Genomic DNA, 57,671 nt, shown 5'->3' on the forward strand with positions numbered 1-57,671 from the left:
ATGTTACCTATCGACGTATTCGGGAACAAGATCTGACGCAAGGTCGGGGTGCGAGCCTGATAGGTAAGCCACTGGCAGATCTGGATATTCTGTTGTTGAATGAAAAACAAGTGCTGGTACCGGACGGTATTGGTGGTGAAATGTATGTCAGCGGCCACGGGGTTAGCCGGGGTTACTTAAATCGGGAAGAGTTGAGTGCTGAGCGTTTTGTGTGTTTACCGGGACAGGGTGTGAAACGCTTTTACCGCACCGGCGATCTGGCGCGCCGACAGGAGGGAGGTGAGCTTGAATATTTGGGACGAATAGATCACCAGGTGAAGGTACGGGGCTTTCGTATAGAGCTGGGTGAAATAGAGCATGCTCTAGCAACTCATAGTGACATTCAGGAAGCCCTAGTGTTGGCTCGGGACAATGGAGAAAACAACAGCCAGCTGGTCGCTTATCTAGTGGTTGGCGACAGTGAAAGGGAAACAGGGGCCTTGATAGAGGATGTTAAGGGGCATATCCGTCAGGCTTTACCGGAGTACATGGTGCCGTCGGCGTATATGATACTGGAAGCTTTGCCGTTGACAGCGAATGGTAAAGTCAATGCTAAGGCACTGCCGGAGCCGGATATTGGATTATCCAGAGCGGAGTATGTAGCCCCTAAATCGGATACGGAACGGGCGTTATGCAGCATTTGGCAGCAAGTGCTGGAGGTGGAACGAGTCGGAATTATGGATAATTTCTTTGAACTTGGTGGAAACTCCTTATTGTTTGTTAAGTTATTGACTGCCATTGAGCAAGAGTTCGAAATAAAACTGGCTGTATCACATGTTTTTATGCTGGATAACTTGAAATCATTAGCATTACATCTTGATGCTGTAGCTGGTAATGCCAATTGCGATGAACAAGAGCAGGACTTGGACTTTTTTGAAATATGAATATAAATAATAACAATAAAATGGGGTCAACCGCTCTTAGCTCTTTTATCGGACAGGCTTATGGAGAGACGATAGGGGGCGACAATGAACTGTCTTTTAGCCAGTCAAGGGTCTGGCTTCAGGATCAGCTTAGCGGCGGCAGTCATCATCTTAACCTTGCCGTGGCCTTAACACTTAGCGGCAGCTTGAACCAAGCTAGCTTACAACGGGCATTTGACCTTCTGCTGGTACGGCATCAAAGCCTGCACACATGTTTTCAAGTTGGAGAAAATGATTCGGTTATACCTGTGTTCCTACAGGCACTTTCTCTGGAAATGCCAGTGACAGATTTATCCGATATGGCTGCAGGAGCACGGGAGGCCGAAATTGCCACTTTGCTATCCGCCGAAGTAGGGAGGCCTTTTGATCTGGCCCGGGATCTGATGCTGCGGGCGCACTTGCTTAAAGTAGCCGCCGATGAGCATATTTTACTGGTGATCTCCCATGCTATGGCCTGCGATCCCAGCTCCATGAAAGTACTACTCAATGAGTTGGGTGTTATGTACTCGGCCAGTGAGCAGGGAAAAGAGAAGCCTTTGACGCCGATCACCCTGAAGTACTCAGACTATGCCCGCTGGCAGCGGTATGGTTTGCAAACTGGTGTTTTTGACCAGCAGCTTGCTTACTGGGAACAGCAGCTTAAGGGATTACCTCTTGTTCATGGTTTACCACTGGATCATCCCAGGCCGGCGATACAGACTTTTAACGGGGATGTCCATGTCTCTACCTTAGATCAAGCCAGTCATGAGCTGTTGGCAGCCTTGTGCCGGGAGCAGGGGACAAGTCTCTTTGCCGGACTGCATGCCGTTTTTTCGATATTAATGTCCCGCTACAGCAATATCGATGACATAGTGATAGGTACTCAGGCCGATAACCGACAGCATTCAGGCGCTGCGGGTCTTATAGGCGGTTTGATGAACTTTTTGGTGTTGCGCAGCAATTTGGCTGGCGATCCTGATTTTTTTGAGGTATTGGCCCTGAGCCGCGAAACCATCCAACAAGCGTATGAGCATCAACAGCTCCCTTTCGAATGTGTTATCAAACAGCAGCAGCTTAAATCAGGTCTGAGCCACAGCCCTTTGTTTCAGGTGATGATGACGTTACAGCAAGAGGATGAAAGCTGCTTGGTGCTGCCGGGGATTGAGGTTTCAGAGTTAAAACTTAAAGGTGTCGGTAGCACGCAATTTGATCTGAGCTTAAATATTCTTGAAAAAGCGCAAGGGCTCGAACTGGCCTGGGAGTTTAATACCAACTTATTCAATCAGGAAACCATACAGCAGATGGCGAGGCATTTTGAAGTCCTGTTATCTGCCCTGTCGCAATCGCCGAACAGGCATGTTTTTGGCCATGAGCTGGTGACCGAGCAAGAAAGGCAACAACTGCTGCACGGCTGGAATAATACCGAGACTGATTGGCCATCAAATAGGTGCATTCATGAGTTTTTTGAAGCCAGAGTGTCACTCCACCCCGAGCAGGAGGCTGTGCTTTGCAATGGCGCTTCTTTAACCTATGACGATTTAAACCGTCGTGCCAACCAGCTAGCCCATTATCTGAAAGCACAGGGGGTGAAGCCCGAGACCTTAGTAGGGGTGTGTGTCGAACGCTCTTTGGATATGGTGGTCGCTATTCTGGCCATCCTCAAGGCTGGCGGCGCTTATCTGCCTTTAGATCCTGACTATCCTGAATCCCGGTTGACCTATATGCTCAGTGACAGCGGCGTAGATATTGTGTTGACACAAAGCCAGGTGCTGGACAGCTTACCGTTTCTTGAGAGTTGGGCCCTGTGTCTGGATGATGCACAGCTAGCAATAAGATTAACGGCCATGCCGTCGGATAATCTGTCGGTATCATCTGTGGGATTATGCGCTGAGCATCTGGCGTATGTGATATATACCTCAGGCTCTACCGGGAAACCCAAGGGGGTTATGGTCGAGCACAGAAACACTGCAGCTCTGTTGGCCTGGGCGTTGGATTTTTATAGCCGAGAAACCTTAGGGTGCGTGCTGGCTTCAACTTCCATGTGCTTCGATCTGTCGATTTTTGAAATATTTGCACCTCTGGCCGCCGGAGGTTCGGTTTTGATAGTTAAGAATATTCTTAACTTCTTTGAGACAGATGCCCTAGACAAGGTTACTTTAGTCAACACGGTGCCTTCGGCGGCTAAGGTTTTACTTTCTGGGAAAAAGCTGCCAGTAAAATTAAAAACGATAAATCTGGCGGGAGAAGCATTAAAGCAAGACTTGGTTGACAGCCTATATCAGGCTGGTTTTAGCTCTGTGTATGACCTATACGGGCCATCAGAAGATACCACCTATTCCACCTATAAATTGCGAACAGCTAAGGGGCGGGCGAGCATAGGCACCGGAATAGCCAATACCCAGCTTTATGTGTTAACGCAATCAGGTCAGCTAGCTCCAAAAGGGGTGAGTGGGGAACTATACATAGGCGGAGCGGGATTAACTCGGGGTTATCTGAACCGGCCAGAACTGAATGATGAAAAGTTTGTTACCAATCCATTTTATGACGGTTTGGGCAGTAACAGCAGTAAACGTTTGTATCGAACAGGGGATCTTGTGCGTTGGCTGCCCAGCGGTGAGCTGGAGTACTTGGGTCGTATTGACCATCAGGTAAAGGTGAGGGGATATCGCATTGAGCTGGGAGAAATTGAACATGTCCTAGAAGAGTGCGATGGGATTAAAGAAGCCGTGGTGCTCGCCCGCGAAGCGGGAGGAAATGACAAACGCTTGGTAGGCTATCTGGTTGCCACGGGTGCAGATAGTCATGAAGCGCGGTTAATCGAAGAAGCGCGTCAGCATGCGCGTAAAACCTTACCTGACTATATGGTGCCCAGCGCCTTTGTGTTGCTAGAGCATTTGCCGTTAACCGCTAATGGCAAGATCGACCGTAATGCCTTGCCTGAACCCGATATAGAGGCATTGAGGCCGGAATATGTGGCCCCGCAGACGGAAACAGAAAAAGGTTTGTCAGGTATCTGGCAAGAGGTGTTGGAGATAGACAGGGTGGGTGTGCTGGATGACTTTTTCCTACTCGGGGGGCATTCCTTATTGGTGATGAAGCTGCTGGCAAAAATAGAAAAGCGCTTACATGTGAAACTATCTGTTACTTATACCTTTACCATGGGTAATTTAAGCGCCTTGGCCCAGCATATTGATGCATTAACTGGTAAACATGATCCTGATAATAACAGTGAAGAATTGGATTTTTTTGAAATATGAACGTTATTGATTTTATTAATTTTCTACACGAAAAAAAGATATATTTAAAAGTACAGAACGGTAAACTGCAAATCAATGCCGCTAAAGGGGCTATGACTCAGACCCTGCTCGCACAATTAAAAGAAAAAAAAGGGCAAATCATAGAATATCTTGATTCGACTAAACCTGGGATGGACATTGTCCGGGTATCTCGTGAGCAAGTGTTAAAAGCCTCTTATTCCCAACAAAGTTTGTGGCTGTTAGAACAGATAGATAGCGGCACTGAAGTTTATAATATGCCCGCGGCCTTAAAGCTTACCGGCGACTTAAACCTGATTGCCATTCAGCAGGCATTTACCAGTGTAGTGGCACGCCATGAAAGTCTGCGTACCTGCTTTGCAGCCGGTGAAGATGGCGAGCCGATACAGGTGATTCAGGCGGCTGAACCGTTTGATGTGCCAGTAACCGATTTATCTGGGGTAGCCGAGGGGGAAAGAGAAACCCAGATTCGTATCCTAGTCACCGAAGAAGCTGCGCTGGAATTTGATCTTAGCCGGGATCTAATGCTGCGGGCCAAGTTAATTAAAGTTTCATCTCAGGAGCACGTTCTGCTGGTAACCATGCATCATATTGCTTCGGATGGCTGGTCTATGGGTATATTGGTGAATGAGTTTAGCCATTTATATAGTGCATATGTCCAAGGGCAGGAGAATCCTTTACCTCCCCTGGCTATCCAATATGCAGACTATGCTAACTGGCAGCGCCAATGGCTGCAGGGAGAGGTGCTGGACGCTCAGATGGGGTATTGGGAAAAGCAGCTGGCAGACTTGCCTGATGTACACGGATTGCCGTTGGATTACCCCAGACCTTCGATCCAGAGTTTTGCCGGTGATGTCTATGTCTCAACTATAGCTAAGGACACTTTAGACGGGTTAAAGGACGTGTGCCAGAGGCAGGGAGCCACGTTATTTATGGGCCTGCATGCGGCGTTTTCGGTATTATTATCCCGCTACAGCAATGAAAAGGACATAGTATTGGGCACCCCTGTGGCCAACCGTGAGCAGTCAGAAATTGCCGAGCTGATAGGCTTTTTTGTTAATACCTTAGTTTTGCGCAGCAATCTGTCCGGCAATCCGAGCTTCAATGAACTGCTCAGGCAAAGTAAAACTATGTTGCTGGAAGGTTATGCCCACCAACAGGTGCCTTTTGAACAAATCGTAGAACGGCTGCAGCCCCAACGCAGCTTGAGTCACAGCCCGTTATTCCAGGTGATGATAGAATTTCAAAATAATGATGAGGGCAATTTATCTCTGCCGGGGTTAACGGCGCAGTATCTGGATCACCAGGGAGGCATGAATGTCGCCAAGTTTGATCTGACCTTGAATATTTTTGAAGGTCAGGACGGTCTTCACCTAGGCTGGCACTATAATACCGATCTCTTTAAGCGGGAAAGCATTGAGGGAATGAGCCAGCACTTTAACCTGTTACTTGCAGAGTTATTGCGCTTGCCGGAAGAAAGTGTTTTTGCCCTGGAGCTAGTTAGCGATGAGGAGCGCCGCCAGATCCTATGCGATTGGAATGATACACAGGCAGATTTTCCGTCGCAAACCTGTATCCACGAACTATTCGAACATCAGGCAGAGCAAAACCCACAAAAAGAAGCCCTAGTGTATCAAGGGGTTGCTTTTAGTTATGATGAGTTAAACCTCAGGGCTAATCAGCTAGCCCATTACCTTAAGGCGCAAGGTGTCAAGCCAGATACTCTGGTTGGTCTGTGCATCGAACGTTCATTTGATATGGTGATCGGCCTGTTAGGGATTCTTAAAGCTGGAGCCGCCTTTGTCCCTTTGGAGCCGTCATACCCTGAGGCCAGAATCGCCTATATGCTGGATGATGGTGATATGGGAATCGTGATCACCCAGCAGAGGTTTTTATCTGAATTACCTTTACTGGCGCCGCTGGCATTATGTTTGGATGATGACAAAGTTCGTGATGAGTTAGCCAGCATGCCGCAGAATAACCAGGCAGTTTCGTCACTTGGTTTATGTCCTCACCACTTAGCCTATGTGATCTATACCTCGGGTTCTACCGGGAAGCCGAAAGGGGTTATGGTTGAACACCAAGCCTTGTCGAACCGTATTTACTGGATGGATCAGGAATATACATCAACTCCCCAGGACAGATTTTTACAAAAAACGCCTTTTAGCTTTGATGTCTCCGTCTGGGAATTCATCTGGCCGCTTACCACAGGCGCAAGCTTGGTTTTGGCTAAACCTGAAGGACACAAAGATCCAGCCTATTTGTCTTCGCTGATGGCACAAGAAAACATCACCAAAGTGCATTTTGTTCCCTCTATGCTGGGAAGCATGCTGGCTTTTGGCCTGCTGGGGGATTGCCGTTCGTTAAAGCAAATCTTTTGTAGTGGAGAAGCCCTTAGTAGACATCATGTCGACGATGTCTTGGTGCAGTGTCCGAATGTTGAGTTACATAATTTATATGGACCAACGGAAGCGAGCATAGACGTGAGCTTCTGGAATTGCAGGGAAACAGCGTTATCAGCGAGCATCCCTATCGGCCGACCTATTGCCAATACCCAGCTGTATGTGATGGATCAGCAACAACATCTTGCCCCAATGGGTGTTGCCGGGGAATTGTATATCGGGGGAATTGGCTTAGCCCGGGGTTATATCAAGCGTGAGCAATTGACGGCAGAAAAGTTTGTCGAGAACCCTTTCTACGATAAGCACAAACCGAGCAGCAGCCCAAAATTGTACCGTACCGGGGATCTGGTGCGTTGGTTGGCGGACGGTACGCTTGAATACCTGGGGCGCATAGACCATCAAGTGAAAGTACGTGGCTTTAGGATCGAATTGGGAGAAATAGAGCATGCGCTGGCGGCATATCCCGGCGTTAAGGAAGCCGTCGTTCTGGCCCGAGAGTTAGTGCAAGGAGATAGCCGCTTGATTGGTTACCTCGTTGCCCCCGAAGCAGGGAGTGATGATGCCGCCTTTATCGAAGATATCCGCCATTACTTGGGCCGCCAGTTGCCTGAATATATGCTCCCTTCATTTTTTGTGTTACTCGATAGTCTGCCGTTAACCGCAAATGGCAAACTCGACCGCAATGCTATGCCTGAACCGGATATGCTGTTCTCGAGAAAAGAATATCTTGCTCCCCGTACCGAGATGGAAAAGATCTTGTGTACTGTCTGGCAGGAAGTATTGGGTGTTGAACAAGTTGGCATTCGGGATAACTTTTTTGAATTAGGCGGTCACTCTTTACTTGTGATGCAGGTGATTTCACGGCTGCAGCAACAAGGTAAGGCGATGGCGGCACGGCAACTTTTTGCGGCCCGCTCTCTGGAAGAACTGGCGGTGGCGATGAGCGAGCACCAGGAAAAAGACGTTGCCGTATTCAGGGCGCCGAAGAATCTAATCCCGGCCCAATGCCAGCAGTTAACTCCCGAGATGTTGCCATTAGTGGATTTAACTCCAGTGGAGATTGAGCATTTAACGGCCCAGGTCCCGGGCGGGGCGGAAAATATCCAGGATATTTACCCACTGGGGCCATTACAGCAGGGGATTTTATTCCACCATACCCTAGACCCGGAAAATGATCCCTATGTAACCCCGATATTGTTTAAACTAGACGATGAGGCGGCGGTTAATTCTTTTATTGAAGGCTTAGAGTTTTTGATCGCCCGCCACGATGTTTTCCGCTCGTCTATGCAGTGGCAGGGCGTAGGTGAACCGATACAAATCGTACAGCGTGAGGCAAAATTATCGGTTGGCAGAATTCGCGTAGGTAAAGACCAGTCTCCGTTAAATGCGCTAGAGGAATACAGTGCGAGCCAAAGGATAAAAGTCGATCTTCGCCGGGCGCCATTATTAAATGTCACCGTAGCTACAGCCGAAGGTGAGGCAGAGCGGCATGTGTTGTTGCAAATTCACCATATTATTGAAGATGCCACTTCCCTGCAAATTTGTGAAAAGGAATTGGCCTATTTCCTTGGCGGCATTAGTGATCAGTTACAGCCGCCCGTTCCTTATCGGGAGTTCATCGCCCATGCTCTGCACCTGGCGCAGGTTAATGATGCCCAGGCTTACTTTTCACAGACTTTAGGTGATATCACTGAGCCGACCTTACCCTTTAACTTACATAATATACAAGGGAAAGGCAGTAATGTTACTGAGCTGGCTCAGGCACTGCCACAAAACTTGTCTATCCAACTAAGGGAGGTTGCGAAAAAGATACAAGTCACGCCGGCGGCACTGTTCCATGCTGGCTGGGCTAGGGTAATTGCCACTTGCAGTGGTAAAGGTGACGTGGTCTTTGGTACGGTAATGTCGGGACGATTGCAAGGGACTTTCGGGACTGAGGAAATGCTCGGCGTCTTCATTAACACCTTACCGGTGCGGGTCAAATCCGCCGGAGCCGATGCCGCCACTTTGGTGCAGCAGGTTCAGACATCTCTGCTGGATTTGTTGCCATATGAACAGGCGAGCTTGTCCATGGCGCAAGCCTGCTCAGGACTTAAGAGCAATGTCCCTTTATTTTCTTCAATCCTTAACTATCGCCACCAGGTACGTACAGACGTCGATGATGAAGCCTTGGCAAAAGAGGGGCAAGATTCATCCGTTGGTATTGAAGAAATCTCCGGTCAGGAAAGAACCAACTATCCGGTCAGTTTATCCGTTGATGATCTAGGTGAGGGTTTTACCCTCAATATTAAAGTTGTTGACGATATTTCTGCACAGCAAGTCATGGCCTATATGCACAAAGCCATAGAGATCTTGGTTCAAGCTCTGTCAACTGATAGCGCTGTAATCCTTGATACTCTGTCTTTGTTACCGGACGAAGAGTGTAAGGCATTGCTTGACACAACAAAAAGAACCCGCATAGGTAGTGTGCAGGAGGCATGTATTCATGAGTTATTTGAAAGATATGCCAAAGCGCACCCTCAGGAAACGGCCCTGATCACCGAAACGGGCAAGCTTAGTTATGACCAGCTAAACAGCCGTGCCAATCAATTGGCCCGATACCTGAAACAGCAAGGTGTGAAGCCGGATACCCTTGTTGGTCTCTGTGTGGATCGTTCAATGGACATGGTTATAGGCTTACTGGCGATCCTTAAAGCTGGCGGAGCTTATGTGCCACTGGATCCGACTTACCCCGAGTCTCGTTTGGCCTATATAATCAAAGACAGTGCTGTGGCAATAGTCGTCACTCAAAGTAAAATAGTGGCAGAATTACCCTTTTTAGAGCCTCACTCTCTGTGCCTGGATGATGAAACGCTTCGAGCCAGACTCTCAAGCATGTCATCGGATAATCTACCGGTCTCTTCATTGGGTTTAGCTCCTCATCATCTGGCCTATGTGATATATACTTCAGGGTCAACTGGCCAGGCTAAAGGGGTGCTGGTGCAGCACCAGGGAGTAGTTAATCTCGCAGCTGAAATACAAGACATGGAGATCGTGCCGACCGGTACTTGCTGGGGCTTAAATGCTTCCTATGCCTTTGACTCCTCGGTTAAGGGCTTATCCCAGCTGATGTCTGGCATACCACTTCGCATTTTACCTAAATATGCCAACCTCGATCCGCAAATCATTGGACAAAGCTTTGCTGAGTGCGGCGTGATTGACTGTACCCCGTTAATGGTAGAAGCCTGGTTTGACTCAGGCCTGCAAAGCAGTTTACCTAACTTGATTATTGGCGGTGAGGCTATTTCCCCGGGTTTGTGGAGCAGGTTATGTGACTGGCAGCAGCAATATCAGCGTAAAGCGGTGAATGTTTACGGCCCGACGGAATGTACTGTAAACACCCACTGGACCCGAATATCTGGAGACTTACCCAATATAGGGCTGCCGCTGGGCAATGTCCACGGGCTGGTACTGAATAAAAACACCTTGGCGCCAGTCGGTGTGCCGGGGGAATTGTGCATCGGCGGTGCAGGTCTGGCCCGAGGCTACCTTAACCATGAGCAATTGACGGCAGAAAAATTTGTTGCCAATCCTTATTTTAATAAGCAGGACAGCAACGGCTATCGGCGTTTGTACCGTACAGGGGACTTGGTGCGTCGCTTAGAAGACGGGCGGCTGGAATTTATCGGCCGCATAGATCACCAAGTGAAGATTCGGGGATTTCGTATTGAACTAGGTGAGATAGAACATGCCTTGGCAGAGTGCAGCGGAGTTAGGGAAGCCGTGGTGAACGCTCGAGAAACAGGTAAAAGCAACAAACACCTGACAGGCTATTTGGTGACAGATCAGGAGATAGAGGATGAAGTCGAATTTCTCGACAAGGTCCGTCATCATTTGCTACAGGCTTTGCCTGAATACATGGTACCTTCGACCTTGATGATGCTGGACTCTTTGCCGCTAACTGCCAACGGTAAAGTTGATCGCCATGCCCTACCTGAGCCGGAAGGGGAATTTTCAGGCGACTATATCGCACCGCAAACCGAGATGGAAAAAATCTTATGCGAGATCTGGCAGGAGGTGCTAGGAGTTGAACAGGTTGGTATTCTGGACAACTTTTTTGAGCTGGGGGGACATTCGTTACTCGTTATGCGGGTGATTTCCCGGTTGCAGCAACAAAACCTGGTGATGAGTGCGAGTCAACTCTTTTCGACCCCTTCTCTGGCAGCGTTGGCAAAGTTAATTGAGGAGGAATCTGTAGATGATACCCGTTTATTTAAGGCTCCGCCTAACCTGATACCTGCGGACTGTGTAGCATTAACTCCTCAAATGCTGCCATTAGTGAACTTAAATGAGGGAGAAATAGAACAGTTGGTTGCACAAATTCCGGGTGGCGTTGGGAACATACAGGACATTTACCCCTTAGGTCCCTTGCAACAAGGCATATTGTTTCACCATACCTTGGATCCGGAAAATGATCCTTATGTCTTATCTGCATTTTTGAAGATTCCGGATTTACATCAGGTACAGGCTTTTATTGACGGATTAGACTTCTTAATTAAGCGCCATGACGTACTGCGTACTTCTATTCACTGGGAAGGGGTAAGAAAGCCGGTACAAGTGGTAAGAAAGCAGGTCGAATTAGCTGTTTTGACAACCACAATAGAGCAGCAGAACCCATTGGTTTATCTTCAGGAATACAGCGAGTCACAAGGGCGTCAAATGGATCTCAAGAGTGGTCCATTATTGCGTGTTATCGTTGCTAGTCAGGGTGATAGCGATGAGCGTTATATATTATTGCAATGGCATCATATTATTTCCGATCATGTTGCCTTTGAAGTGATTCAAAAAGAGCTGAAATTATATAGTCAGGGTTTACAACAGCAACTTCTGACTCCGGTACCGTACCGAGAATTTATTGCCCATAGTCTGCATCAGGAAAAGGAAAATGATGCCGAGCAATATTTCACTAATATGCTGTCGGATGTCAGCGAACCAAGCTTGCCGTTTAATTTGATAAATGTGCAAGGTAAAGGCAATGATATTACCGAGTTCTCGCAAGCTTTTCCTACGCTTCTAGGAGAAGAACTTAGGGAAATAGCTAAAAACATACAGATCAGCCCTGCAGCAATTTTTCATGCTGGCTGGGCGAGGGTTATGGCGGCTTGCAGCGGTAAAGATGATGTTGTCTTTGGTACAGTAATGTCGGGTCGCTTGCAGGGAACCTCAGGGGCAGAGCAGGCGCTTGGCGTGTTCATTAATACTTTGCCAATAAGAGTAAAACTTGCCTGTACAAACGCCCAAAGCCTGGTGCAACAAGTGCAAACCAGTTTGCTGGACTCTTTACCCTATGAACAAGCAAGTTTATCTATGGCGCAACGTTGTTCAAGTCTGAGTAATGGCATGCCTTTGTTTAGCTCGGTTTTCAACTACCGACATTCAGGCTCAGGCGGAATAGAAATGGGGAAAACGGACTTACCGGCGCAATCTTTTACGGTAGAGTTTTTGAAAAGACAGGAAAGAACCAACTACCCGTTAAGTTTATCGGTGGATGACTTCGGTGATGCTTTTCATATCACGGTAAAAGGTATTGCCGATATAGCGACGGAGCGGGTGATAGAGTATATGCAGGGGGCAATGAAAGGTCTGGTTGAAGCGCTCAGAGAAAGCTCCAGCGCTATACTCGACAGTCGTGAGCTGTTACCGGAAAGTGAACGTCAGCAATTACTCCATACCTGGAATGATACCGCGGCAGAAGTCCCATCGGAGTTCTGTCTCCATGAACTCTTTGCGGAGCAGGCCAGCCACTATCCAGAGAAAACAGCCCTGATCTGTGACGGTACAAGTCTCAGTTATGGTGAGTTAAACCGCCGCGCTAATCAGCTTGCCCATTACCTGAAAGCACAAGGGGTGAAAGCACAGACATTAGTCGGGCTTTGTGTTGAACGTTCGGTGGATATGGTGGTCGGCATTCTGGGGATCCTCAAAGCTGGTGGGGCCTATGTGCCGCTTGACCCGGCTTATCCGCAGGCACGACTGGCTTATATGCTTAGCGACAGCGGCGTCAAACTGGTTCTAAGCCAGTCATGGCTGACACTGCCTCAAGAGCAGGCTGTAGAGACCCTTTATCTGGATAAAGAGGACATCTTTGCTGAGCAGGCACAAGACAATCCAGAGATTATTGGTGATGTGGGGCCTAAGAGCGCTGTCTATATGATTTATACCTCAGGTTCAACTGGGCGGCCTAAAGGGGTAGTTATCGAGCAAAGGAATTTGTTGAACTTCCGCCAGGTTTTTGAACATCAGCTTGAACAGCTGGATGCGCAAAAGAGCAACTGGTTGTGGCACGGCAGCTTTGCTTTTGATGCCTCGGTTAAAGGGATTCTAGCCCTGTGCTCAGGCAATACCCTAGTGGTTGCAAGTGAGCGAGAAGCCTTGGAACCGTCGCAACTGCTAGCTCTGACGGCGCAACATGATATTCAAGTATTGAACCTGACACCGGCACTGGTTCCGGTGATGCTGGATTGCTTGGAGCAGGGAGATAGGGGCCATTTGCACCTGATGATAGGCGGGGAAGCGTTAGGTAAAGCGTTATGGGACAGGGTAGCGGCCTACGGGGCTCGTCATGACCGCCAAGCGCTGAATCTATACGGCCCGACTGAAACGACCATTAATGCCTCTTATGCTGTAATTGACGGGGAAGTGATGCCTCATATCGGCAAGCCTGTGGCCAATACCCAGTTTTATGTGATGGACAGTCGCCAGCAGCTGGTGCCGACTGGGGTGGTGGGTGAGCTTTATATCGGGGGTGCGGGTGTTGCCCGCGGCTACCTGAACAGAGATGAGCTGACAGCGGAGAAATTTGTGGCCAACCCTTATTTTGACGCTAAGGACAGCAACAGCTGCCGGCGTTTATATCGCAGTGGCGACTTAGTGCGCTGGCGGGCAGATGGGGAGCTGGAATTTATTGGCCGTATCGACCATCAGGTGAAGGTGCGTGGTTTACGTATCGAGCTGGGTGAAATAGAACAGTGCTTGGTGGAAGATGCAGGAGTCAGGGAAGCAGCGGTGCTTGCCCGCGAAGCAGGAAATAATGACAACCGCTTGGTGGCCTACCTGGTCCCAGATGAGCGCCTAACGGATGAATCAGCCTTTATCGAAGCGGTGCGTGAACAGCTACGTAAGGCGCTGCCTGATTATATGGTGCCGGCGGCTTTTGTTGTTCTTGAGGCTTTGCCGTTAACGGTCAACGGTAAGCTCGACCGCGATGCTTTGCCAGAGCCCGAGAGCTCAGTATCAAGTGCACAGTATGTTGCTCCCAAGACAGACACTGAAGCCATGTTGTGTTCTATTTGGCAGCAGGTATTGGAAGTCGATAGAGTTGGTGTTATGGACAATTTCTTTGCTTTAGGTGGGCATTCACTAATGGCGATTAGTTTGGTAACACAAATCAAAGAAGCCTTCGACATCGAATATTCAGGGTTCTCCATCAGGGAAGTATTTGAATTATCTTCTGTCGCCGAGCTGGCAGCTAGTATAGATATATTGCTTTCAAAGCAGAAACTACAAGAAAATGAAAACCTTATCGACTCGTATAAGGAAGAAGAATTAGAAGAAGGGGTTTTATAAGTTGTTAGCTGAAAATATTTTTAAGCAAGCGCTGGATAGTGGAGTTTTCCTTTATCTGGACGGGGAAAACCTAAAATATAAAGTTAAAAAGGGTGAATTTCCTGACGAGCTAAAGTCTGCAATTATTGTTCAGAAACAAGCGATAATCGATTACCTTAAACAAGTCGCGTCCAAGCCAGAGGTGAAAGAGACTAAGTTGCCCAAGATAAGTCCTCGGGCTGAGGGTATTGAAAATCCAATGTCATTTTCGCAGCAGCGTTTATGGCTTTTGGATCAACTCGAACAAGGCAGTAGCCATTACAATATTTTTGCGGCTTTAAAACTGACAGGCACTATAGATCTGGTGGCTCTACAGCAGGCCTTTAGCTGCATAGTCGAGCGCCATGAAAGCTTACGTACCTGCTTTTGCTCTGGAGATGAAGGCGAACCTCTGCAAGTGATCCAGCAAAAGGTCAGCTTTACTATTCCCATAACCGACTTATCCAAGCTGTCAGTACAGGAGCGCGAGCGAAAAATTACTGAAGAGGCTTCGAAAGAGGCGGGGCTGGCTTTTGATCTGAGCCGAGATCTAATGTTGAGAGTACAATTACTTAAACTGAGTGATCAAGAACATGCTCTACTGCTCACTATGCACCATATCGCTTCTGACGGCTGGTCAACTGGAATACTGGTTAAGGAGTTTAGCCGCCTATACAGCGCTTTTGTGAACGGAGAAGCGGATCCTCTAGCACCGCTTGCCATTCAGTATGCCGATTACGCCCATTGGCAGCGAGACTGGTTGCAAGGGGCTGTGCTGGACGAGCAACTCGATTATTGGCAGCGACAATTGTCGGACTTGCCTGAAGTGCATAGTCTACCATTGGATTATCCGAGACCGGCCATCCAGAGCTTTGACGGTGACGTACACTTCTCAACAATCGATAAAGTAAGTTATGGGCATTTGGCAGCCCTGTGCCAGTCGCTAGGGGCGAGCTTATTTATGGGGCTGCATGCGGTTTTCTCTATATTGTTATCTCGTTACAGCAATGAACGTGATATTGTGGTGGGGACCCCAGTGGCCAACCGGGAGCCTTCAGAAGTATCTGACTTGATAGGTTTTTTTGTCAACACCTTAGTGTTGCGTAGTGACTTATCTGGCGAGCCGAGTTTTCTTGAGGTACTGGCCGGCAGTAAAGCTAAGCTACTTGATGCCTATGCCCGCCAACAAGTTCCTTTTGAGCAGGTCGTCGAACGAGTGCAGCCGATGCGAAGCCTGAGCCATAATCCTTTATTCCAGGTTTTGTTGTCGTTGCAAAACAATGAACAAGGCCATTTGTCTCTGCCTGGATTAACCTTGTCTGCGATAGAAATGCCAGATAAAGGGGTCGCCAAATTTGATCTAACCCTGAATATCGTGGAAAGTGCTAATGGACTAGGGCTTGGCTGGGGCTACAATACCGCCTTATTTAAAAGTGAAACCATAGCACAAATGGCGGGGCATTTTGAAAGCTTATTATCCGCCGTGTTACAGTCACCCCATGAAAATGTTTTTTCACTAGGCATGGTAACCGAGCAGGAAAGCAGGCAGTTACTCGTTGACTGGAATGCAACGGCAGCACAGTGTCCATCAGATATGTGTATGCATGAATTATTTGAAGCTCGGGCGGCACAAGCTCCCGAAAGAGAGGCCCTGGAATATAACGGAACTTGCCTCAGTTACCGGGAGTTAAACCAGCGCGCCAACCAGCTGGCGCATTATCTGGTAGCACAAGGTGTTAAACCGGACACCCTGGTCGGACTCTGTATTGAACATTCTTTGGATATGGTTGTAGGTATACTGGCGGTGCTGAAAGCGGGGGCTGCCTATGTTCCTATCGACCCTGCTAATCCTGAGGCACGCGTGCGTTATATGCTTAATGACAGCAGTGTGAAAATTGTCCTGAGCCAGCTACAGATATCTAACACCTCTTCGGTAGACACTGTACGGGTTATTTGCCTGGACGATGAAAGCATGCAGGCTGCGCTAGCGACAATGCCGGATAATAACTTGCCGTTATCCTCATTGGGCTTGTCGTTGCAACACCTAGCCTATGTGATATATACCTCAGGTTCAACTGGGCAGCCAAAAGGAGTTATGGTCGAGCACAGGAATTTATCTAACCTGCTAGCTGGTTTGATTTCAACTTTTGAAGTCTCAACCGAAGATACTTTTGCTTGTTTCGCGTCCTTTGCATTTGATATTTCACTTTTTGAACTTTTTCTGACCCTGATAAGTGGCGGAAAAACTATTCTTGTTGATAAAGACGTTTTACTTAATCTGGAGCAATTTTCTCAGGTCACCGGACAATGTACTTTGTTACATGCTGTACCTAGTTTGATGAGTGAGGTTGTTGATTTTAAAAATAAAAACAATGAAAGCTTCGCAAATGTCAGAGCATTGTTTGTCGGTGGCGATTATGTGCCTGTAAGTCTACTCAAGCGTCTTAAAGCGTCTTTTTCCCGGGCTAAGGTTATTGAACTCTACGGGCCAACAGAAGCCACCATATTAACGACTTATAAAGAGGTGTCTGCGGAAACATTAAATCATACGGGTGCCGTCATAGGTCGCGGGTTGCAAAATACCAACCTCTATGTGCTAAATGAAGCGCAGCAGCTATGTCCCCCACTACTGGCGGGAGAATTGTATATTGGAGGGGCCGGAGTTACCCGGGGGTACTTAAACCGGGACGAACTGACAGCAGAAAAATTTGTCACTAACCCTTACTTTGATGCGCAAAATCTCCGCTCGAGCGAGCGTTTATACCGTACCGGAGATCTGGTTCGATGGTTACCAGACGGTGAGTTAGAGTTTATCGGCCGCATCGATCATCAGGTGAAAATCCGCGGATTCAGGATCGAGCTAGGAGAAGTTGAGCATGCATTGTCGCTCTGTCCAGGGGTTAAAGATTCTGTGGTGATTGCTAGGGATATACGTGAGGGTGATAAGTGCTTAATTGCTTATTTGGTGGCATCTAAAGGGGAAGAAGAGCTTATTGCGGTCGTGCGTCGGCATTTGCTTGAGTGCTTGCCTGAGCATATGGTGCCATCGGCATTTGTGTTACTGGATAACTTACCGCTCAATATTAACGGCAAGATTGACCGCAAAGCCTTGCCAGATCCTGACACTGAGGTATCAAGCGCTGAATATATAGCGCCCGGCACCGAGATGGAAAAAATCCTGTGTGAAATCTGGCAGGATGTTCTCGAAATTGAATGTGTCGGTATTCAGGATAACTTTTTTGAGTTAGGAGGACATTCCTTAATGGCCATGCGTGTATTGTCAAAAACAAAAGCTAAAACCGGTATTGAAGTGCCGCTAAAAGAAATCTTTAAATTGCAAACCGTGGCTCTTATCGCTGATTTCCTCGATAGCCAGCAATATATTGACGACTTGCTTTATTCCCGGGGTGAGTCAGCACATGAAGATGAAATCGAACTTAAACTCTAGAGGCATATTTGATGATACTGTCTTATGGTACAAGGAAATTTAACATGCTAACTGAGATGATATGAAACTAGATCAGTATACTTGTTACTCCGATTTCAGGAAGGCTGCCAGAAGGAAGCTGCCAAAATTTGTTATGGACTTTATTGATGGTGGCGCGGGAGATGAGAAAACCCTTCAAGGGAATACTGCGGGGTTTAAAAATATTCAGCTGATTCCCCGTATGGGAAGTCAAACGAGACCGGGGTTGTTAAATACTGATATTTTGGGGTTATCGTATGCAGCACCATACGGAGTTGCTTCATTGGGGTTGTGTGGCCTGGTTCATCCTAAAGCGGAAATGATGCTGGCGAAGTCGGCGGCTAAATACAATATTCCCTATATTGTTAGCTCGGCTTCGAATAGTTTTCTTGATGTGCTAGTAAAGGAGTCTGGGGTTTCACCTTGGTTTCAGTTGTACCTTTCGAAAATAAAGTCACAGACGGATGTATTGATCAGCCATGCGCAAAAGCATCAATGCCCGGTGTTAGTAGTGACAGTCGACGCGCCAGTTCCGGGTATAAGACGAAGGGACAGGTATAATGGACTGAGGATCCCCTACCAGCTCAAGGCTTCAAATGTTATTGACTCAGTCACGCATCCTGCATGGCTGTTTAGGCATCTGGTCTCGGGGAAACTGACTTTCCCCCTTTACCAAAACCTAATTGAAGACCAACCCAATTTAAGCTTCTCTGAATTAATGTCCATACAAACTGGGGGGGAGTTGAACTGGGCGGTTATTGATGAGATCCGAGATAAGTGGCAGGGAAAGTTAATTTTAAAGGGAGTTATGTCGGTGAGTGATGCCCATACCGCAAAAAAAATGGGAGTGGATGCTGTCATTATTTCCAATCATGGTGGTAGGCAATTGGACTCGGTACCGGCTCCTATTACTTTATTAAACCAGGTATTTAGCAAAGAGTTTGACCGAGAGTTTCTTATGTTGGATTCCGGACTAAGAAGTGGTGAAGATATAATAAAAACAATTAGTTGTGGTGCTTGCTTTACTTTTTTGGGGCGACCGTTTTTATATGCCTTGGCAGCTTATGGAGAAAGAGGCTTAGCGCAGCTGCAAGAAATGATTTTTGAACAATTAAGTGTAAATATGCGCTTGTTGGGGGCGAGTGCAATCGACGCCCTGAATGATGAATATGTGTTTTAAATTTTTAATAGATGTAAGAAGGGGAGTTTGAATGAAAGATCTTTTTGGATGTGCGGCTAAAATAGACCACATTGCAATAGCGGTAAAAAATATGGATGAAGCATTATTTTTTTATCAAGGAATATTAAACTTTAAGCTTCTGGAAAGAAGAGAAATTAAAGGTGCTTTCTCGGGAATGAAATCTGCTGAATTGACCGTGGGTAACTTTTCTGTGGTTTTGGTTCAGGGAACAGGGCCGGAATCTCAAGTTTGTAAATATATAGATGAATATGGTCCGGGAGTTCAGCATGTCGCTATAACGGTTGAAGATATAGAAGAAGTTGCCAGGGCATTAACCAAAAAGGGGTTAGAGTTTTCGACCAATATCATTAAAGGAAAAGGCTTGTTGCAAATATTTACCAAGCGAGAGAAAAATTCGGGCATGATGTACGAATTTATCCAGCGGGAGGAGACAGAAACAGGGTTCGAGGAAGGAAATATTCAAGAGCTTTTCAATCAACTTGAAAGTGCTTTTGCTTATTAATATTAAAGTTTTTGCAAATTTTTTTTGATTGATGTTTAATCTTGTTATATTGTTTATCGGGTGTTGATTTGTTGTAAATTCATGGAAGTATCATCTGTGATACTTAGTATTAATTATGGATGAATTGGACTCGTTTTAATGGGATCCCTAAAAGAATTATTAAAAGAATTAAAATCTCAAGAGATTTATTTATCTCTTGATGTTTCCGGGGAGTTAAGCGTTAAAGGAAGGAAGGAACTGCTTTCCACTGAACTCATCACCTTATTAAAAAAACATAAAGCATCGCTTGTTGATTTAATTCAGGCGAAAACTACAAGCGCGAGTGCTGTACCTGAGATAAAGAAAATTAATGGTGAGCAGGTTCTTGAACTTTCTTTTTCACAGCGAAGCTTGTGGTTACAAGATCAGATAGACGGTGGTAGTACCCACTACAATATTCCCAGCGCTATAAAGCTTAGCGGCATCCTTGATAATGACGCCTTGCAACGGGCATTTGCCACTATCCTGTTACGCCATGAAAGCCTGCGCACCTGTTTTGTTGCCGGCGACGACGGCGAGCCGGTCCAACAGGTCCGGGAAGGTGTTGACTTTCAAGTGTCTTTAACGGATCTATCCGAGCTTTCACAAGATCGGCGGAACGAGCGTATAGCTGAAATCGTTTCAACAGAAGCAATCATGCCTTTTGATCTAGGCCGGGATGTAATGTTGCGAGTGCAGTTACTTAAATTAGCCCCTCAGGAGCATATCTTGTTGGCGACCATGCATCATATCGCCTCCGATGGCTGGTCTATGGGCATACTGGTGAATGAATTCAGCCGTTTATATACGGCTTATGTTCAGGGGCTGGACAACCCTTTGCCGCCGCTGGCGATCCAGTACGGCGATTATGCCCACTGGCAGCGCAACTACTTGCAGGGAGCTGTGCTGAATGAACAGCTGGCTTACTGGGAAAAGCAGCTTGCCGACTTGCCGGTTCTGCACAGCCTGCCGCTAGATAACCCCAGACCGGCAGTGCAAAGCTTTGCCGGTAATCTCCATGTCTCAAGGATAGAACAAGCGACACACCAGCGCTTGATGGCCATATGCCAAGAACGAGGCGCCACGTTGTTTATGGGATTGCATGCCGTTTTTTCTGTGTTATTAGCCCGCTACAGCAATGAGCAGGATATCGTTGTCGGCACGCCAGTGGCAAACCGGGAGCAGGTGGAAGTAGCCGGTTTGATCGGTTTCTTCGTCAATACTCTGGTGCTGCGGAGTAACTTATCTGATAACCCGAGTTTTCATGCGCTGTTAGAACAAAGTAAAAACATGCTGCTTGACGCTTATGCCCATCAGCAAGTGCCGTTTGAACAAATCGTCGAACGTTTGCGACCCGGGCGCAGCCCAGGCCACACTCCATTATTTCAGGTGATGATTGCGCTACAAAACAATGCCCAAAGTCGCTTGTCTTTACCTGGGCTTAGCCTGTCCGGGGTCGAAGAAGAAGGAGAGGGCACTGCTAAATTTGATCTGACTCTAAATATTAAAGAAAGCAGTGAAGGTCTATTTCTGTCTTGGGGATATAGTAGTGCACTTTTTAAGGCTCAAACCATCGAACGTATGGCGGGACATTTTGAGGTTTTGTTGTCCTCCCTTTTAACGTCCCCTGAATTGGATGTTTATGCCCATGAATTAGTGACGCCACAGGAGCGTGAGCAGTTACTGGATACCTGGAATGATACCGCAGCTAAGTACCGCTCGGAGCTGTGTCTGCATGAATTATTTGAACGTCAGGTCGATACCCATCCAAAGAAAACCGCCCTGATCTGTGAAGAGACAAGTCTCAGTTATGAGACGTTGAACCGCCGCGCCAACCAGCTGGCCCATTACCTGAAAGCACAGGGGGTGAAGCCGGATACCTTAGTGGGGCTTAGCGTCGAACGTTCAGTGGACATGGTGATTGCCATTTTGGCAATCCTCAAGGCTGGCGGCGCTTATGTGCCTTTAGATCCCAGCTACCCGCAAACGCGGCTGAGGCATATGCTCAGCGACAGTGGCGTCACTTTAGTGCTGACGCAGCACAGTGTTCGGGAGCAACTACCTGACTGTTGCGGACAGGTGTTGCGCCTGGACGATGGCGCACTGCAGGAGGCGCTGACGAAGATGGCGGCGGATAACCTGCCGGTATCTTCGCTGGGACTGGCGCCCCGTCACCTGGCGTATGTTATCTATACCTCGGGCTCTACCGGGCAACCTAAGGGGATCATGGTGCAGCATCAGGCGATGCTTGTGCGCCAGGATGGCTGGAACCGGGTGTTTGACTTGGAAAAGCGCCCGCCTGTGGTATTACAAATGGCGGGACTGTCAGTCGATATCCTGCTTGGCGATATGATGAAAGCCCTCGGCTGCGGCGGACGGCTGGAGATTTGCCCGAAAGAGGTACTGCTTTCGCCGGATAAGCTGTATCAGATGATCCAAAGCCGGGAGATCACCTATGGCGACTTTGTTCCGGCGGTGATCCGCGCTTTGACGGATCATTTGCTTGAAAGCGGGCAAAAGCTGGATGCGATGGCGTATATTTCAGTGGGCTGTGAGGCCTGGTACGGACGGGATCTGCGGCGTTTAAAAAGGGTTATCGGGGAAAATACAGAATGTTTTAACCTTTACGGGCAGACAGAATCGGTGATAGATGCCAGTTACTGCCGTGCCACGGAGCTGGTGTTAGCGGATGTGGACACGGTGCCAGTGGGGCAGCCGCTGGCCAATACCGGGTTGTATGTACTTAACGAGCAACAACAATTGCAGCCTTATGGTGTTGCAGGGGAATTGTGCGTTGGCGGTAAAGGACTGGCATTAGGTTATGCCGGACGTGCGGGGTTAACGGCAGAGAAGTTTTTGGCACATCCTTTTACAGAGGAAGTGGGGCAAGGTTTATACCGCACCGGCGATCAGGCGGTGCGGCGGGCGGACGGCAGTCTACATTTTGTCGGCAGGGATGATGAGCAGGTAAAAATCCGTGGCTTCAGGGTTGAGGTAAAAGAAGTCGAAGGCAGATTGTTGGCACTGGAAGCGGTAAAAGCGGCGCTAGTGTTAGCGCGGCAGGACGAGGGGCAGCACAAACGGTTGGTGGGATATTTATTATTCGAACCAGGGCAAAGCTGCTCGCTGGCGGCGCTTGCCGAGCATATGCGGGCGGGGCTGCCGGATTATATGGTGCCTTCGGCCTTTGTGGTGTTGGAGTCTTTTCCGTTGACGGCCAACGGCACGGTTGACCGTAAGGCGCTGCCAGCGCCGGAGAATATATTATTAAGAGATGAGCATGTCGCACCAAGTACAGAGACAGAAAAAACCTTATGCCGGATCTGGCAAGAAGTGTTGGGGCTTGAAGAGCTTGGTATCACGGATAACTTCTTTAGCTTAGGGGGGGATTCCATGAGGGTCGTGCAATTAGTGCATGCCGCGGCCAAAGTGGATATGCATTTTAGTGCCCAAGATGTTTTCCGCCATCAAACCGTTGGCGGACTTGCGCAACACCTGCAAACGTATGTGACTGATCGGGGGAAAAAGGGCGATGCGGCGCCACTTGCTCTGTTAGGAAAAATATCGGACTATCTGGCAGATTGCCCCTCAGAGATAGAAGATGTTTATCCAGCTACGCAAATGCAGTCTTTGATGATAGAGAAGCATATTGAAGGGGTAAAATATGGTGGCGTATATGCCCCCCAGCAGCTTTTTTCTTTTAGTGATCCTGAGTTTAACCCTGAGGCGCTTGCAATCTCATTGACGTTTCTGATGCAGAAGCATCCAATATTAAGAACTACTTTCAGCTTTTGTGCCGATAGTCAGCAATATTTGCAATTTGTTTATCGTGAAGTCGAACTTCCTCTGGAAATATTCGATTTAACATCAAAAAATAAAGATGAGCATCAAGCGTTTTTGGAAGAGTTTATTGCCGAAGATGCTAAACGTCCTTACACCTTTGACGGTAAAGGTTTGATGGTACGCTATCGGCTCTTTAAAGTGAGTAACAGTGACTGGAAGTTCTTAATTTCAACACATCATGCGATTGATGATGGCTGGGGCTTTGTCAGTTTTATCAATGAGATGTTTGAGTGTTATGAAAGGGTAAAAACCGGTGACAAGCTGCAACTACAGCATGCTGCTGTCAACGTTTTCAAAGAGCGTGTGGCTCTGGAGGTCGAAGCGTCACAATCAAAAGCGAAGCAAGAGTTTTGGCGAGGTCAACATGAACAAGCCGAAACTATGCCTAGAGTAACATTTGGGAGAGAGCCTCTGGTCTATTGCTCGAAACGCTTAGTTATCGATAGTCCATTATTCAGTAAACTAAAATCTTTCGCGCAAGCTAATAACAAACAGCTCAAAACTCTGTTCTTATTCTCTTATTACAAAGCCTTAAGCGCTTTGTTAAAGCAAAATCTCATCACCATAGATGTCGTTACCTCAGGCCGCTCGGAAAGACTATCTGATCCTGTACATGCATTAGGGTTGTTTTGGAATTTTGTACCTATGCACTGCGCTATGGGGAAAGAAGAACTTTTGCCTGCCTTGGAGTTATTGCAAACGAAGTTAATTGATGTTGAGAGCAATGGCAATGCCTTGTTTCCTTTAAACAGTATCAGAGATAGAAGTGCATACGCATGTTTTAACTATGTACAATTTCACCATTCCAAAATGGGTGATAAGAATCATAAAAGGAATCATGTAAATGTCGAGTACGCAAGTGACAAATTTCATCATGCTATAGATTTTTTTACTTCTGTAAATGTTGATGGTTCAAAAGCTATTTCTGAAGTGAATTACTGGGATGGATTAATCGATGTCCAGAAGATTGATTTGCTGATGGAGTTGTATATCGAAGCTTTAGAAAACCTGGTTGATTTAGCCGATGTATTTGTAGCTGACAAACTTGGAATAATGGATTAATAATATGTACAAAGAAGAAATGGTTAAAGTTGTGACTTTAACAAGTAGTGAAATAGATACTATTGAGACCTTGCTTTATCAAATTGAAAATTTATATGAGAATGAAAGCGACCCGAGATTTCTTGAGCAATCACAGCAGTTGGCGACAAAATTGCCGGGAAGGGTGCTGGAAGCATTAATCCCTTTTAAGCAAAGGACAGGTGAGGAGATTTTTGTAATTTCCGGCTTTCCCATTGATCAGGAAAAGGTAGGACTCACCCCCCTAGATCTTGAAACCAACCCTAACGTCTCGACTAAAAAAGAGTGCTTTCTTTTTTGTTTATTAAGCGCTGCGATTGGGGATGTTTTTGGTTGGGCAACTCAGCAAGATGGCAGGTTTGTTCATGATATTTTTCCGATAAAGGGACATGAGCAGGAACAGATCAGCTCAGGATCTGACGAAGTCATTACTTTGCATATAGAAGATGCCTTTCATGAGCATAGAGCTGATTTTATCGGATTAATGTGTATTCGTAATCCTAATGAAATAAATACGACCTTCTCAAAACCTAAGTTGGATGCACTTTCGGCTGAGCATAGGGAGTTGTTGTTTCATCAGGAATATATCATTCGTCCTGATAACTCACATTTAGAAAAATATAACAACGGTCTTTTTGATGACGGTGAAATACAGGCAGCCCGGGAAAAAGTTAACGAAGAAATGAGCAAAGGGATCAAGTTTGCTCCTTTCTTTGGTGATAAGAGCAGACCATTCCTCAGACTTGATCGCTATTTTATGGATGAAGCTCAGGGTGAGTATGCCGATGCGCTTAACTCTCTTTGTAACAATCTAGAGGTGAATACTTTTGGACTCGCACTTAAGGCGGGTGATATAGCCTTTGTCGACAACTATAGAATATTACACGGTCGGTGTAACTTTAAAGCTCAGTATGATGGTTATGACCGATGGCTAAAACGTGTCAATATCAAGAAAGAGCTAGCAAGTATAAAGAAAGGCAGTGTTTTTCTTAAACAAAGGATAATATAGAAGTAAGCATCACCCAAACCACACCTAGTGCTGAAGCTTCAGGCTCATAAAGTAACGCTCTAATCTCAATTTGGAGCTTACAATGCCTAAACCTAAACCGTCAAGCAGAGCAGCTGCTAATAGAGCTACAAGCAGAAAGCACACTATCCGTCACCGAATTTCTCCTGCAGCACGAGATCAACGCCAAGACATTTTATAATCAGCGTACTAAGTTGCGTGCGTAGCAAGCAACAGCCACCTTTGTTGGTTGTTGATCACACGTGAGAAAGCAGTCGCAGATATGCAGGCTAAGGGGTAAAACCGAAAAAGCAGGTTGGACGCTTAATCATACTCAAAAGCTATACCGAGTTGAAAACGCAACAAAGGCCGTGAGCCTGCAAGAAAAGCCGGTGGCGAGAGAGCAACAAAATGCACCGCTACTGGCACAGTTTAAAGCTTGGTTAGAAAAATCATCGTATGGAGATTTTATAAACTAGCATAATCACGGATGAATAATTGGTGTAAAGAAAAGAAGTATTTTCTATTTTCATTAGACTAAGGTCGTAGTGAGTTGCGTTGTACGAAATTTGTCCATGCTGGTAGGCTAAGAATCGCAAGTTAACATTTATTTAAACTCGGCACGACTTGCTTTAGCCGACATACAACATGGAAAAAGGTAATGAAATATACAAATTTATTAATTGCACTTCCGCTCTTGGGCGCGATGGAAGTTGCACTGGCGGTTGACTGTAGCAACTTAACGCAATGGCAATCACAGCAAGTATATACAGGTGGCAACGCAGTCACCTATCAGTCAGCTAAATACACCGCGAAATGGTGGACACAAAACCAAAACCCAGCGCAAAATTCCAGTACTTATGATGTCTGGCAAGCCAATGGCAGTTGCGATCCGGTAACGCCATTGCCTTTAGTTTCGGTCACTTCCCCAAGCAGTAACGCACGAGTGTTAGTGGGCTCATCAGTTAGCCTAGCGGCGGCAGTAAGCCATCCGCAAGACACGGCAATCGACAGTGTTGAATTCTATCTCGATGGCACGCTTGTCGCCTCTGACAACAGTGCACCTTATGAGGTGATGTGGCAAGCGCAGGGACTAGGTAATCGCGCATTAACTGTCTATGCAACTGATGTGTCTGGGGCACGAGGTGAATCGAGTGCGGTGAACTTCAGTGTCGTGTCTGACGAGGTTCCTCCTGGCGATCCTAATTTTAAAATTGTCGGCTACTTCCCAAGTTGGCAAGGTGCAGTGAGTGATATTCAGTTTGATAAACTCACCCATATCAATTACTCATTTTTACTACCCAATGCAGATGGCACACTGAGACCGCTTGAAAATTTAAGCAAAATGACAGCGCTAGTAAATTCGGCTCATGCCAACAATGTGAAAGTGGGGATTGCCATTGGTGGCTGGAACGGGGGGGACGATAGTGCATTCGAGACATTCGCCAGTTCACAGCAAGGTAGAGCCCGTTTCGTGCAAGAGGTCATTGCGTTTGTAGAGCAGCATAATCTAGATGGTGTTGATATGGATTGGGAATATCCAGATCCCGGTGCTTCAGCAAATAACTATGCATTACTGATGAAGGAACTAAGCGTTGAGTTACGCGCCAGAGGTAAATTCTTGACGGCAGCTGTGGTGGCGCTTGGCTATACCGGTGGTGGCGTGTTGGAATCTGTATTCCAAGATATCGACTTTTTAAATTTGATGGCGTACGACGCGAACAATACTGATCATGCTTCTATGCAATACGCCAAAGACTCAATAGCTTACTGGCAAGGTCGTGGGCTCAGTAAAGAAAAAACCGTATTAGGCGTACCATTTTATGCAAGACCTACTTGGAAAGCGTATCGCACCTTACTACAAGAGAACCATGCCAATGCCTGTCGCGATAGTGATGGTAGCAGCTACTACAATGGTATCCCGACGATCCGCGCAAAAACGCAGTACGCTAAGCTCAATGCTGGTGGCATTATGAATTGGGAGCTATCCCATGACAGTAATGGCCCTGCGTCGCTATTAACGGCGAAATGGGAAGTTGCTAATGGTGTAACACCAAGCTATCAATGTCAGTAAATTATTACTTATAACTCAGCTCGGCGGCGAGTGAAAGCTGGCTGTTGAGCATATAGAGAGTTTGACTGAGAAATAGGCTAACTACATATTTTTATAATATCTAGCCTATATATGGTGGGAAATGCTTATAAACAGCGTTCCATTACGCTGCAGGTAACAGCCGGTGAACTTGGACGTTGACACCAGTAATCGTTATTAGTCGTTTCGCACATAACGCCGGTTTCTGGTCCTCTACCACCGGCTGCTTGCGGTGTGAGTATTACGGCAAGTTTACTTTGTTGATAGTCTAATTGTTTTAGTTTTTTCTTTGCTAGGGTAAGTTTCATATTATTTTCCTTTGAAATAAGAATGTCTTAATAGACTATTTTACCCTACTGTATAGTTTACTAAATGTACAGCCCAAAGCGGTGACTACCCAGCTGCTGGGTAGTCACCTTATGTTTAAAGCGCTTTAAAACGAATAGCAACGCCGCCGCCGGCAGCCAGTTTTAATGTCAGCTTGTCGGCACTTGTTACCTTTTTGCGGTAAATATTCATTTCATACGGGTTTTGTTTCCATTCGGCTTTATTACCGTCCGCGTAGATTTGCGCTTCAAAGGTTTTACCTGACTCAAGGAAATCTAAAGTAATAGGAATTTCTCTCGCTTCCTCATCAGTTACTGCGCCTAAGAACCAATCGTTACCACTATATTGTTTATGCTTGCGCTCCTTTCTGGCAAAGACAACATAATCACCCACTTCTCCTGCAAGTGCGATACTGTGCTCCCAGTCGGTTGGTACGTCTTTAATAAACTGAAAAGCATCTGGCTTTGCTAAGTAATTTTCTGGCAAATCGGCCGCCATTTGAATTGGACTATAAAGCACAACATAAAGCGCTAATTGTTTGGCGAGGGTGGTTTGTGGGCGGTTGGTTTTATCGCCAAGGCCGTTGAAGCCCATGTCAAAAATACCCGGAGTAAAGTCCATTGGGCCTGCTAACATGCGGGTAAAGGCAAGCATTGGCACATGCTCTGGTGGGTTTGGTGGCGTGCCCCATGCGTTGAACTCTTGCCCTCTAGCCCCTTCTCTCGCAATCCAGTTTGGATAGGTACGACGCAGGCCGGTATCTTTGATTGGTTCATGCGTGTTAATACTGATCTTGTGTTTAGCCGCGAGTTTGACGTTGTCTAAGTACTCATTTGCCATAAATTGACCGTCGTGCCATTCGAATCTGGCATTGCCCTTGGCATCAATGCGTTTGATGTTGCCGCCATCGGCTACGTAACCGGTTTTAACTTGGCGAACGCCTGCTTTTTCGTAGAGTGCGAAGGCCGCCTCCATTTGATTGCGATAGTTGCTGACGTTACCAGACGTCTCGTGATGACCTATTAAGCGTGCACCTACTTTTTCTCCGTGCTTGGCTATTTCATCAATATTAAAGTCAGCATAGGCCTCGGTAAAGCTAAAGACATCACCGTTGAAGAACCAGTCGCCATCCCAGCCTATGTTCCAACCTTCAACTAACACGCCATCAAAGCCATTGTCAGCGGCAAAGCTCAAATATTCTTTAGTACGCGCCGTAGTCGCTCCATGCTTCTCGCCGCTGCCCCAGGTATTTTTGTTGATGTGCATGCCCCACCAAATGCCGATGTATTTACCCGGCTCAACCCAAGATACATCACCGAGCTTATTTGGTTCGTTGAGGTTTAAAATAAGGTGAGAGTTCAACAAGTCGGTGGCTTCATCGCCTATTTGCAGGGTGCGCCAAGGTGTATTGAACTTACCATTGGTTTTTACTGCAACGCCATCTGACCAAGGTGTTAGATCAGCAACAAATGTTCCCGGGCGACGCTGGTTTAAGGTCATACCCGCATAGTCAATTAGGGCCGCTTCATGCACACTGATATGAACCCCGTCTTGATTCTTTAAGGTAAACGGGGTGTGCACATGTGGGGCATCGTGCAGTGGTGTGGTGTTGTATACATATTCATAGCGATTCCAGCCACGAGCAGGGATCCACCACGCGGTACTTTTATCGCTTTGTGCAAAGGCGAATTCGGTTAATTCTCTGGTGATATAAAGCGCTTGATTTTGAGCAACCTCATAGCGAAAGCCGACACCGTCATCAAATACTTTTACACGCACAGTATATTGCGGCGACTTGTCTGTCTGCTTAGCAAAGGAGACAGCAAGCTCATTGTGCTTATCTTGGATCACTCGGGCTTCGCCCCAAGGCTGTTGCCAATTGCTATCGACGCTATTACGCTGATGTGTGGTGATACTTAAGCCATCGCGCATCGATGCAGCTGTTGCGAAATCAAAACCAAGTTTAGACGGTTGAATAATGGTTTTGTCGTTAAAGCTGACTTGGTAGGTCGGCTGGCTATTCTCATCACTCAAGGTAAAAGTGATTTTGCCATCTGGCGAACTCACAGCTAAAGATGCGGCAAAGCTCGTAGTCGTAAACAAGCTTAATCCGATCAGGGAAAGTGACATGGGGCGCATAGTTTTTCCTTTTTGTTGTCGGCACGAAAATTCGTGTTCTTTTGCACATAAGCTAAGCTTACTGTTGTATGCTAACGTTCACGTAAAAGTTGCATACGTATTCATGCTGTAAATGCGATGAATGTAATAATTATTCCGCTCGGTCTAGTGTAGACAAGCTAAGAAAAATAATAAGGATAGGTTGAACTGCTTATGCTAAACCTAACGATTTTTGGACGTATTGCTGTTGTGATGGCAGTGCTACAAGCCAGTCAAGCCAATGCCCTTGAAGTGCAAATTGTCGATGCTGATAAACAGCCACTCGCGAATGCCGCGGTGTGGTTGCAAGGAGATGGCTTTGATAACAAAAGAACGACGTTAGATTATAAAATGGAGCAAAAGGATAAGGCGTTTGTGCCACATATTTTGATGGTGCAAGCAGGCACACAAGTCTCGTTTCCAAATTTAGATCCCATTCTCCATCACGTCTATTCGTTCTCTGCTGCAAAGCCGTTCGAGCTTAAGTTGTATCGCGATGACCCGAAACAGGTATTATTTGATCAAACCGGTGTGGTTGAGCTTGGCTGCAATATTCACGATTGGATGCTGGGTTATATCGTGGTTGTAGATAGCCCATTATTTGCGGTAACGGATAGCAGCGGCAAAGTATCAATCGACCTAGGTGCTCAGCAAGCCAGCGCACTAAAGCTGAATGTATGGCATGAAAGATTCGAAAATATAGACAAAATAGAACAGCATCCGCTCTCCGTCGTAAACAACACTCAAGCAATTACCTATCAAATTAAGCAAACACTGGTTGCTCCACTTCAGGATTTCTCCGATGGCTTCGATGATTACTAAGCTAAGCGCCGCTCTAGCATTATTCGCGATAGGGCAAGCAGGTGCCGTCGAGATTTCTGGACAAGGGCAACTGCAAACGACCTGGCAGCATGATGATAATCGTAAAGCTTGGTATCAGCCTGGATGGGGCGTTACGCGTTTTGGGAAAGGGGAGTCAGATATTACGCTTAGCCGTGGCGCTATTGATTGGCGTGTAGATTTTGCTAGCGCTTGGTCTTTGCACGGGGTAACACAGTATGTGCCAGACCCAGATGACAAGCTCGGCTTTACAGAACTGTATTTGCAATATCGAACACTACCTAAAAATGGTCGCCGCTTTATTGTTCGAGCGGGCGGCTTTTATCCGAAGTTTTCTATTGAGAACCCAGATATTGGCTGGTCATCACCCTATACATACCAGTATTCGGCCATTAACGCTTGGATCGGTGAGGAAGTGCGGGTATTTGGCGGTGAAGTCGCGATTGAGCAGCCGCAGACGCGCCGTAGCCGAGGTCAGGGATTCAAAGGTGTGTTTGGTGTTTTTAAGGGGAATGATCCGGCTGGCACTTTACTCGCATGGCGAGGCTTTACCGTGCATGATAGGCAGTCGGTGTTTAACGAAAGTCTCCCCTTTGCTGCTGTAGAGTCGTTGAATACACCGCAGCTACAACATCAAGCACAGCATGTTGAACCGTTTTCGGAAGTAGATGGGCGATTTGGTTATTATGTTGGGTATCATCGCGACTTTTCAAACCGTAGTGAGATCAATGTCTATTGGTACGATAATAATGGCGATCCAAGTAAGATCAACTACCGAACCGGTCAGTATGCGTGGGACACTAAATTTATTAGTGTAGCTTGGCGTTACAAGTTAACACCGCAGACGCATATACTCGCACAAGGCATGCTGGGTAATACCGCCATGGGTGTCAATCGCGGCGTTGATAATGACTTTAATAGTTGGTTTTTGCTACTCACACATCAGCGCGATGACTGGCGCTTTTCCATGCGGGGGGAGCAGTTCAAAGTCATCGACAAAGATGATTGGCAGTTCGACCCAAACCAAAGTGATGGCCATGCACTGACCGCTACAGTGAAGTATCGAATTAATAGCAATTGGCTGGTGGGCGGTGAGTTTTTGAGTCTGACAACCACAGTTGCAAACCGCGAGGCCTTTAACGGAAAGACCAAGCAAAGCGATAATGTGTGGCGACTCAGTGCGGAGTATCGTTTTAATTTATAACAATAAACGTGACGCCCAAGGTGTCACGCTTATTCATGCCATACGATACGTTAGTCCAGTAGACGATTAATGCCGTTTAAGGCTGCAACGCGATAGGCTTCGGCCATTGTTGGGTAGTTAAAGGTAGTATTGATAAAGTACTCGATATTATTACCCGTTCCTTTTTGTTCCATAATGGCTTGGCCGATATGGATGATCTCGGATGCACGTTCACCAAAGCAGTGAATACCTAATATCTCTTTGGTTTCTGCATGGAACAAAATTTTCAAGCTGCCGACTTCAGTGCCTGTGATCTGTGCACGAGCCAAATGTTTAAACTGGGCACGGCCCACTTCATAGGGAATGCGCGCAGCGGTGAGTTCTTGCTCAGTTTTACCAACAGAGCTCATTTCTGGAATGGTATAAATGCCGGTAGGGATGTCAGTGATCAAACGATCATCACAGGCACCATGCACAATTGCATTGGCCGCAATACGCCCTTGATCGAACGCTGCACTGGCTAGGCTGGGATAGCCAATCACATCTCCTACAGCGAAAATATTATCCACTTCAGTTTGGTAGTGTTCGTTGACTTTAAGCTGGCCGCGGCTATCAGCCTTTAGACCTACGCTAGCGAGGTTGAGTGTTTCGGTATTACCCGAGCGGCCATTGGCCCATAAAATACAGTCAGCACGTACTTTCTTGCCAGACTGTAGATGCACAATAACCCCTTTGTCATGAGTCTCTACTTTCGCAAACTCTTCGTTATGGCGAATAACAATACCATTATTCCAAAAATGGTAACTGAGTGCGTCAGAGATCTCGGCATCCATAAAGGCCAATAAGCGGTCGCGGGTGTTGATGAGGTCTACCTTTGCGCCCAGTCCTTTAAAGATTGAGGCATATTCACAGCCTATGACCCCCGCGCCGTATATCAATACGCGCTGAGGATTATGCTCAAGGCTTAAAATAGTGTCGCTGTCGTAGACGCGAGGGTGGTTAAAATCAACGCCTGGTGGGCGGTATGGGCGCGAGCCTGTGGCTATTACAATGGTTTTAGCGGTGAGTAGCTCTTGCGAACCATCTTGGTGAATGACTTGTACTGTATGCGCGTCAACAAAGCTGGCATCGCCTTGAAATAAGTGAATGCGGTTACGACCATAAAAGCTAGAACGCAATGTTGACTGTTTTGAGATCACATCACTGGCATGGTGCAAAATATCTTGAAAGGTATGGCGCTGCGGGCGCTCAGTAAAACGATAAAGTGGATTCGCTTTATACTCAATTAAACGACTGACAGAATGGCGAAGCGCTTTTGAGGGAATGGTGCCCCAGTGAACGCAGCCACCGCCAACCGCATGCTGGCGTTCGATAACCGCGACTTTTTTACCACTTTTAGAGAGGTTCATGGCGGCGCCTTCGCCGCCAGGTCCGGTGCCTATAATAATGGCATCGTATTGATAGGATTGTGGAACAGTTTCGGTTTTTTCTGCAGCTTTTTTGCTCACGGCCTCACCCCTTTAGTTATTGAGGCCGCTGAACATTATGCCGTTTTCAGTAGCCTCGAATTTAGTGCAATCCAAGCTTGTTTTTGGCTTTCCCAAGCTTGTTCTAGCTCTTTATATTGTTGCATCAGTGCGGAATGTTCGCACTGTGCAAGTACTGCCTCTTTCTTCGCTTCGAGTACCTGCTTTTGCACAGTACAGTAGTTTTGAAGCTTTTTAAGAAGTAAATCATACTCTTGTTGTAACAATGTAAGCTTATCTTGCGCCAAAGGCAATTTTGCGAGACTGACTTTAGTCTTATTCAACAAGGTCTCCGCCTTGGCTTTTTCAATGCGTTCAACCGGAGTGCGTTTTAGCTTACTGGCAAGGCCTAGTGCTGCAAAAGTACGGATCAGCCATTTAGTTGGGTCATAGTGATACCAGCGAATGCCATTACGGTAGTCGCTGGCAAAAATATGATGAAAGTTATGGTAGCCTTCACCGTAAGTGAAAAGAGCTAGCAAACCATTGTCTCGCGCGGTATTTTTTTCGGTGTAAGGACGACTACCCCAAATGTGCGCCAGTGAATTGATAAAGAAAGTAAAATGTTGACTGAGTACGAGTCTGAGTACGCCCGCAAGTAACAACATGCCAAACACATTACCGAGTAGTAAGCCTAGCACTAACGGGATGCCGATATTCGTAAGTAACACCAATTTCATATAGTGCTTGTGTTGCCACATCACGATAGGGTTACGTTGTAAGTCTCTGGCGTTATTATAATCACCGTAAGCCTCGCCTTGATAATCTCTCAGCATCCAACCGATATGGCTATACCAGAAGCCTCGTGTTGCGGCGTACGGATCTTTTACTGGGTCGTCGACTTGGCCGTGGTGTACGCGGTGATCGCTACTCCAATGTAATATACTGTTTTGTAACGCGAATGCGCCACCCAACGCAAAAATAACTTGAATCACAGGATGGGCGTCATAGGCTTTATGCGCCCATAAGCGGTGATACCCTGCGGTGATCGACAGACCGGCGTAAAACATACAGGCAACAAAAGCTACCCAATGGCTGGTGGTATAGCCGTATTCAAAGCCATACCAAGGCACCAAAGTGATCGCAGCTAAAAACGATAAGCTAAAGAACAGCACATTGGTCCATAAAATGGGTGGTTTTTTCATCAATTAATCTCAAAATCTAGTTTCAGCGTACAACTGTACGCTAAAATAGTATTTCATTCTTGCTGCGTCAAGGTTTAGACTGCGGTTTATTGTTCTTATTTTTCGAAGCGAATTGGGGAAAGTCCATGGCTGGTGTACGCGCCCAACAAAAACAGAAGACCCGTCAAGCGCTTATCGAAGCGGCATTTAATCAACTAAGTGCTGAGCATAGTTTCTCGAATTTAAGCCTGCGTGAAGTCGCACGAGAGGCGGGTATCGCACCTACTTCGTTTTATCGTCATTTTAAGGATATGAACGAGCTCGGGCTGACTATGGTAGATGAAGCGGGTTTAACCTTGCGACAATTAATGCGCCAAGCAAGACGTCGCATCGCTAAAGGTGGTAGCGTGATCAATACTTCTGTGCACACCTTTATGGAATTTATTGAGCAGTCGAGCAACCAATTTCGTTTATTACTGCGTGAACGTTCGGGTACTTCGCCTGCGTTTCGTGCCGCCGTTGCTAGAGAAATCAAACATTTTATCTTAGAGCTTGCTCATTACCTTGAAACAGAAACGGGAGTAGATACCCATCACGCCCACATGCAAGCTGAAGCAATGGTCACCTTAGTATTTAGCTCTGGTGCTGAGGCTTTAGATCAAGATCCCCCACAGCGCGCTGAACTGACCGAGCGTTTGAAGTGGCAGTTGCGGTATATCGCAAAAGGTGCATCTGGTTATGCAAAACATCCAGAACCAATAAAAAAATAGCCTAAATTGGCTATTTTTTTATTGGTAATTAAAATTCAAAATTACCCTGCTCACTTCATATCCTATCTGTGTTCACTCCTAATCTTGAAATATATCTTCTAAAATTGGCATTTTTTTAATTTAAATTTCCATTAAATTGAGTTTTAAACTCTATTTTTGGGATAATTTATGCTTGATTGTCGCTTTTGAAGCATGTTAAAACATATCCAATTCATCAACAGGAACACTTAGCTCAATGAAAATGACTGCGCGTATTTCACTCCTTCTTAACCTCCTACTGGTAAACCAGAGGGGTGGGGTGTAATTGCGCGAATTGAGCGACATTTACTGTAGACACCCCGCACTTGCGGGGTTTTTTTTGGCTGAGGATAAGGGTATGCAAGATAAAGTCTGGATTTTCGATACAACATTAAGGGACGGTGAGCAGGCGTTAAAAGCCAGCTTAACAGAAGAAGATAAAATACAGCTGGCGCATACCATTAGTCGTCTCAATGTGGATGTCATGGAAGTGGGTTTTCCAGTATCAAGTCCGGCTGATTTTCGTGCGGTACAACGCATTGCTGCCGAGGTAAAAGGTCCTGCGATTTGTGGCCTTGCGCGTGCGGTTAGTAAAGATATCGACGCGTGTGGCGAAGCCCTTAAAGGTGCTGAGCAGCGCCGCATTCACACTTTTATTGCAACCAGTCCTCTGCACCTAGAACATAAGTTAAGAATGAGTCTAGATGATGCGACTAACATGGCGATTAAGGCCATTACTCAAGCCAGAAAGTACACTGATGATGTTGAGTTTTCATGTGAAGACGCCGGCCGTACACCTCACTCTGATCTGTGTCGTATTGTTGAAGCGGCGATTAATGCCGGTGCATCTACGATTAACTTGCCTGATACCGTAGGTTACGTCACACCAGACGAGTATGCAGCGATGATTTACCATATTCGAAATAATGTGCCTAACATCGACAAAGCGAGACTAAGCGTCCATTGTCACAATGATTTAGGACTTGCGGTGGCAAACTCAATCGCGGCGGTACAAGCCGGTGCAAGACAAATCGAATGTACCATCAATGGTATAGGTGAGCGTGCAGGTAACTGCTCACTAGAAGAAGTAGCGATGATCATGAAGATGCGCCAAGACCACCTAAAAGTGCACACCGATATTCGTAGCGAAGAGATTTATCGCGCGTCGCGCCAAGTTGCTAAAATCTGCAATATGCCGGTGCAGCCAAACAAGGCAATTGTAGGTGAAAATGCCTTTGCACATAGCTCGGGTATTCACCAAGACGGCGTCTTAAAAGCACAAAACACCTATGAAATCATGGCACCAGAAACCGTTGGCGTGCCGAGTAATCAGTTAAATATGACTTCACGCTCTGGCCGACATGTTATTGAGCATCGTCTTACCGAGCTTGGCTATCAGAAATCGGATTACGATATGGATAGCCTGTATGAAAGCTTCTTGGCGTTAGCCGATCAAAAGGGCACGGTTTACGACTATGACCTTGAAGCGATGATTTATTTCAACCAAATCAAAGATAAAGACGAGCGCTACCAATTACAGTTCGTCAATGCATCTTCTAACTCTCAATCCATCGCGAGCGCGACTGTGGGGATTGCCTTGAATGGCGAGCTTAAGCAAGAAGCGGCAACCGGTAACGGTCCTGTGGAAGCGGCGTTTGTAGCTATCGAGCGTATCACTGGCATGGCGGTGGAAGTGGTGGAATATAACCTTGATGCGACAGGTAAAGGGGCAAGCTCACTGGGCCAAGTCGATATTATTGCCAAGTTTGATGGTAAGCAATATCACGGTGTGGGACTTGCAGCCGACATTGTTGAAGCGTCAGTGAGAGCCATGATCCGAGTATATAACCTAATTGATAGAGCACAAAAAGTGTCTAGCCTAAAACAACAAAGGAAAGCAGGATGAGTCAAACAAACTACAAAATCGCAGTACTAGCTGGAGATGGAATTGGTCCAGAAGTGATGCAAGCCGCTGAGCTGGTATTGGATAAAGTGGCGACTAAGTTCAACTTTGCTTTAGAAAAATCACCACAAGCGATTGGTGGTGCGGCCATAGACCAATTTGGCGAAGCCTTACCCGCAGCGACATTAGCCGCGTGTGAAGCCGCTGATGCGATTCTGTTTGGCTCTGTGGGTGGGCCTAAGTGGGAGCACTTACCACCAAATGAGCAACCAGAGCGGGCATCCTTATTACCGCTTAGAAAGCACTTTCAGCTATTTTGTAATCTGCGTCCTGCGCAGCTATTACCCGCATTGAGCGCAGCCTCTCCACTACGCAGTGACATTAGCCAGCAAGGTTTTGATATTTTATGCGTCCGTGAGCTTACTGGCGGGATTTATTTTGGCGAAAAAGGTCGCCAAGGTGAAGGCGAAAGCGAGGCGGCGTTTGATACGCAAACCTATTCGCGCAAAGAAATCGAACGCATCGCCCGTTTTGCTTTTGATGCAGCGAGACTTAGAAGCAATCATGTGACGTCTGTAGACAAAGCCAACGTGCTGGCAACCAGTGTACTGTGGCGTGAAGTAGTCAATGAAGTCGCGAAACAATACCCAGATGTGGCGCTTGATCACATCTATATCGACAACGCTGCGATGCAGTTGGTAAAGCAACCAAGCCAGTTTGATGTGCTACTGTGCGACAACCTGTTCGGTGACATCCTTTCTGATGAATGTGCAATGATCACGGGTTCCATGGGGTTATTACCATCGGCAAGTCTAAATCAATCGGGCTTTGGCTTATATGAGCCAGCGGGCGGCTCAGCACCAGATATCGCCGGTAAAGGAGTGGCAAACCCAATCGCACAAATCTTAAGTGCCGCGCTGATGCTACGTTATTCATTGGGGCAAGACGAAGCGGCACGCGCAATTGAAAAGGCAGTAGCAGAGGCGGTGAAAGATGGTGTAGGTACACCGGATATCTATCCTCAAGCAGGATTTACTACTATGGATGTCGCGCAAGCGATCGTCGACAGGGTTTAATAAAGGTAAGAGCAAGTGGCAAAAACATTATACGATAAAATTTGGCAATCCCATGTGGTTGCTAAATTAAACGAGCAAACCGATCTTTTGTACATTGACCGTCATCTAGTACACGAAGTCACTTCACCGCAGGCATTTGCGGGCTTAAGAGAGCAGAATCGTCCGGTAAGATGTCCGGAAAAAACCTTTGCGACAATGGATCATAATGTCTCGACCAAGAGCCGTTCGATTGATGCTGCCAGTGAGGTGAGCAAAAACCAGCTACAAGCGTTAGCACAGAACTGTGAAGAGTTCGGCATTGTACTCTACGATTTGAATTCGATTAACCAAGGCATAGTGCACGTAATGGGACCTGAGCAAGGGATCACTTTGCCGGGTACAACGATTGTATGTGGCGATAGCCATACCTCAACGCATGGTGCATTTGGTGCGCTGGCTCACGGTATTGGTACATCAGAGGTTGAACATGTGCTGGCCACGCAAACATTACAGCAGAAAAAAGCCAAATCGTTAAAAATTCAGGTGAATGGCATCTTGCGTCCGACCGTGACTGCAAAAGACTTGATCCTCGCTGTGATTGGGCAATTAGGCACAGCTGGTGGTACTGGCTATGTGGCTGAGTTTTGTGGGACGGGGATCGAAGCGCTGTCGATGGAAGCGCGGATGACGCTCTGTAATATGAGTATTGAAATGGGGGCGAAAGCTGGCTTGATCGCACCTGACGAGAAAGCCTTTGCGTATTTACGTGGTCGCCCATTTGCACCTCAAGGAGAAGACTTTGATGCTGCGGTGCGCTATTGGCAAACCTTGCATAGCGACCCGGATGCTGAATTTGATCGTGTCGTGGAGCTGGATGCTGATAGTGTGCAACCTCAAGTAACCTGGGGGACCAGTCCAGAGCAAGTCATTGGTATTAATGACTTAGTACCTAACCCTGACGATGAACCTAATTTAGTCAAAGCAGATGCGATGCGCAGCGCGCTGAAATATATGGGCCTCACAGCAGGACAAAGGCTAAGCGATGCCAAAGTTGACACCGTATTTATTGGCTCTTGCACCAATAGCCGTATTGAAGATTTGCGTGCCGCGGCACAAGTGGTGGCGGGCAAGCACGTAGCTGCAGGCGTTGAAGCGCTAATCGTCCCGGGATCTGGATTAGTAAAACAGCAAGCCGAACAAGAAGGCTTAGCCGATATTTTCAAAGCTGCGGGATTTGAGTGGCGTGAGCCGGGCTGCTCTATGTGCTTGGCGATGAACGATGATCGTCTTGGCGCAGAAAAACGCTGTGCATCGACCTCAAACCGGAACTTTGAAGGGCGCCAAGGGCGAGGTGGTCGTACGCATTTGGTGAGTCCAGCAATGGCGGCTGCGGCAGCAATTGCTGGTCACTTTACTGATATTCGAGGAGAGGCGTCATGAGCGTGTTTCATCAGGGCCTAGTTGCGCCATTAGACAAAAACAATGTTGATACAGACCAAATTATTCCCAAGCAGTTTTTAACTTCAACCAGCCGCGATGGGTTTGATAAAGCGCTGTTTTATGATTGGCGCTATCTTGAAGATGGCCAGCCAGATCCGAACTTTGTGCTTAACTATCGACAATATCAGGGCGCGTCAATCTTGTTAACGCGTGACAACTTTGGTTGTGGTTCGTCTCGTGAGCATGCTCCTTGGGCACTAAAACAATATGGTTTTACCGTGATCTTAGCCGAGAGCTTTGCCGATATCTTTTTTAACAATTGTGGTAATAACCAAATGCTTTGCGTTGCGTTACCAGCCAGCACGTTAGATACGCTCTTCGACGCATGTGAGCAACAACCACAAGTGCATTTGAGTATTGACCTAGAAGCGCAGCAGATAAGCGGAGCGGGTACTGCACCAATTGACTTTGAGGTGCGAGAAGACATCAAAGCACGCCTTTTGAGTGGTCTTGACTTTATCGGTGAGACCGAATTATTGAATGCCCAAATTGATGCCTTTGAGCAGCAGCTTGCTACGATAAGACCTTGGCAATAATAGCGGTTTACTCAATTTGGTCGAATAATTTTGCCACAAAGCCAGAAGCTGATTAAGCTCTGGCTTTATTTGTTTTAGGTGTCTCCAATGAAAAAATTAACTTTAGCGCTACTCGCAACCTTGAGCTGCGCAGCCTTCGCGCGTCCTGCCCCGCTGGTTTCCATCCCAAGCCATGATGCATTTTTTGACGCTATTAAAGCGCACTGTGGCAAAGCCTACGAAGGTAAAGTAACGGTGGATAATCAAGGTCCAAGCAGTTTTAGCGATGCGCGTCTTGTGATGCACGTTCGTAAATGTGGTGACGCTGAGCTTCAAGTCCCATTTCATGTAGGAAAAGATGCTTCAAGAACTTGGATCATCACCAAAACAGGGAGTGGTTTGAGCTTAAAGCACGATCACCGTCATGAAGATGGCAGCGACGATGTTTCTACTATGTATGGTGGTCATACCCTAGATGCGGGATTTAATACCGTGCAGTCGTTCCCGGCTGATGAATACTCAAAACAGTTATTTGTCCAACAAGGGATCCCACAATCAATTGGAAATACATGGCAGATGTATATCTATCCAGAGCAGTTTACCTATCGTTTAGTGCGTGAAGGGCGAGAGTTCCGAGTGGACTTTGATTTAACAAAACCGGTAACCGCACCAGCAGCACCTTGGGGATACGATACCAATTGAATTAATTCTCTAATCAATTTGAAGGGTGAAATAGCATATTTTTTTCGTTAAAAATTTCTCATTTAGAATAACTAAATAGCAAAATTTTTGCCTAGCTACTAAAACTATTTCCCCGCTTCAAAATAGATCATTTACTTAATACAACTGGTATAAAGACTAAACCTAGAGCGGGTTACAGAAAAATATTTATAGCGCTAACAAAAATGTGTGGCTATTTGGCCACACACTTTACGTCTACTGTTAAGTCATTCTGGTAAGGTCTTGGTTCTAGGGGCATCTTATCAAAGCCTTGGACGCCACCGAGTAATGTCAATTGTGGGTTACTGCCTTGGCATAAGCGTTTGGCATGGCGCAGCAAAAATACGCTTTGTTGCCTAAAATGCGCATAACTATCTGGCTTAATTGCCAGTCGAAAGTGGTCATCGTTATAGGTGGTTTGCTCATAATGTACTTTGTGGTCAAAGTCATAGAGCTTTTCAGGTTCGCCTCGTGGAACCGGTGTATATTGGCATGCCGAGAGCAGTGTTGCACCTACGACTAGGGAACTTAGCTTTAATGAATTTAGTCTCAATGATAACTTACGCATAACTGTCCTTTTAGTCTGCTACATTTACAGTATATCACATGGGAGATTAGCCACTTGCTTAACCAACTTAAAAAACTATTTCAAAGCTTGCAGGAGTCGTCACCGAAACAAGAAATCGACTTTAATACCGCGCTTGCTGCATTACTGGTTGAAGTGATGCGAGCGGACGGCAAACTACAACAGTCGGAGTTCGATAAAATTGCGGAGCTACTCAAAACACGTTGTGAATTGCCTGAACCACAAGTGAGTGCACTGATAACGCAAGCACAGCAATTGGTGGAACAGGCGGTAGATATGTATTCTTTTGCCAAGCAAGTGAATAATCACACTAGCGACATTGAGCGCATCGAGGTCATTGAGCTATTGTGGCACGTTGCTTATGCAGATGGTGAACTCGACAGCCATGAAGACCATATCATTCGGAAAATAGCCGGGCTGTTTTATGTTGCTCACCCTGATTTTATTGCTGCCAAATTACGCGTTCAAGCTGGTTTAGATACTTAGTGTGCTAATACGGTTTGACACGTAACAATCACTTCTTGAATTATAAAATTCACTAACGTCGGTGAAATTGCACATATCTTGGCAATATCCTTCTGCTTGTAATCACCACGTTTATACAGGCTTAGAATGTTCTGGTGGCGTTTTGATAGAGAGCTTACCGCTTGCATCATACGACCATCTAGATTTTGCTCAATTAAGGTTTCTTCAGCACTGACTTGCTTGTCAGTGTATTGTCCTGGCAGTGCGCTGTCTAAGCTAACCCAGCTTTCCTTTGATTTTTTCCTTACCATATCAATTGCGATATTTCTTGCTGTTTGATAGCAGTAAGCCACATGATTGCTAATGGCTTGCTCTTGTTCATCAGGCATTTTTGACAGACGAATATACGTTTCCTGTAAAGCGTCTTCTGCGAGGTATTGGCAGTGAAGAATTGAGGTTAAATATGCAGTCAATTTCTCCCTTTGTACTTCAATTATATCGGCCCAACGACGAACATCTACCGTATTATCTGAGCGCAACACTGCTGCCATTTTATCCCTCTACGATTAATAATGAAAATAATTCTCAATTAGATCCTAAGTTTTTTATCGGGTTTTTGTCAATAGCTAAATCGAATTTTAATTTACTTGTTTGTAACGTTTGTGTCATCAAAAGGTGCGCAGGTAAAAATATGAACAGTTATGAGAATTATTTTAAATTTTTCTAAATTAATCTTAGGGGCAATCGTCATTAGGGGGCTAGTGGCAAATTAGCTCTCGGTGTTTGGTTTTAATGTCTTGATAATTAAGTGATATTTTTAATTTCATTATTTTTTCTAAACGCCGAATGGATTTTGCATAACGAAATAACCCACATAGGAAATTTCATAAGGTTGTATTTATGTTAAAAAGTTGTGTTAGTTGGCCTGTTGAGGATGCAGAGCGATATCGCAATCTTGGATATTGGATAGATGAAGAGTTAAGTCAGATCTTAGAGCGTCAAGTACAAGAAAATCCGACTCAAATTGCCGTTATCGATAACGATATCGAGAAGTCCTATGCATGCTTGGAAAAAGAGGCGACGAGACTGGCGAGTTATTTGGCTACGCAAGGACTTTGTGCCGGTGACACCGCGATTGTGCAATTGCCTAATTGTTACGAATTCTATGTGGTATTTTTTGCTTTACAAAAGCTGGCGGTGTTACCTGTTAATGCTTTGATGAATCATAACCAAGTCGAGTTAACACATTACGCAGCTGCTCTGCAGCCAAAGTTGATTATTGCGGACACAAAGCATTCTCTGTTTGGTGATAGTCAATTCTTTGAACAGTTAAAAGCGTGTACACCACAGCTACAGTATGTGCTGCTGCGTGGTCAAAGTACTTGGGCGAAAGAGCTTGGTGAAAAGCTGCATGCTTCTGCATGCTTTGAGCATTTTGATTCTCTGCCTTTTCGTAAGCATCAAGCGGACAATGTGGCATTCTTTCAATTGTCGGGGGGAAGCACAGGTACACCTAAGTTGATCCCTCGTACCCACAATGATTATTACTATAGTGTTCGCCAAAGTGTCGAAGTGTGTCAATGGAATAAACAAACGCGATACCTTTGCGCTCTACCTGCCGCACACAATTTTCCGCTTAGTTCACCCGGCGCATTGGGAGTGTTTTACGCTGGTGGTACAGTGATCTGTGCTCCAGATCCCTCACCAAGCAGCTGTTTTAGGCTGATCGAGGCCCATAAACCAAATTGGGCTGCTTTGGTTCCCCCTGCGGTTTCGTTGTGGCTCGATTCTCGAGAGCGACAACACTATGACCTAAGCTCGTTGACTGTGCTCCAAATCGGTGGAGCTAAGCTCAGTGCCACCCTCGCTGCCAGAATGGAAAAAGAGCTTGTTGTGACGTTGCAGCAGGTATTTGGCATGGCGGAAGGGCTTGTCAACTATACCCGTCTCGATGATGACGAATGGACGCGACATCATACACAAGGTCGACCAATGAGTGCAGCTGACGAAATCCGTATCGTCGACGAGAATAATCAACCAGTACCTCAAGGAGAGGCTGGGTTATTAACGACTAAAGGACCTTATACATTTCGTGGTTATTTAAACGCTGAACTTCATAACTTAGCTGCATTTACTGAAGATGGTTTTTACTGTAGTGGTGATGTGGTTAAACAAACTGCATCGGGCGACATAATTGTTGAGGGCCGCGATAAGGATCAAATCAATAAAGGTGGCGAAAAGGTCGCAGCAGAAGAAGTCGAGAACCATGTATTGGCACATCCTGCGGTTCATGATTGTGCAGTTGTTGCAATGCCAGATCCTCTGCTGGGTGAGCGTATATGCGCATTTGTCGTGCCGCGAGAAGAGCTTGACCAACCACTCACAAGGGCAATGCTCAATCGCTTTGTTCGAGGTCGTGGGCTCGCTGATTACAAGTATCCTGACCGCTTTGAATTTATTGCGTCACTACCAAAAACGAAAGTTGGAAAGATCGACAAACGCGCGTTGCGTGAGCATATCGCTAATCTACTTACCTCATCACAAACTGCATAATACTCAATAGGATAAACTCATGGCAATCCCACGTATTTCTTCATATCCATTACCATCAAGCCGCCCGGAAAATCGCACTGAGTGGCAAATTAACCCGAGTAAAGCGGTGCTATTGGTTCACGATATGCAATCTTATTTTGTGAATTTCTATGATACAAGGCAAGCACCGATGCGGTCTTTGATCCAACAAATTAATAGTTTAATCGTGGCAGCCAAAGCTGCTGGTGTCCCAGTTGTGTATACTGCACAGCCCGCAAATCAAGATCCGAAAGATAGAGCGCTGCTAACCGATTTTTGGGGAACTGGCCTGACTGAGCAAGACACAAGCATTTTACCTGCACTTGCTCCAACTGCCGATGATAAGGTTTATACCAAGTGGCGTTACAGCGCATTTAAACGTAGTACCCTACTTGAGGATATGCAGGCACAAGGTCGAGACCAGCTTATTATCTGTGGGATTTATGCCCATATCGGTATCTTATCTACGGCATTAGACGCCTTTATGTATGACATAAAAGCATTCGTTGTTGCGGATGCTGTCGCAGATTTTAGTGAAGCAGAACATCTCCATGCGATGGAGTATGTTTCGTCTCGTTGTGGGCAGGTGCAGTTGTTGGACGAGGTTATCGCTGCGTGCACACCACAAAATACACAACAGAAGTTATCTTTGGGCTCGATGCAGGAGGCGATTGCAGCATTGCTTTGCATTGATGTTGAAGAGGTTGATCCCGAAGAAAATTTACTCTATCTCGGATTAGATTCCATTCGCGTAATGACATTGATTGATCAGTGGCGGGCGCAAGGCATCGATATTACGCTAGCTGAACTTGCAGAAAGCACCACACTTAATGAGTGGTATGAAATTCTAGTGGGCAAAGCACCGCTGGCGATGGAACCTGCATGAGTAATTGGCCTTTAACCGCTGCGCAACTTGGGATTTGGCTTGGGCAGGCAAAACAGCCTACTAGTACGCGCTATAACACTGCTGAGTATGTTGAGTTAAACGTGCCAATAAATGCTGAAGATTGGCTGTTAACTGCTTCAAGAGTGCTACAAAGTACAACGGCAATCAATGTACGCTTTATAGAACATCAAGGCGTGCCGACAACTCAATTACTCAGTGAAGCTGAGCGAGTGGCAAAGTTGGGCGACTATATCGACTTGTCAGAAAGCGATGATGCAGCGTTTGCAGCACAGCAGCTTTTGATAAAGTGGCAAACTCAGCCTTATGACTTAGCCAATGGCGACTTATATCGTCATGTGTTAATCCGACTTGCCACTAACCACTACTATTGGGCACTTGGTGCGCATCATATTGCGATGGATGGCTTTAGTTTTGCGCTGGTTTCTAATCGAGTGATTCAGGCCTATGAGGGGGCTCAAGTTACGGCTGATGAAACTCAATATCAAGCTGTCATCACTGAAGATAGTCAGTACCGTCAAAGCAAGTGGTATCAGCAGGATAGGCTGTATTGGCAACAGCAGCTGCAAGGTCTGGATAATGCCGCAGCCCTGACAACACAAGTGTTAAATACAGAGGCGGACAAGGAAAAGGTTACGACGCAATTATCAGCAACCTTGCTCAATCAATTAGAGACTCGAGCCAATTCGGTCGACGCCAACTGGTCTGAACTATTACTAACCGCGGTTAGCGCTATTGTTTATCAACGCACTGGGGTGGCGAAAACGATCATGGGCATGCCTGTTGCCAATCGTATGGCATCAAAAGCCGCGAATACGCCCTGCATGCATATGAATATTGTACCGGTTCCAGTGGACTTTGTGCTTGTTGATAGTTTTGAAGGTTTAATCCGTCAGGTCAGTGAGCAATTGCGTCAAGCTAGAAGGCATTTTCGATATCGTTATGAAGATTTAAAAGCTGAAGCTGCGATCTTGCAATTGCCAACAAGATTGTTTGGTGCAGTTGTTAATATTTTACCTTTTGAACGTCATGAAACCTGCCAAGGTGAAGCGGTGACAAGTCATACTGTGTCTGCTGGGCCTGTTGAGGACATTGCATTTATTTTTATCAAGCAAATGGACGGCAGTATTCGTTTCGAGATTGAAGGTAACCAAAGTGGCTATAGTAAAGCTGAGTTGTTGAGTATACAAAGTGAAACGTTGCAGTTTCTCCATACTGTTGCTGTGGACTTGCAAATGCCATTACGCGTTACCAATCGGGACTTTGCGATAAGTGAGACTCCGGCACCTGTGGCGCAGAGTGACGTACTTAGTTGTTTGTTGGAGTTATCAAGGAAGTCGCCTAAATCAATAGCGGTTCAGACGATAGATGGACATGCTATTAGCTATGAGCGGTTAGTACAGCAAGTGCTATGGTTAGCAAAACGCCTTAGAGTCAATGCTTCCGTCGTTGATGGTACCGTATTACTCGCACTGCCTCGTAGCCAATATACAGTGATTGCAATGTGGGCCGTATTTGCTGCGCAGCACCGCTTCGTCTTTATTGATAACGAGGCTCCTTCTGCGCGTAATCGTAGTATTATCGCTGATGCTAAGCCATGCCTAGCATTAGTGGATGATAGTAGTGAAGGGTTAGCTGAGATCCGCGATGCTGGCGTTACACAGCTTAATATTGCAAGCGAACTTGCAAATGCCCAGCTTGAAGCGTTGGCTGCCACCCCATCAATACTTCCTTTACTAGAACAAGCCTATTTAATCTATACCTCAGGTTCCACGGGTAAGCCTAAAGGGGTGCAGATAAGCCACGACGCATTGGCAGGTTTTGTTAGTGGCGCACGTCAGGCCTACCAAGTAGGCGCTCAAGATAGAGTATTACAGTTTGCGCCCTTTCATTTTGATACCTGTATTGAAGAAGTCTTTGTTACTTTGACGGCCGGTGCGACGTTGATACTGCGTAATGACGCCATGTTGGAGTCTTTTGAGGATTTTCTTGCCGAACTAGAAAACCAACGTATTACTATACTCGATTTACCTACCGCTTACTGGCATGAGCTTTGTCGACACCTGTGCGCGACTCGCCGTATGCTTCCTGTGTCAATTCATACCATCATTATAGGTGGAGAGGCGGTTAATCGTCAGCGTGTAGAAGCGTGGCGTGAGCAGTTTAAACAGTCTGTACGTTTACTTAACACTTACGGCCCAACGGAAGCTACAGTCGTTGCGACTGCCATTGATCTCAGTAAAGCAACAAATCCAAGCTTAATTGGTTTGCCCTTACCCGGACGCGGTGCTGTGGTAATGCGTGAAAAAGGCCAGATAGCAAAATTTGGCGAGCGCGGAGAGCTCTGGCTTACGGGCGTGGGTTTATCGAGCGGTTATTTGGGTCTGACCGAGCAAACTGCTGCTGCGTTTGTTTCATTTTGGGATCCGCAAGCTATGCGGAGCATAGCGGCTTACCGTACCGGAGACATTGTGCGGATGCATAAAAGTGGGCAACTTGAATATCTTGGCCGCGTCGATGCCCAGTTAAAAATCAGTGGCTACCGGATTGAAATTGGTGAGATTGAAGCTGTGCTATTGAGTGTTCCTGCCATTCTTGAAGCCGCGGTGACTGTGGTTAAGAATGCGCAAGGTAGTGCAACTGCTTTGGCGGCGCATATAGTGAGTACCACCGCATGGGCGTTAAATGATTTACGCACAGTGCTGAGTGAGCAGTTACCCGCTCCAATGTTACCTGCACAGCTTTATCAATATGAAGCTTTACCTAAAACACCGGCCAATAAAATCGATCGCAAGCGATTATCTGAGCAGCAAAATACCGCCTGTGACGCTGAGATTATGAGTGACTTTGAAACACAGATAGCTGCCGTTTGGCGGGAAGTTCTGGGCGTGAGTAATGTCCGATTAGCTGATAACTTTTTCAGCATTGGGGGGCAGTCACTCCAATGTATTCAAGTTGCAGGGCGGCTAACACAACTACTTAATAAAACGGTGAATGTCGCATTTTTATTTGCGCATCCTAAACTCGTCGACTTGTGTAATGCACTTCAGCTTGGTGATGAATTAGCACACAAGACGAACGTGGATATCGCGACAACGATAAAAGCAGACCTTGCTCAATTTAGAGATAAGCTGTTGCAGGTTCAACCGCATACACTAACTGAAACTAGTGAGGAAACGGTGTTGCTGACCGGTGCAACGGGATTTGTTGGTGCGCAGTTACTGGCGCATTTACTTGCGAAGCCGGATCTAAGTGTAATTTGTAGTGTAAGAGCTAATAACATAGAGCATGGGTTCGAACGGTTACAGCAAGCCTTCGACGTGCAAAACCTTGGTGAAATAGATAGTTCTCGGGTAACGCTGTTACTTGGAGATATTGCCGCGTCACAACTTGGGTTGAGTGATGCTGACTATCAACAGCTGGGCATGCGCGTGACTCGAATATTACACAATGCAGCGCATACCTCTGTGTTACGTGATTACAGTAGCTTAAAAGTGGCAAATACAGATGCGACAGCTGAATTATTGATGTTCGCGAAATATTTTAGTTTGCCATTTAATCACGTCTCGACTATTGCGGTTGCACCACAGTCCGGAGAGCCTCTTGATGAGGCGTTTATTCCTTATCATAGTGGCCTTCACGATGGTTATCAGCAATCAAAATGGGTTGCGGAAGCGATGGTTGAAATTGCGATCCAGCAGGGGGTAGCAGCACAAGTATATCGCTTAGCACGAGTTACGGGGGCCAAACAAAGTGGCTATATTAACCACAATGACTTGGTATGGCGCATCTTGCGCTCTGGACTTAAGTTTCATCGTTTGCCTGAGCTTGCTGTGTCTGAGCCGTGGACGCCTGTAGATAGAGTTGCCAAATTTGTCAGCGCACAAACTTTAACGCCTACTACTGCGGCTGTCTTTAACGTGACACCGCAAACTTTAGTGTCGTTACCGGAATTGTATCAATGGCTTATCGATTTTGGTTTTGTTTTCAAAGTGGAATCTTTGTTGAGCTGGTTGGCTGTTCTTGAACAGTCACAAGATGAAGAAGACCTAGCGATTGCAAGTTTCTTTACAAGTCAGCCGCAGCAATCACAAAAAGCGACGACATTGGTTGCGAGCAATCAGAGTTTTATCTCAGCAAGTCTCCAACACGATGCGAGTTTGCAGTCTTTTGTAAAGGCCGACTTAGCGCGCTACCTCATTTATGCCTTTACCAGCAACTTGCTAAAAATTGAACACCATCCTGAAGCGTATAAACGACTGCAGACATTACAGGCTAAATTTTCTGAATCGAAAGAGGAGTTGTCATGAAGCAGCGACAACCAGTTCCACCTAGCGGTCCTCGCCGTGTATTTTGTGTAGCTAAGCGCTATATCACGCCACACTTGTTGAGGATCACCGTTTCTGGCGAAGCGTTACATGGCTTCCCAAGCGGTTATGATGGTGCGCATATCAAGCTATTCTTCGCAAATAGAACAACCGGCACATTATCACTCCCAACACGTGATGATAGCGGTAAAATTGTTTGGCCGACGGATCGCCCGGTGACAAGGGCTTACACGGTGCGAGCTTATCGACCAGACAGCAATGAATTGGATATTGATTTTGTAGTGCACGGCTCCCACAGTCCAGCATCTGGCTGGGCGGTCAATGCCGACGTTGGCGCTGAACTTGGGGTTGCAGGGCCCGGTGGGCCAGATCCATTGCTAGCGGATGCGGATTGGCACGTGCTTGCAGGCGACCTTACAGCTGTTCCGGCGATTAGCGCGCTGCTCGAGGGGTTTGAGGCAGAGCGACGAGCTGAAGTCTTTATTGAAATAGATTCATTAGATGATAAGCATACTATTACTGCACCATCAGGTGTCAATATTCATTGGTTGCTGCGTCAAAGTGGTGACTGTGAACAACTTGCAAGAGCAATTGCAAATGTTGCAATACCCTCAGGTGTGACTTCTATCAGTGCTTTTATTGCTGGCGAAAATGGTGCAGTACTGGCGTGTCGTAAGCAGCTTATTCAAGATTTTGGGTTATCAAAAAAACAACTGTATGCCATTCCATATTGGCGTCGCGGTCAGGATGAAGAAACCTATCATGAACGCCGACATGAAATCATGGATGAGGTGTACTAGATGTCCAATGAATGTGAATTTACAGGGCGTATCGCGTTGGTGACGGGAGCTTATCAGGGCATAGGTAAAGCACTGGTCGAGCAACTATTAGCACGCGGAGCGATTGTAGTTGCGGCAGATATTGCTACTGCCGCGAGTCAACTCCAAGAAGTAACGGCTAATCACTTCCAAATCCATCTTGATGTTACGAACAAAAACCTTGTGCAAACCGTAGTTGAGGAAATTGAAATCCAGCTCGGTGCAATAGAGTATGTTGCCAGTGTCGCTGGTATTTTGCACATGGGAACGCTGCTAGAACAAAGCGATGCCCAGTGGCTTGATACGTTTGCCGTAAATTGCCATGGGCCATTTTATTTATGTCAGGCGGTGGCGAATAAGATGCGGATAAGAAAGCGTGGTGCCATCGTTGCTGTGAGCAGTAATGCAGCTAGCACACCTAGAGTGAATATGGGCAGTTATTGCGCTTCAAAGGCGGCCTTGAGTGCGATGATTAAAACGCTAGCCCTAGAAGTCGCACCGTTTAACATTCGGTGTAACCTAGTTGCGCCGGGGTCTACCGACACTCAAATGCAGCAGCAGCTATGGCGCGATGAAAATGGTGCTGAGCAAACCATTCAAGGCGATTTAACGCAATTCAAATTAGGTATTCCACTAGGTCGTATCGCCTCAGCGACGGATATCGCAAACAGTATTTTGTTTTTACTCAGTGACCAAGCTCGACACATCACCATGGCTAATCTGTTGGTTGATGGTGGGGCGACACTAGGACATTAATTTTCGAGGAATATATGAATAATCAAACACTTTCTTTGACACAATCTCAGCAACTTCAAACCGAAGGTGAACAAGTGATCGCGGGTTTTACTCAATCAATGATGAAAAAGCCAGAGCAATTTGCACCAGGGGCTTTCCCGGTTTATCTGAGCAAGGGAGAGGGAGCCATTGTCACCGATGTTGATGGTAATCAATATATCGACTTTATTTGTGGTTTAGCGGCCAATACTTTAGGTCACAATCACCCTGTTGTTGTCAATACAATTACAGAGCACTTGCACAACGGCATTATTCATTCGTTGCCTACACCTATCGAAGTGCAGACGGCGAAAACCTTAATTGAAGTGATCCCAAATGCCGAACAAGTTCGCTTTTTTAAAACGGGTGCAGATGCTAACTCTGCAGCGGTAAGACTCGCCCGTCACGTGACAGGTCGAGATGAAATTATGACGGTAGGTTATAACGGTTGGCATGATCAGTACATGTTTGACACACCCGGGGTACCGGCTGTTATTGCTGGGTTAACTCATCGCATGCTATTATTTACTCCTGCAGATGAACCAAAAATCATTGAAAAGATCATTGCAAGAAAAGATGAACTTGCGGTGGTGTTGCTATCGGTTCCATATAATCGCGTCTTAGAAAGACCATTCCTAGAACAGTTACGAAATACTTGCAGTGAACACGGTGTGATCTTGGTGTTTGATGAAGTGGTAACTGGCTTTAGATTAGCACCCGGCGGTGCGCAAGAATACTTCGGTATTCAGGCTGATTTAGTGACCTTGTCTAAGGGTATTGCGGCGGGGATGCCTTTATCTGCTGTGGCAGGCAAGCGTGAGTTGATGTCGCGGATCAATGAGCTGCAAGTATCGACTACTTTTGGTGGCGAAATGCTCTCGCTAGCAGTGTGTGATGCTGTATTAAAGGAATATCAACGCACTGAATTCACTCAGCATATAGCAAGACTTGGCGCAATTTTAAAAGCAGAGGTTAATCAGGTTTCACTGCAGTTAGGTGTGCCACTCAAAGTAGTTGGTTATGACCCTATTCCGATGTTCTTATTTGCCAAAGATCCGCAAGAGCACGTAAAGTTTGCAGTACCTTTTCTAGCTGAAATGGCAAAACGTGGTGTGCTTATGCGCCGTGAAGTGAATTTTATTTGTGGCGCACATACTGAAGCGCATATCAACGAAACAATAGCCGCAGTTAAGGCATCACTAATAGCGATGAAAGAAGCAGGCCTTTTTGATCCTCAGGATGCCAGCTAATGGTTTGTTCTTGCTTGTCGACACAGCGCTTTGCAGCACTTGCTGGCGCTTCAGGAAGTGCTGCATTTGGTAGTGCTCAGGTTGGTGAACTTGAAAACTTAAAAGCGGTTTGTAACAAGCCGCAGAACAATGCACTGCGCACGCTAATTGATAATGTTTTTATCTACACTGCAGACACAAGAGATACTGTTTACCCAAAAGGTTGGTTACTTGTTCACGGCAAATATATTGAAGCGCTGGGTGAGGATGGAGAACAACCTAGTAACTTCGATCAACGGATTGATGGTCAAGGTAAGTTAATGCTGCCAGGGCTTATAAATCCTCATTGGCATGAAAGTTTTGTCGCGCCAAATGCTGAGTCACCTGATGACACCCACTTAGAGGCCACTGCGTATTCAAATGGTGGCAATATTCAAGCACTAGGTTCCATGTTTGGCTTTATCTCCACTGTGGGAGATAAGTTGACGCTAGAGGAAGGTCTAGCCATCGCCCGTTGGAGTATGTGGACGCAACTGCGTTCGGGTACAACTGCGCTGGGGGATGTTGGTTCGGCAAATAAAGCTGACGCAATGGCGCTTGCTGCGATTGATTTAGGTATGCGGTTAAGGGTGAGTCGTTGGGGATCGGATATAATGCTGGAAGCGCATAAGTCGACACCCACTATCATCGCTGATACTGAGCTACAAACAGCGGATTGGCTATCACTTATCGAAACTTGGGATAATCATAGCTCAGGGCTTGTGGGGGCGATGCCTTCCGTGATGGGGGCTTTTGGTAGTTCTGACAAACAGCTAGAAGCACTGGCTAGTATCGCCCAGCAATACCAAGTACCCTATGCCACACACCTAGCGCCGCTAAAAAATGAACGTGCTGAAGTTGAACGCGTATTTGGTCGCTCGCCTATCGCGCGCTTTGATGCCATGGGATTACTTACTGACAAGCTATTAGCTGTGCACACAGCTTATGCAAGCGAGGATGAGTATCAACGCCTTATTGAAACGGGTGTTAATATCTGCCATTCACCAGCGCACTACGGCATGCTTGGTGAGGCAACAATCAGTGAAACTGGGCAGATAGGGCGTTTTTTAAAAGATGGTGTATGGGTTTCTAGCAGTACCGATGGCGATATCTCGTTTATTGGTGGTATGTGTGAAGCCATGCGGGGGGCACACCTTGGGCACAACGAAGCACAAAATTGTAATACCGCCTGCCCACCTACCTTAGCCTTAAAAACAGCGTCTTTATATGCAGCAAAAGCGTTGGGGTGGGAGCAACAAATTGGCTCGATTGAAGTGGGTAAGCAGGCAGATTTAGTGTTAGTGAACAATGATGACTATCGATACAAGCTTTCTGGTCATCCACTGAGAACTTTTATTGTTACAGGGTCAAGTCTTGATGTAGATTCGGTAATGGTGGCTGGTGATTTAGTGGTGAAAGCAGGGCGTAGCACTCGGTTTGATGAGCATGAGCTTTTTGAGGATTATCTTAAAGCGGTGGCGAGCGCTCGCAAGCGTATTGGAGGTCCAGCATGAATCAAACGCGATTAGCGACTTGGTTTTTGCTGTTAGCAAGTACCATGACGGTGCTTGCTAGTGCGACTCTAGCGCCAGCATTACCAGCGATGACAGTGGCTTTCTCAGGTATTGAACATGCCGCATTTTGGACCAAAATGACCTTAGCATTACCTGGTCTCGTGATAGCACTTTGTGCACCAATTGCAGGAAGTTTAGTCGACAAATGGAATAGTCAAAAATTACTAGTGAACGCACTAATATTGTTCGTACTTAGTGGTGGACTAGGTTATTACTGGCAGGATTCGTTGTGGCTGATCCTTGGTAGTCGAGCGATGATGGGAGTCGCCGTTGCTTTTATTATGGTGAGTGGCACAACGATCGCAGGACGATACTTCGAAGGGCCCAAGTTTTCTCAGTTTATGGGATTGCAAGCTGCCTTTGGTGGCTTTGGTGGCGTACTATTCTTGGCGCTTGCAGGCTTTTTAGCAGAGCAGCATTGGACTTGGGTTTTTGCCATTTACTCACTCGCACTTTTGGTACTACCAGGGGTATGGCTTTGGGTAAAGGTGCCGCCAGTTAGCCTGCCACCACAAACTCAATCACTACCAAGTAGTTGGATGAACCGAACCTTTTTGCTGTGCTGTACACTAGCACTGGTAGAAATTATTGTACTGTATGGATTAACGATTCATTTGCCTTTTTATTTGTCTGCTCAGCAAGCATCAGCCAGCACTATAGGCTTAGTAATAGCGGGCTTTTTATTCGCGATGTCATGCGTCTCTATGGGTTATGGTCGTGTTAGACAGTACTTGAATATTAAGCAAGCACATTTAGTTGGCTGGCTTATTGTTGCAACTGGATTTTCGTTACTTGGTTTTGTAAACACTTTTAGTAGCATTGTTTGCGCTAGCTTTGTAATCGGCGCGGGTCTTGGCCTTATTCGACCAAACCTTGTAGTTTGGCTATTCGAATTTGTTCCGCCACCGATGCGAGGAAAAGCTATGGGGATTATGACAACCTGTTACTTTACCGGGCAATTTATTAGCCCTGTGTTGTTTGAACCGATGATAGCCAGTCTAGGGTTTCAGTTATTCTTTATTTATCTAGCAATGACTATCGCTTCAGTTGCAGTCTTGGTGGCAGGGATTTATCTATTAAATCAAAAAACATGGTTAAAGCAACTCGACTAGTTACTTTAACCTGAAGTTGCTCCCAGAGTGTCGCTGCGATGCGCTTTTACAAACTGCATCGGAGTGACACCGAATTGCTTTTTGAATGCAGCAATAAAGTTGGCAACATGGTCATAATGTGCCAAGTATGCAGCTTCTCCAATCGACAAGCCTTCAACTAACAACGCATGTCGTGCCTTATTGAGCTTGCTTTGTTTAACGTACTGTTTTGGTGTTGTGTTAAAGCTGCGTTTAAAGAAACGCTGTAAGCTGCTTAAGCTCATAGCAAGCTCTAATGCGACCTGCTCAACACTTTTTCCTTCCGACAATAAATCGATGATCTTATTTTTTTTGACTTCAATATCTGAGTGAAAGGGCTGTTTATACATCACGTGGCTCTGGTTACTACTGTCTATCAGGCGAGGAAGAAAGCAGCTCAACCATTGCATCACAACACCTTCACACTCCAAACGTTCAGCTAAGCTTGGTTGTTTTGGGGTTTGAAGCAGTTGTTGTGACAGCGAAATTGCTTTTGTTTGTAGCGGTAACTCAATCACTTTCGTGGTGGTAAATAGAGATTGATATTGCTGCGACAGTCTCGCAACGAGCCATCGAGGACTGACGCTCAGTGTGACCTTTTCGACTTCTTGGTGTTTTTGCAGATAGCGAGTGAAAGGCTCGGGCTGAGTGATGAGGTTGACAAATGCCTGAGGTGCGTTTTCAGCGCTGAAACGGTAATATTTATTCGCAACTCTAAATTCCACAACACCTTTAAGCAATACGGTAATGTTCACACTTGGTTGCAATTCTGCACAGCTGCTAGTTTGCTGCTGCTCGATACATTGACAGGTATGAAGTTGAAGATCATCGCTCAATGGCAAAAAAGAGAGTCGACCAATCGCAATAAGTTGCTCAATATCAAAGCCGTTGATACGGCAGTTTAATCCACTCGCCAATAACAACTTGTTGTTGAGCTCAGCGTTGGAAATATTCCCTTCCATAGTAAGTGCCACAATTTTCTAAAACGCATAATAGATTGACGATTTTGCATAACTAATATTCAAAATGCAACAAAAGTAAAAGTGTACAATATTACGAGTGATTCGTATTAACATCAAAATTTAAAGGATACTTATGTTGGTTTCTCGCACTAAGCAGTTAGGCTTTCGCCCTTCAACCCTCGCTTTAGCACTCGCGGGGGTACTATCAGCACCAGCTTTGGCTGACTCAGGTGATGCAGGTAAAATTGAAAGAATAGAAGTTTGGTCAACTGCGGTAAAAACTTCTGCACTGTATTTAAAAGAACAAGAAATTGCGGATAAACAAGCAGACCATATTTCTGATTTACTGCGCTCTATTCCTGGCATTGATGTCGGTGGTGCACACTCGCTGAACCAGCGAATCACTATCCGTAGTATGGATGACAAAGATCTTAAAATTTCAATAGATGGTGCAGCACAAAATACTTACATGTACCACCACATGGGTAACCTTCAAATTCATGCTGATATTCTAAAGTCAGTAGATATTGAAACGGGCACTAACTCAGTAATTAACGGCGGTCTTGGTGGTTCAGTGCGGTTCGAAACAAAAGAAGCACGTGAATTGCTTTCTGGTGACGATCGCTTTGCCGCTCGTGTTTCAGCAGGGGCTGCAGACAATGCCGGGCATAATTACTCGGTAACGGGTTTTGGTTTGTTGACCGATGATGTCGACTTTCTTGCATATTACAACCATGTTGAGCGTGATAATTACGAAGTGGGTGGTGGCAAGATCTTAGACCAAAACGATGAAGTCGTTGCAGGTACTGATGGTGAGGTAAAAGGTCTTGAAGGTGAAGTTTCTGATGCGCTAATTAAATTTGGTTGGAATATTAATAACAACCAACGTCTTGCACTGAGTTTCGAGACTTATAAAGATGAAGGTGACTACAGTTATCGCCCTGATATGGGCTTAGCGACAGATGTTGCTATTACTAATAGCTTGCAGATCCCTTTGTTATGGCCGACAGAATTTACAAGAGACACAATTACGCTGAGCTATGATCTTAACTGGGGCGAAAACTCTTCATTAAAGGCGAGCTTATATTCCAATACCAGTGAACTTTATCGCGACGAATCAGGTTGGTCTATGTCTCCTTCTCCTAGGTTCCAAGCGTACGCTGGAGAAGTGACGGGTGAAGCTGAAAATACGGGGCTAAATTTG

35 protein-coding genes (2 of these 35 cut by a window edge) are annotated in these 57,671 nt (G+C 46.2%); 28 read left to right on the plus strand and 7 right to left on the minus strand.

Annotated elements, in window-relative coordinates:
* The 10 genes from GSF04_RS05700 to GSF04_RS05745 form a co-directional block, all read left to right on the plus strand.
* Positions 1-923, plus strand: the end of a protein-coding gene (locus GSF04_RS05700; RefSeq protein WP_211858991.1) for a non-ribosomal peptide synthetase. It extends 8,935 nt beyond the left edge of the window; 923 of the gene's 9,858 nt are visible here — the last part of the coding sequence; the start codon falls outside the window, past its left edge; it ends in the stop codon at positions 921-923.
* On the plus strand, positions 920-4,198 hold the full coding sequence (locus GSF04_RS05705) for a non-ribosomal peptide synthetase (protein ID WP_211858992.1): 3,279 nt from the start codon (positions 920-922) through the stop codon (positions 4,196-4,198). Before GSF04_RS05700 ends, GSF04_RS05705 begins: the two co-directional genes overlap by 4 nt.
* Complete coding sequence (locus GSF04_RS05710) at positions 4,195-14,223, plus strand: non-ribosomal peptide synthetase (RefSeq protein WP_211858993.1); 10,029 nt, start codon at positions 4,195-4,197, stop codon at positions 14,221-14,223. Before GSF04_RS05705 ends, GSF04_RS05710 begins: the two co-directional genes overlap by 4 nt.
* Before the next feature lies 1 nt (position 14,224).
* Positions 14,225-17,689: a non-ribosomal peptide synthetase gene (locus tag GSF04_RS05715; protein ID WP_211858994.1), complete on the plus strand. Its 3,465-nt coding sequence runs from the start codon at positions 14,225-14,227 to the stop codon at positions 17,687-17,689.
* A 61-nt stretch (positions 17,690-17,750) separates the two neighbouring features.
* Entirely contained in the window at positions 17,751-18,887 is a 1,137-nt protein-coding gene (locus tag GSF04_RS05720) for an alpha-hydroxy acid oxidase (protein WP_211858995.1), read from the plus strand.
* 31 nt (positions 18,888-18,918) lie between these two features.
* Complete coding sequence (locus GSF04_RS05725) at positions 18,919-19,410, plus strand: VOC family protein (RefSeq protein WP_039490816.1); 492 nt, start codon at positions 18,919-18,921, stop codon at positions 19,408-19,410.
* 138 nt (positions 19,411-19,548) lie between these two features.
* Positions 19,549-24,333, plus strand: coding sequence for a non-ribosomal peptide synthetase (locus GSF04_RS05730; protein ID WP_211858996.1), 4,785 nt, complete (start codon positions 19,549-19,551; stop codon positions 24,331-24,333).
* Positions 24,334-24,337: 4 nt separating this feature from the next.
* Positions 24,338-25,360 (plus strand): guanitoxin biosynthesis L-enduracididine beta-hydroxylase GntD, encoded by a 1,023-nt coding sequence (gene gntD / locus GSF04_RS05735; protein ID WP_211858997.1) that lies wholly within the window; start codon positions 24,338-24,340, stop codon positions 25,358-25,360.
* A gap of 260 nt (positions 25,361-25,620) precedes the next feature.
* The gene (locus tag GSF04_RS05740; protein WP_211858998.1) at positions 25,621-25,836 is read left to right on the plus strand and encodes a transposase; all 216 of its coding nucleotides are present in this window, start codon (positions 25,621-25,623) and stop codon (positions 25,834-25,836) included.
* A gap of 182 nt (positions 25,837-26,018) precedes the next feature.
* Positions 26,019-27,431 (plus strand): glycosyl hydrolase family 18 protein, encoded by a 1,413-nt coding sequence (locus GSF04_RS05745; protein ID WP_211858999.1) that lies wholly within the window; start codon positions 26,019-26,021, stop codon positions 27,429-27,431.
* A gap of 125 nt (positions 27,432-27,556) precedes the next feature.
* Here the strand turns inward: GSF04_RS05745 and GSF04_RS05750 are convergent, their stop codons facing one another.
* Both GSF04_RS05750 and GSF04_RS05755 read right to left on the minus strand, forming a co-directional pair.
* Positions 27,557-27,757 carry a hypothetical protein gene (locus tag GSF04_RS05750; protein WP_211859000.1) on the minus strand — a complete coding sequence of 67 codons (201 nt, stop codon included), beginning with the start codon at positions 27,755-27,757 and terminating at the stop codon, positions 27,557-27,559.
* Positions 27,758-27,872: 115 nt separating this feature from the next.
* Positions 27,873-29,906 carry a glycoside hydrolase family 97 protein gene (locus tag GSF04_RS05755; RefSeq protein WP_211859876.1) on the minus strand — a complete coding sequence of 678 codons (2,034 nt, stop codon included), beginning with the start codon at positions 29,904-29,906 and terminating at the stop codon, positions 27,873-27,875.
* Positions 29,907-30,107: 201 nt separating this feature from the next.
* On the opposite strand from GSF04_RS05755, the gene GSF04_RS05760 reads away from it, so the two are divergent.
* Positions 30,108-30,755: a methylamine utilization protein gene (locus GSF04_RS05760; RefSeq protein WP_211859001.1), complete on the plus strand. Its 648-nt coding sequence runs from the start codon at positions 30,108-30,110 to the stop codon at positions 30,753-30,755.
* Positions 30,736-31,977: a hypothetical protein gene (locus GSF04_RS05765; RefSeq protein WP_211859002.1), complete on the plus strand. Its 1,242-nt coding sequence runs from the start codon at positions 30,736-30,738 to the stop codon at positions 31,975-31,977. The genes GSF04_RS05760 and GSF04_RS05765 overlap by 20 nt, the downstream gene beginning before the upstream one ends.
* A gap of 50 nt (positions 31,978-32,027) precedes the next feature.
* Here the strand turns inward: GSF04_RS05765 and sthA are convergent, their stop codons facing one another.
* Both sthA and GSF04_RS05775 read right to left on the minus strand, forming a co-directional pair.
* A complete protein-coding gene (gene sthA, locus GSF04_RS05770) occupies positions 32,028-33,464 on the minus strand; it encodes a Si-specific NAD(P)(+) transhydrogenase (RefSeq protein WP_102055852.1) in 1,437 nt (478 codons plus the stop codon).
* 35 nt (positions 33,465-33,499) lie between these two features.
* Positions 33,500-34,627, minus strand: coding sequence for a fatty acid desaturase (locus tag GSF04_RS05775; RefSeq protein ID WP_211859003.1), 1,128 nt, complete (start codon positions 34,625-34,627; stop codon positions 33,500-33,502).
* Positions 34,628-34,752: 125 nt separating this feature from the next.
* Here GSF04_RS05775 and fabR point away from each other — a divergent pair, with 125 nt between their 5' ends.
* From fabR to GSF04_RS05805, 6 genes are all read left to right on the plus strand, one after another.
* Positions 34,753-35,376: an HTH-type transcriptional repressor FabR gene (fabR, locus tag GSF04_RS05780; protein ID WP_010374371.1), complete on the plus strand. Its 624-nt coding sequence runs from the start codon at positions 34,753-34,755 to the stop codon at positions 35,374-35,376.
* A gap of 376 nt (positions 35,377-35,752) precedes the next feature.
* Positions 35,753-37,300 (plus strand): 2-isopropylmalate synthase, encoded by a 1,548-nt coding sequence (gene leuA, locus GSF04_RS05785; RefSeq protein WP_019647414.1) that lies wholly within the window; start codon positions 35,753-35,755, stop codon positions 37,298-37,300.
* Positions 37,297-38,373: a 3-isopropylmalate dehydrogenase gene (leuB, locus tag GSF04_RS05790; RefSeq protein WP_211859004.1), complete on the plus strand. Its 1,077-nt coding sequence runs from the start codon at positions 37,297-37,299 to the stop codon at positions 38,371-38,373. The genes leuA and leuB overlap by 4 nt, the downstream gene beginning before the upstream one ends.
* A 15-nt stretch (positions 38,374-38,388) precedes the next feature.
* A complete protein-coding gene (gene leuC, locus GSF04_RS05795; RefSeq protein WP_211859005.1) occupies positions 38,389-39,792 on the plus strand; it encodes a 3-isopropylmalate dehydratase large subunit in 1,404 nt (467 codons plus the stop codon).
* Complete coding sequence (leuD, locus tag GSF04_RS05800; RefSeq protein ID WP_211859006.1) at positions 39,789-40,388, plus strand: 3-isopropylmalate dehydratase small subunit; 600 nt, start codon at positions 39,789-39,791, stop codon at positions 40,386-40,388. Before leuC ends, leuD begins: the two co-directional genes overlap by 4 nt.
* Positions 40,389-40,475: 87 nt before the next feature.
* Positions 40,476-41,069: a hypothetical protein gene (locus GSF04_RS05805; RefSeq protein ID WP_211859007.1), complete on the plus strand. Its 594-nt coding sequence runs from the start codon at positions 40,476-40,478 to the stop codon at positions 41,067-41,069.
* Between the two features lie 211 nt (positions 41,070-41,280).
* On the opposite strand, the gene GSF04_RS05810 is transcribed toward GSF04_RS05805, so the two are convergent.
* Positions 41,281-41,655: a hypothetical protein gene (locus GSF04_RS05810; RefSeq protein ID WP_039494777.1), complete on the minus strand. Its 375-nt coding sequence runs from the start codon at positions 41,653-41,655 to the stop codon at positions 41,281-41,283.
* 54 nt (positions 41,656-41,709) lie between these two features.
* On the opposite strand from GSF04_RS05810, the gene GSF04_RS05815 reads away from it, so the two are divergent.
* A complete protein-coding gene (locus GSF04_RS05815; RefSeq protein WP_211859008.1) occupies positions 41,710-42,159 on the plus strand; it encodes a TerB family tellurite resistance protein in 450 nt (149 codons plus the stop codon).
* Here GSF04_RS05815 and GSF04_RS05820 read toward each other — a convergent pair.
* Positions 42,156-42,689 (minus strand): sigma-70 family RNA polymerase sigma factor, encoded by a 534-nt coding sequence (locus GSF04_RS05820; RefSeq protein WP_211859009.1) that lies wholly within the window; start codon positions 42,687-42,689, stop codon positions 42,156-42,158. The two genes, GSF04_RS05815 and GSF04_RS05820, sit on opposite strands and share 4 nt — an antisense overlap.
* 349 nt (positions 42,690-43,038) lie before the next feature.
* Between GSF04_RS05820 and GSF04_RS05825 the strand changes: the two genes are divergently transcribed.
* Genes GSF04_RS05825 through GSF04_RS05860 form a run of 8 tightly spaced genes read left to right on the plus strand, consistent with a single transcriptional unit; the run spans position 43,039 to position 55,487 of the window.
* On the plus strand, positions 43,039-44,691 hold the full coding sequence (locus tag GSF04_RS05825; protein WP_211859010.1) for a (2,3-dihydroxybenzoyl)adenylate synthase: 1,653 nt from the start codon (positions 43,039-43,041) through the stop codon (positions 44,689-44,691).
* A gap of 19 nt (positions 44,692-44,710) precedes the next feature.
* Positions 44,711-45,595, plus strand: coding sequence for an isochorismatase family protein (locus GSF04_RS05830; RefSeq protein WP_211859011.1), 885 nt, complete (start codon positions 44,711-44,713; stop codon positions 45,593-45,595).
* On the plus strand, positions 45,592-49,923 hold the full coding sequence (locus tag GSF04_RS05835) for a non-ribosomal peptide synthetase (protein ID WP_211859012.1): 4,332 nt from the start codon (positions 45,592-45,594) through the stop codon (positions 49,921-49,923). The genes GSF04_RS05830 and GSF04_RS05835 overlap by 4 nt, the downstream gene beginning before the upstream one ends.
* On the plus strand, positions 49,920-50,741 hold the full coding sequence (locus tag GSF04_RS05840; RefSeq protein ID WP_211859013.1) for a siderophore-interacting protein: 822 nt from the start codon (positions 49,920-49,922) through the stop codon (positions 50,739-50,741). The genes GSF04_RS05835 and GSF04_RS05840 overlap by 4 nt, the downstream gene beginning before the upstream one ends.
* On the plus strand, positions 50,742-51,515 hold the full coding sequence (gene dhbA / locus GSF04_RS05845) for a 2,3-dihydro-2,3-dihydroxybenzoate dehydrogenase (RefSeq protein WP_039494764.1): 774 nt from the start codon (positions 50,742-50,744) through the stop codon (positions 51,513-51,515).
* Between the two features lie 14 nt (positions 51,516-51,529).
* The gene (locus GSF04_RS05850) at positions 51,530-52,783 is read left to right on the plus strand and encodes an aminotransferase class III-fold pyridoxal phosphate-dependent enzyme (protein WP_211859014.1); all 1,254 of its coding nucleotides are present in this window, start codon (positions 51,530-51,532) and stop codon (positions 52,781-52,783) included.
* Positions 52,783-54,315, plus strand: coding sequence for an amidohydrolase family protein (locus tag GSF04_RS05855; RefSeq protein ID WP_211859015.1), 1,533 nt, complete (start codon positions 52,783-52,785; stop codon positions 54,313-54,315). The genes GSF04_RS05850 and GSF04_RS05855 overlap by 1 nt, the downstream gene beginning before the upstream one ends.
* On the plus strand, positions 54,312-55,487 hold the full coding sequence (locus GSF04_RS05860) for an MFS transporter (RefSeq protein WP_017219316.1): 1,176 nt from the start codon (positions 54,312-54,314) through the stop codon (positions 55,485-55,487). Before GSF04_RS05855 ends, GSF04_RS05860 begins: the two co-directional genes overlap by 4 nt.
* A gap of 5 nt (positions 55,488-55,492) precedes the next feature.
* On the opposite strand, the gene GSF04_RS05865 is transcribed toward GSF04_RS05860, so the two are convergent.
* Positions 55,493-56,467, minus strand: a complete 975-nt coding sequence (locus GSF04_RS05865; protein ID WP_211859016.1) for an AraC family transcriptional regulator — start codon at positions 56,465-56,467, stop codon at positions 55,493-55,495.
* Positions 56,468-56,600: 133 nt separating this feature from the next.
* On the opposite strand from GSF04_RS05865, the gene GSF04_RS05870 reads away from it, so the two are divergent.
* On the plus strand, positions 56,601-57,671 hold the beginning of the coding sequence (locus tag GSF04_RS05870; protein ID WP_039494760.1) for a TonB-dependent receptor. It continues 1,074 nt past the right edge of the window; only the first 1,071 of its 2,145 coding nucleotides appear in the window; it begins with the start codon at positions 56,601-56,603; its stop codon lies off the right edge, out of view.

The sequence above is a fragment of the Pseudoalteromonas sp. A22 genome (assembly GCF_018141345.1).
In the GTDB taxonomy this organism is placed as follows: Bacteria; Pseudomonadota; Gammaproteobacteria; order Enterobacterales; family Alteromonadaceae; genus Pseudoalteromonas; species Pseudoalteromonas maricaloris.

Bases quoted from the DNA above. Each gene is read 5' to 3' on its own strand.
- GSF04_RS05705 (WP_211858992.1), top strand. From the start codon at position 920: ATGAATATAAATAATAACAATAAAATGGGGTCAACCGCTCTTAGCTCT.
- GSF04_RS05710 (WP_211858993.1), top strand. From the start codon at position 4,195: ATGAACGTTATTGATTTTATTAATTTTCTACACGAAAAAAAGATATAT.
- GSF04_RS05720 (WP_211858995.1), top strand. From the start codon at position 17,751: ATGAAACTAGATCAGTATACTTGTTACTCCGATTTCAGGAAGGCTGCC.
- GSF04_RS05725 (WP_039490816.1), top strand. From the start codon at position 18,919: ATGAAAGATCTTTTTGGATGTGCGGCTAAAATAGACCACATTGCAATA.
- GSF04_RS05730 (WP_211858996.1), top strand. From the start codon at position 19,549: ATGGGATCCCTAAAAGAATTATTAAAAGAATTAAAATCTCAAGAGATT.
- gntD (WP_211858997.1), top strand. From the start codon at position 24,338: ATGTACAAAGAAGAAATGGTTAAAGTTGTGACTTTAACAAGTAGTGAA.
- GSF04_RS05745 (WP_211858999.1), top strand. From the start codon at position 26,019: ATGAAATATACAAATTTATTAATTGCACTTCCGCTCTTGGGCGCGATG.
- GSF04_RS05750 (WP_211859000.1), bottom strand. From the start codon at position 27,757: ATGAAACTTACCCTAGCAAAGAAAAAACTAAAACAATTAGACTATCAA.
- GSF04_RS05755 (WP_211859876.1), bottom strand. From the start codon at position 29,906: ATGTCACTTTCCCTGATCGGATTAAGCTTGTTTACGACTACGAGCTTT.
- GSF04_RS05760 (WP_211859001.1), top strand. From the start codon at position 30,108: ATGCTAAACCTAACGATTTTTGGACGTATTGCTGTTGTGATGGCAGTG.
- GSF04_RS05765 (WP_211859002.1), top strand. From the start codon at position 30,736: ATGGCTTCGATGATTACTAAGCTAAGCGCCGCTCTAGCATTATTCGCG.
- GSF04_RS05775 (WP_211859003.1), bottom strand. From the start codon at position 34,627: ATGAAAAAACCACCCATTTTATGGACCAATGTGCTGTTCTTTAGCTTA.
- fabR (WP_010374371.1), top strand. From the start codon at position 34,753: ATGGCTGGTGTACGCGCCCAACAAAAACAGAAGACCCGTCAAGCGCTT.
- leuA (WP_019647414.1), top strand. From the start codon at position 35,753: ATGCAAGATAAAGTCTGGATTTTCGATACAACATTAAGGGACGGTGAG.
- leuB (WP_211859004.1), top strand. From the start codon at position 37,297: ATGAGTCAAACAAACTACAAAATCGCAGTACTAGCTGGAGATGGAATT.
- leuD (WP_211859006.1), top strand. From the start codon at position 39,789: ATGAGCGTGTTTCATCAGGGCCTAGTTGCGCCATTAGACAAAAACAAT.
- GSF04_RS05805 (WP_211859007.1), top strand. From the start codon at position 40,476: ATGAAAAAATTAACTTTAGCGCTACTCGCAACCTTGAGCTGCGCAGCC.
- GSF04_RS05810 (WP_039494777.1), bottom strand. From the start codon at position 41,655: ATGCGTAAGTTATCATTGAGACTAAATTCATTAAAGCTAAGTTCCCTA.
- GSF04_RS05820 (WP_211859009.1), bottom strand. From the start codon at position 42,689: ATGGCAGCAGTGTTGCGCTCAGATAATACGGTAGATGTTCGTCGTTGG.
- GSF04_RS05825 (WP_211859010.1), top strand. From the start codon at position 43,039: ATGTTAAAAAGTTGTGTTAGTTGGCCTGTTGAGGATGCAGAGCGATAT.
- GSF04_RS05830 (WP_211859011.1), top strand. From the start codon at position 44,711: ATGGCAATCCCACGTATTTCTTCATATCCATTACCATCAAGCCGCCCG.
- GSF04_RS05835 (WP_211859012.1), top strand. From the start codon at position 45,592: ATGAGTAATTGGCCTTTAACCGCTGCGCAACTTGGGATTTGGCTTGGG.
- GSF04_RS05840 (WP_211859013.1), top strand. From the start codon at position 49,920: ATGAAGCAGCGACAACCAGTTCCACCTAGCGGTCCTCGCCGTGTATTT.
- dhbA (WP_039494764.1), top strand. From the start codon at position 50,742: ATGTCCAATGAATGTGAATTTACAGGGCGTATCGCGTTGGTGACGGGA.
- GSF04_RS05850 (WP_211859014.1), top strand. From the start codon at position 51,530: ATGAATAATCAAACACTTTCTTTGACACAATCTCAGCAACTTCAAACC.
- GSF04_RS05855 (WP_211859015.1), top strand. From the start codon at position 52,783: ATGGTTTGTTCTTGCTTGTCGACACAGCGCTTTGCAGCACTTGCTGGC.
- GSF04_RS05860 (WP_017219316.1), top strand. From the start codon at position 54,312: ATGAATCAAACGCGATTAGCGACTTGGTTTTTGCTGTTAGCAAGTACC.
- GSF04_RS05865 (WP_211859016.1), bottom strand. From the start codon at position 56,467: ATGGAAGGGAATATTTCCAACGCTGAGCTCAACAACAAGTTGTTATTG.